Origin of the sequence: Ancylobacter defluvii (assembly GCF_018390605.1) — a bacterium.
Lineage (GTDB): Bacteria > Pseudomonadota > Alphaproteobacteria > Rhizobiales > Xanthobacteraceae > Ancylobacter > Ancylobacter defluvii.
The window spans coordinates 168,396-223,330 of record NZ_JAHBGD010000005.1 but is presented as its reverse complement, the minus strand read 5'-3'; the positions used below and the strand labels follow the sequence as shown (position 1 = coordinate 223,330).

The window sequence follows — 54,935 nt, the reverse complement described above, 5'->3', positions numbered from 1 at the left end:
CAGAACTACGGCATGCCGATCCGCATCGGCAAATATGACGGCGCCGCGTCCGAGGCCGATAAAGAAACCGTCTTTCAGGCGGTGCGCTCGATCGCCGGCGACCTCGCCGCGATCATCCCGGCCTCGATGTCGATCGAGTTCGTCGAGGTGAAGAATGCGGCGGACGGTTCGGCGCTGTATGAAAAGCGTGCCGACTGGATGGACCGGCAGATTTCCAAGCTGGTGCTCGGCCAGACTGCGACCACGGATGCGGCGCCGGGCTCGCACGCGATCGGCTCGACGCACCGCCTCGTGCAGGAAGACCTGGAGCGCTTCGACGCGGCGCTGCTCTCGGCGACGCTCAATCGCCAGCTCATCCGCAAGATGGTGGCCTTCACCTTCGGGCCGCAGGAGAAGTATCCGACCCTTGTCATCGGACGCCCGGATGAGCTGCCGATTGGCGTCGTCGTCGAAGCTCTCGCCAAGCTCGGGCCGCTCGGGTTGGAGGTCGAAGAGAGCCAGGTGCTCGATCGCCTCGGTTTCACCGCCAAGGCCGAGAGCGTCGACGGTAAAACCGGCGGCAAGCCGGTGCGGGTGATCGGCGGACGCGCACCGGCCCCGGCGCCGGTGCCAGCCGATCCGGCCGTGCCGCCAGCGAAGCAACCGCCCGCCCAGCCGCCGACGCTGCACGGCAGGCTGCTCGCCAGCCTGATCGAGTTGCATGCGGCCGAGCCGGACCACGTCGAGCTGCTGACCAACCGCCTGTCGGCCGAGGCCGCCGGCGCGATCGCCGGGCTCTCCCTTCAGGTGCGCTCGCAGTTCGAGGCTGCCAGCGACATGACCGACCTGATGGCGCGGATCGACAGGCTGAAGCTCGACGCCGGCGAGCTGCGCGAGGTGATGGGGCGCGCCATGGCGCTCGCGTACATGGTCGGGCAGGCCGCGATCGTCGACGAGATGCGCCATGGATAGCGGCAGGCGCCTCGCCTGCTGCGTTCCCTTCTGCCGGCGAACGCGGGGTGTTCGCAAAGGTGAGACCGGACTGCCGTCCGAATGGATATGCGGACCGCACTGGGCCGGCGTGCCGCGCGCCCTCAAGCGGCGCAAGAGCCTGAACTTCCGGTTCATCCGGCGGGAAATGCGGCGGCAACCGCTCGCCAGTCAGTGGTGGCGCCTGCCGCCCGGCTCGGCCGAGCGGATCAAGGCCATCGGTATGTGGCGGGTCGCCGGCGCGATTTGGGATCGTTGCAAGCGCGCCGCGATCGAAGCGGCTGGGGGGATCGCGTGACCACCACCGTCACCGCCCTCGACCTCAAGTTCGACGAGGCCATCGCCTATCTGCGGCAGAAGACGAACACGACGTCGGAGCACTGGACGGACGTCTATGCTGCGGAGAACGTCCGCGCCTTCACCGTCGCCGGCGCCGGCACCGACGCCCTGGTCGGCGATTTCCGCAAGGCGGTTACGAAGGCGCTGGAAACCGGCACCTCGCTGCGCGACTTCCGCGACGACTTCGACGCCATCGTCGATAAGCATGGCTGGATCCACAACGGGACGCCCGGCTGGCGCTCGCGCATCATCTTCGAGACCAACCTGTCGACCGCCTATTCGGCCGGCCGCTATGCCCAGCAGACCGAGCCGGAAACGCTCGCAGCGTTCCCCTACTGGGAATATGTGCATTCGGGCTCGGCTCATCCGCGAGAGGCGCACAAGGCGCTGAACGGCAAGATCTACCGGGCGGATGATCCATGGTGGGACACCTATTACCCGCCGAACGGCTGGGGCTGCGGTTGCAGGGTGCGGCCGGTGTCGGCGCGTGGTCTCGCTCGCATGGGAATACGCGGTCCTGTCCTTCCGGCGCCGACGATCGAGACCCGCCAATGGGTTAACCCGCATACGGGCGAGATCAAATATGTGCCGGTCGGCATCGATCCCGGCTTCGAGCACAATCCCGGCCGAGCGTGGAAGGCCGAGCGTGTGCAGCTACCCGCGAATGCGACGCTGCAGCCGAGCCCCGGCGCACCCTCGCCGCAGGTGCCTACCACGCCGGCGCCCGCGCCACGCCAGCCGAAGCAGAAGGAACTCGACCTCGGCCCGGCGCCGGTCCAGCCGGCCGCGCGCCCGGCGCGTTCCCGGCCAGCGCCGGCGCCCGATCCCAATCGGCCGGCATGGCCGTGGGAGGCAGAGCCCCGCCGCGCCGCCATGGACATCTCTATAGACACGCGCGCAATGGAGCTGGCGAAGCAACTCGGTGTCTTCAAAAACAAAACCGAGGCACGCCGTCTTGCCAACGAGCTGATGGCCGGCGTCCCGCCGGAGCTGAAGGTGAGCCCGAAATGGACCGCCTATGGCGAGCGGCTGATGCTCGACATGCGGCACCCCGAAGCCATCCTGCAGCGCTCATTCTGGCGCGAGGGCACGCGGCTGATCGTGGAGCACGACTATTTCTGGCTGCACAGTCGGTTCCAGGGCGGCGGCAATGCGGTGCGGATGCTGCGCACCGCCTTCGCGACCTATGACCGGATCGGCGTCCGCGAGGTCCGCGTGCATGCCAATCTCGACAAGGGCGGGTATGTGTGGGCGAGGAACGGCTTTTCCCCTCGCGACCCGGACAGCATGCGGTACGACCTGCGTCGCTCCGCCCAGTGGCTCGACGACGCGCGGCGCGACGAGCTGCTTGACGTGGTGGGCTCGTCTTCCGATCTCGAATTGATGTATGATGTGTCGATGTTGCGTGACGGCAACGACAAATGGGGCGAATCCCTGCTGCTTGGTTCCGACTGGTACGGTTACGCGGATCTGCTGGAGCCCAGGCAGCGAGAGCTTCTGGCGCGTGCTCTGTCCCGAGGGAAGTGATGAAGGCGGTAATCTACGATTTCGTCGAGCTGAAGCACGACCGCTCCGAGCTGGTCGATGGCAGCGACGAAGTTCTGCGCGAGGAGGAGCGTGTGTCCGACGCTCATCGGCGCAGCTCCGCCTATGGGCTGCTGCGACGTGCGCAGGACACCCGGCGCGCCGAGGCCGGCGACGATAGTCCCAAAAACGAGCGTCCCGCAGCGGCCGAATGAGCGGCGTCACCCTTCAGACGCAAGTCGTCGGCGATGCCGCCATCCGCGCTTTCGCCCAGTTGCGCGGCGTGGTGTCGGACACCGCCCCGATCATGCGGGCGATCGGCACCGCTCTAGTCGAAAGCACCCACACGCGTTTCGAGAAGGCCGTCGATCCCGAGGGCAACGCCTGGGAGCCGCTGAACCCGCTCTATGAGAGCATCAAGCGCGGCCCCGGCATCTTGCGCGAGAGCGGCATGCGCGGCGGCCTGATGGGCTCGATCACCCGGCGCGCCACGCACGACAGCGTCGAGATCGGCACCAACAAGATCTATGCCGCCGTCCACCAGTTCGGCGCCGTCATCCGTCCGGTGCGGGCGCGCAAGCTGCGCTTCTGGCTCTCCACCGGCCTCGTCGCCGCCGAAGAGGTGACGATCCCCGCGCGCCCCTATTTGGGCATCAGCGACGAAGACGAGTTGACGATCTATGAGACGCTGGTTGATGCTCTCGACCGGGCGATCGGCCTCGGGCGTTGACATCGATGTGCCGTCCGCACCTCTTCACCGGGCTCTAACATGCCGGTAAGAGGCGTAAGAGGCCTCCGGGGCGGCTTTTCGGAGGGCTCCCGCTAGATCGGCCCGTATCGCCCCCGCCAGCCCGCCAGCGTCGCGCCTTCCAGATAGGTCTACAGGCCGCATATGCGGCCATGAACAGCCGGACGGTGTCCCGGCAAATTGGCGGGTATGGACCCCGTCATCCTCTTCTCGCAGCTTCCCGCCGGCGCCACCGCGCCGGACTGGGTGCATCTCGTCCCGGCCGGCGAATTTCGCGGCGTGGACGGACGCGGCCCCTTCGTGCTGCGCGACGCGGCACAGGTGATCCGCAATTCGCTCGCCGCAACGGGCGGCCGGTTGCCGATCGACGAGAACCACTCCATCGACCGCCTTGCCCCGAAGGGCGAGCCCTCTCCCGCGCGCGGGTGGATCGTGGAGCTGCAATCCCGCGATGACGGGATCTGGGGCAAGGTCGAGTGGACCGTCACCGGCGCCGCCCTGGTCGCCGACCGCGCTTACCGTGGCCTGTCGCCGGCGCTGACCCGCCGGCCGGACGGCAACGAGGTGACCGGCGTCCTGCGCGCGAGCCTCACCAACATCCCGAACCTTTCCAGCCTCACCACTCTCCACGACCGGAGCGAAGACATGGACTTTCTCGCACGGGCGCGTCAGGCGCTCGGGCTCGGCGCCGATGTGGCCGAGGCCGATGTACTGACCGCCATCGCCGCCCAGAAGACGGTGATCGACACCCACAGCACCCAGCTTGCCGGCATCCGTAAGGCGGCCGGCCTCGCCGACAACCTCGCGCCCGACGCCATGGTGATCGAGCTGCAGACCCGCCAGTCGGCCGGCGACACCGACATCGCCAAGCTGCGTACCACGGTGCTGGAACTGCAGACGCAGCTGACCACCCAGCATAACGACGCGGCGAAGAGGGAAGCCACGCGGGTGATCGACGAGGCCATTGCTGCCGGCAAGACGGCCATCGTGCCAATCCGCGATCACTACATCGAGCGGCACATGAAAGACCCGGCGGGCGTCGAGAAGGAACTCGGCGCGATGGTGTCGCTCCATTCCGGCCGTGTCGTCGTCCCGCCCAAGGACAAGAACGATCCGGCGTCGGGCCTGACGTCGGACCAGATCGAGCTGTGCTCGCAGATGGGCCTCACCACCGAACAGTTCATCGCGAGCCGCAAGTCGCTCGGAATGGAGAACATCTGACATGACGGCCCTGACCGCCGAGCGTGACACCCCCTATCGCGACAGCCGGGAGTTCTATTTTCCCGTCGCTGCCGCGAAGAAGATCTTCCAGGGCGCCCTTGTGGCTCTCGATGCCGCCGGCAACCTGACGCCGGGCGCGACCGCGACCACGCTGCACGGCGGCTTCATGGCGGCCGAGACCATCGACAACACGGCCGGAGCTGCCGGCGCGGCGAGCGCGCGCGTGCTGCGCGGGTGCTACCGCTTCGAGAACTCGGCGGCCGGCGACGCCATCACGCGGGCCGACATCGGTACCAACTGCTACATCGTCGACGATCAGACCGTCGCGAAAACCAACGGCACCAACACCCGCAGCGTCGCCGGCATCGTCCGCGATGTCGACGCGCAGGGCGTGTGGGTCGAGTTCTGAGCGGAGCGACGGGCATATGATCATCAATCGCGCCAACCTCTCCAACCTGTATGTCGGCTTCAACGCCGCATTCCAGCGCGGCCTCGGGCAGGCCGCCCCCATGTGGGAGCGCATCGCCACCCGCGTGACCTCGACCACCAAGACCGAGGAATATGGCTGGATCGGCAAGATCCCGAACATGCGGGAATGGATCGGCGATCGTCAGGTGCAGAACCTGTCGAACTCCGGCTATTCCGTCACCAACAAGGATTTCGAGCTGACCATCGGTGTCGATCGCAACGACATCGAGGATGACACGCTCGGCATCTATTCACCGCTGTTCGAGGAAATGGGCCGCTCGTCCGGCGCCAATTACGACCAGCTCTCCTGGGCGCTGCTGAAGGCGGGTTTCGCCACCCCCTGCTATGATAAGCAGTACTTCTTCGACACCGATCACCCGGTGCTCGACGAGAACGGCAAGGTCATCTCGGTGGCCAACACCGATGGCGGCGCGGGCACGCCGTGGTTCCTCGTCGACAATTCCCGCGCCCTCAAGCCGCTACTGCTGCAGGTCCGCAAGAACATCCAGCTCGTCCGCAAGGACCGCGAAGACGATGACAATGTCTTCGAGCGCAAGCAGTTCCTGTACGGCGTGGATGGCCGGCACAATGTCGGCTTCGGCTTCTGGCAGTTCGCCTGGGGCTCGAAGCAGACCCTCAACGCGGCGAACTATGCGATCGCCCGCGCCGGCCTGTCCGGCATGAAGGGCGACTACGGCCGCCCGCTGGGCCTCATGCCCAAGCTGCTGATCGTGCCGCCGGCGCTGGAGAGCGCTGGCCGCAAGCTGCTGAACAGCGAGAACGCGGCCGGCGGCGAAACCAACGAGTGGAAAGGCACCGCCGAGCTGCTCGTCGTGCCGTGGCTGGCCTGAGCGGAGCGCGCACCATGAAGCACGTCGTCATCATCTGCGCCCAGCCCGGCTTCCGCCGCGCGGGCATCGAACACCCGGCGCGCAAGGTCTATGCGCCGGGTGAGCTTTCCGACGAGCTGATCGAGCGCCTGCGCGGCGAGCCGCTCCTCTCCGTGACCTTCGCCGATAACCCTGAGAGCGCAACAGCCGGGCCGGCGGACGGGACTTTGCCGTCCGCCGGCCGAGGCGAGGTCGACACGCTCGCGGTGGTGTTGATCGCCTCCGGTGCGCCTGGGGCGCTCGCCGGGCTGATCGCGAAGGAGGTTTACGACCTCGCGGAGGTGGCCGTTGTCGGCCATCTCCCGCCGCTCACCTTCGTCGAGAGCGCGTCCGCGCGTGCCCGCCGTCTCCTCGAGGAGCACGGCTTCACGGTCGGATCGGGTGGATTTCTGAAGGTCGCGCCGCCGGCGGAAGCCGATGGCCATGATGCACAGCCGGAGCCCGAGGCGGGTGCGCCGGCGTCGGGCTCCGAGGTCTCCAGCCTCCCGGATGGGGTCTCCAGCCTCGCCGTGCCGACGTCGGAAGCCGGCGTGGCAACGGGGGGCGCATCTGCGGCCGACCCTGTCGTTACGTCGGAAACCGGCGAGGCGACGGAGGCGGCAACTGCGGCCGCCCCCGTCGCCGCCAAGGCGCGACGAGGGGCGAAAGTAACCGCCCCTTAAGACCCCTCTCACGCGCCTCTTCGCGCGCCGGAACTCACCATGTACGCGACCGTCGCCAACATGATCGCCCGCTACGGGGAGGTGGAGATGATCCGCTTCTCCGTCGCCGATGGCGACATCCCGGACGCGGTGATCCCGGCGCGCATCGAGAGCGCGCTTGCCGACGCCTCCCTGCGGATCGATAGCCGTCTGAGGCTTCGCTATGCGACACCCGTTTCGCCGGCCCCCATGGAGCTGCAGCGCGCGGCTTGCGTGCTCGCTCGATTCGATCTGGCTCATGGTGGTGATCGTGAGCCGACCGAGCAGATGCGACTGGCGTGCAAGGAAGTCCTGTCGTGGCTCGACCAGCTGGCCACGGGCGAGGCCTCGCTTGAGGGTGTCGCGCCGCTGGCCACCGGCAGCTCCGCGCGGGCCTCCGACCGGACGCCGGCCTTCGTCATGCGCCGCGATGGAGGGCTCTGACATGGCCGAGCCTGTCCGCCATCTCGATCCGATCAGCGAGATCAGCGTCGCCATCGCCTTGTTGCTGGCGCCCTATTTCCCGGCGGCCAAGTGGAACGGCACGCCGGCGATCGTTGGCCTGCCGTTCTCTCCAGAGCAGTTCAAGCGGCTCGCCGACACCACGCCGCGCCTGCATATCGGCTGGGAAGGCGTGAAGCCGTCCGGCGCCGGCCGCTCTTTCAAGGGCACGTTCACTTTCCGACTGATCATCGTCGTGAAGAACACCGGCCGAAGTGGCCCGATGCTGGGCGACAAGCTCGGCCCCGGCATCTACCCGTCCGTCATGGCGGCCGTCGCCGCGCTGCACGGTCGGACGCTGAACGGCATCGGCAGCATTGAGGTGACCGACGCCAATCAGGCGACCGTCGACGGCTGGCGCGAGATCGGCGCCGCCGCCGGCATCGTCTCCTTCACCATCAATAACGGGCTCGGCGACCTGCTCGGCGAGGGCGAAGCCGCGCCGCAGTTCCTTCGCCTCGTATCCGACTTCGACGTCGTCACCGATCCCGATCCCGACGCCGTGCCGGCTTTGCCGATGCGCGGCGACGCCAACCTGCCGCCTGTGGGAGACAGCGAATGAGCCTGAAACCCTTCCTCGTCCCGACCACCGGCGCCCCGATCCCCGGCCCCGATGGCGATCTGCCGATAGAGGGCGACTACGTCCACCTCGACTCCTTCTGGCGCCGGCGCCTCGCCGATCAGGAGGTGACGGTTGGCCAGCCCCCGAAAGCGGCCGAGGCCACCCCCGACGCCACCAGCCCGGCCGACAAGGCCGCCAAGACGAAGTGAGGTGAGCCGTGTCGCTTACGTTCGATGAAATCCCCTATGACTGGCAGAAGCCGGGCGTCTACACCGAGGTCAAGCCGGTCTATGACCGCATGGGCCTTACCGAGTATCCGGCGCGCACGCTGATCGTCGCCCAGAAGCTCGCCGCCGGAACCGCCGTCGCCGGCACCCTGTACCCGATCACCCGACCCGAGGAAGGCATCGCCTATTGCGGCGCCGGATCGGTCGGCGCCGACATGGTGAAGGCGTACAAGGCGGCCAACCGCACCACCGAGGTATTCTTGACCGCGCTGGCCGATGCCGGCGCCGGCGTCGCGGCCACGGGCACGCTCACCTTCGTCGGCGTCCCGACCACCGGCGGTGCCCTCGCGCTCTATGTCGAGGAAACCCGTATCCCGCTGGCGCTGACCGCCGGCCAGACGGTGGCCGCCATGGCGACGGCCGCCGCCGCCGCGATCAATGCGCTCACCGATCTTCCGGTCACCGCCTTGGCGGCCGCCGGCGTCGTCACCCTGACGGCCAGGCACAAGGGCGAGGTTGGCAACGGCATCTCGCTCGCCGTCGCCCGCACCATCGGCGACACCATCCCGGCCGGCACCACCGTCACGGTCGTCGCCATGGCCGGCGGCGCCACCAATCCCGACGTCCAGACGGTGCTCGACGCCATCGCCAACGAGTGGTTCACCGACATCGTCTTCCCGTGGGACGACGCCACCAATCTCGGCAAGATCGCCGCCGACTTCGCCGAGCGCTACAAGGCGATGGGCCGCAAGGATGCGCACGCCTATATCGGGTCGAAGGGCATCTATTCCGACCTCGTCACCAAGGGCGCGATCACCAACAGCCCGTTCATCTCGATCATCGGCGCGAAGGGCTCGCCCTCGGCGCCGTGGAAGTGGGCGGCCTCGCTCGCCGGCGTCGCTGCCTTCCAGCTCGCCAACGATCCCGCCCGCCAGCTGCGCTCGCTTGTGCTGACCGGCATCGTCGCGCCCGATTCCAAGGACTGCTTCATCGACAGCGAGCAGAACCTCCTCTTGAAGAAGGGCATCTCGACGTTCAACCGGGTGTCGGGCGGTACGGTGACGATCGACCGGGTGGTGACGACGTACAAGGTTTCGAACCTCAACGTCGCCGACACCGCCTGGATGGACATCATGGTCCCGAAGACGGCGAGCCGGATCCGCTACGACTGGAGCGCCTATTTCACGCTCACCTATCCGCGCGCGAAGCTGGCGAAAGACAACTCGCTGGCGGCCGAGCACGCCGACGCCGTCGTCACGCCCAAGCGCGCCCTCGGCAGCTGGGCGGCCCGCTGCACCCTCTATGAGCGGCGCGGCTGGATCGAGCAGTCCTCCGAGACGGTCTCGCGCTCGGTGTTCGAGTGCGACGACAGCAACAAGAACCGCCTGAACTCGCGCCTGCGCATCATCATCATCGGCAACATGATGGTGCTCGCCGGCTCGCTGGAATTCGAGGTCTGACGCGCTGCGGCGCGCAATAGGAGGAATGGGGCATGGCGCAGTCCCTTGGCATCATCGACATCCAGTGGAAAGGCACCAAGCTCGACGTGGAGCCCGGCGGGAAGCTGCTGCTCGGCGGCATGCAGAACAAGGGTGTCACCACCGGGCAGAAGCGCAAATTCGCACGGGAGTTCAAGGAGTCGATCATCACGGCCACGCGCACGTTCGATCGCGGCATGAGCGCCAGCGACCTTTACGATCCCGATGCGGGCGAACTGCAGGTGCATTGCGACACTGGCCAGATCTTCACCTTCCCCGACGCCTTCATGACCGAGCGGCCGGAGCTGACCGCCGGCGATGGTGGCAAGGCCGAGTGCAAATGGGAAGCCGGCCAGTATGAGGAGATCGTGTCTTGAGCACCCACAACAGCACCGCACCCATCGTGATCAGCGACGACGAGGAGCGGAGCCCGGCCCCGGCCTCTGCGGTCGTGGTCGATGACCACCCGGTTGTGGTTGTCGACGAAGACGCCGGCCTCGGCGGCGAGCTGCCGACCAGGGCGCAGCGCAATCCGAACGGCTCGGTCTCGCTGCCGCTGCGCCGGCCCGTCGCCATCCTCCGCAAATCGTCGCATCATGGCGATCGGCAGGAAACCATCGACGTCCTGACTTTCCGCGAACTCAACGGCGCGGATCTGCGCGCGGTGGCGGCGACTGCCGAGGCGCACAAGCCGATCGTGATGCTGGCGCGTTCCGCCGGCATCAATGAGGCTGTGATGGGCAAGGTCTACGACAACATGTCGGCGGCCGACATCGCCGACGCTTCGACGGTGGTGGCGTCTTTTTTCGGCGATGGCCCCAAGGGCAAGACCCGTTCGTGATCCTGGGCGGCCTCGCCGCCCTTAGCGGGTTCTCGGCCGAGGAGATCGAGAGCTTCGATTTCGAGCGGGCGCGGTTCTGGTGGAACTGCATCATGGCCTACCGAAAGCACGAGGCCGACCTCATCAAAGACAACTAGGAGCGTGATATGGCCGGCCGCACGATGGACGTCTCGGTTCTGGTGCGGCTGGTCGATCACCTCACCGCGCCGCTCACAGCGCTGCAGCGCAAGTTCGCCCAGTTCGCCCAGCTCGGCCAGCGCATCGGCATCCTCGGCGCCGCTGCCGCCGCGATCAGCTTCGCGGCTCCCATCGCCTCGGCCGCTGCCTTCGATCAGGTCTTGCGCGACATCGTCGTCACGGCCGGCTTATCGGGCAATGCCGCCGAGGCCCGGATCAGGTCGCTTGCCGGCACCTATAGCGAACTCGCCCTGCAGGTCGGCATCGCTTCGTCGGACCTCGCCAAGGCCGGAGGGCTACTGATCGCCTCGGGCATGGACGATGCTCTGGTGAACAAGCTGATGCCAACGATCGGGCGCGTGTCCAAGGCGGCTTCGGCGTTGCCGGATGACGTCGCCAAGGTGGGCTTCGCGCTCACCAACTCGCTCGGCGTGCCGGCCGAGCAGGTGGAGCTGGCCCTCGCCAAGCTCGTCACCGCCGGCAAGCTCGGCCGGTTCGAGTTCCGCGACATGGCGAAAGAGCTGCCGGAACTGGCCGCCCAGTTCACCAAATTCAAGATCAACGGCATGGAGGCGGTGGAGACGCTCGGCGCCTCGCTGCAGATCGCCATGTTCGGCACCGACAACACCTCGGCGGCGGCGAACAACTTCAAGAACTATCTCTCCAAGGTGCTGTCGCCGGACGCCGTCAAGAACTTCAAGGATTTCGGCGTTGACATCCTGGGCGTGATGCAAAACGCCGCCGCCAAGGGCATCAACCCGGTCGAGGCGTCGATCCAGAAGGTGATGAAGCTCACCGGCGTGAGCCAGAAGCAGGCGCTCGACTTCTTCAAGCAGCACAAGAAGGAGGGCATGAGCGATGCGCAGGCGGCCACCGCCGCCGTCGAGCAGATCCGCGCGCTCGGTGGATCGGGGAAGCTGTCGCAGATCTTCGGCGACATGCAGGTGCTCGACTTCCTCCTGCCGATGCTCGCGAATATCGAGAAGTACCAGGAGTTCAAAAAGGAGATTCAGAACGCCGGGCTCGACGTGATCGCCAAGGATTTCCAAACCCAGTGGGAGGGGCTGCAGACGCAAGTCGGCATCGGCGAAGAGATCATGACGCAGGCGGCCCGAAGGGTCGGCAATGCGTTCGGCGCCAATGTACCCATCCTCAATCAATGGGGCATCGCGGCGCTCGGCTGGGTCCAGCAGATCGACGCTGCCTATCCCGGCGTCATCGACACCGTGCTCGGCGTCGCCGGTGCGTTCCTTGTCCTGGTCGCCGGGCTCGCGGTTCTCGTCCCGGTCATGAGCGTGCTGTCGGCGGCCTTCGGTGTGCTGGCCAGCATTGTCGGCTTCGTGCTGTCGCCGATCGGCCTGGTCGTCGCCGCACTCGCCGGCCTTGCCTACCTCATCTATGCCGACTGGGAGAACTTCGCCCCGTTCTTTCAGGAGATTTGGGGAAAGGTGCAGGAGTTCGGCTCGGCCTTCGTCGATACCTTCAAGGCGCTGTTCCGGGGCGACTGGGCGGGCGTCGACGCCGGCCTCTCCAAGATGAAGGCGGCGTTCACGGGCGCCGGGCCGGCGGTGCTCGGCATCATCCGCCGGTTGGGCTCGCAGCTGCTGGCTATGGCGGATCAGGCATTCGGCGGCGTGCCCTCCAAGCTGGTCAAAATCGTGCGCGGCATCGGCCTTATGGTCGGCGCCGCGTGGACCGCCCTGTCGGAACGTTGGGGGCCGGGGCTCGCCTCGGCGGCGCAGTCGGTGATCGATTGGGCGACCGGGCTTCCGGGGAGCATCGTCAACGCCCTCGGCGGTGATGGTGGTGCCGTCTCCAAATGGTTCTCCGACCTAGGCCCGCGCGCGCTCGCGGCGCTGAACAAGGTGATCGACGATCTATCGAACATGAGCGACGCCGATTGGATTGCGCTCGGCACCAACGTCGGCAACGCCATCGCCGATGGCCTGAAAGCCGCCGTCGACGGCCTCGCCAGCTTCTTCTCCGGGCTGCCGGGCAAGATCCTGAGCTGGATCGGTACCATCAATCTCGGAGGCATCATCCGCTGGCCGACCCTGCCGGGCGGGTTGGGCGGTGGCGGTGCCAATGACAACACGCCGCAGATCCCGCAGACCGATCCCATGGGCAACCCGACCGGGCCGGTCGATCGGCAGGGCTTCGCGCCGGCGGCCGGCGGCAATCGCTTCGCCGCCGCCGTGCCCGGCGGCCGCGCCCAGATCGGCGGGCAGATCGTGGTGTCGGCGGCGCCCGGTAGCCAGATCGAGCGCGCCGAGAGCAGCAATGCCGACGTGCCGATGAAGGTCGCCAATAATGGCCGCATGGTCGGGCGGGTGTGATGGGCCTCTTCGACGACGCTTTCGACCATCTGCCGGGCCTGTTGCCGGCCATGTTCCGTGGCGTGCCCTTCTTCATGCCGGATTCGGATCATGAGGCCGGCCGACGGCTGCTGCTCACCTATTTCCCCGGCATAGACGCGCCGGGGCTCGATGATTTCGGGCGAGCGCCCGGCGTCATCCACGTCACCGGCGTCTATGTCGGCGAGGATTACGTCGTCCGCGCCCTCGCCCTGCAGGCGGCGTTCGAGGCGCCCGGCATCGCCACGCTGCTGCACCCGTGGCTCGGCGAGATGTCGGTCGTCGCGGAACAGCCGGCGGTCATCCGCTTCAGCGATCGCGCGCTCGGGCTCATCACCTTCGATGCCACCCTTACCCCCGTGCGCACCAGCCTCGCGCCGGTGGTGTCGACCCTTGCCGGCCTGCTCGGCGCCGTGGACGGCGTCATCACCGCCGCCGCCTCCTTCGTCTCGCTGGCGCTTGCCGGCGTCTCGGCCGTGGCGGTGCTGTCGCATGCGCATGACACCGCGACCGCCTGCGCCGCCCTGGTCGACGATACCGTGTCGGCCGCGCCCGAGGTGTCCGGCCTGTCGCCGACCGTGGCGTCGGCGATCGAGGCGGTTGCCGACGCGGTCGCGGCGGATGGCGGCGGTGCCGCGCCGGCGCAGCTCGCCGCCGCCGTGGTCGCGATCGGCGCGCCGATCGCCGCCGCCGGCGTCACCGCGGCACCTTCGGCGATCAGCCCGGCGGCGGGTTACGTCGCGCCTGCCAAGCCGATCAGCGCCCGCCGCGCCGTGACGCTGCTACGAGCCGTCGCCGGCGAGCTGGCCGACGTCGAGACGCTGAACACGCCGGCCGCTTCCGTGGCGCTCGCCATGCGCGTCGGCCTCGTCGCCGAGGCGGTGCGGGCGGCGGCGGACATCGACTATGAAAGCCGGCAGGACGCCACCACCGTGCGCGCCGCCCTGGACGACGAGTTGGCGGGCCTCGCCGGCGAGACCGCGACCTTCGCCTATGACGATCCGGCGGCGGGCGCCGGACTGTGGCGGGCGGTTGGTGATCTGCGCGCCGCGCTCGCCCGCGACCTCAACGAAATCATCGGCCGCCTGCCGTCCGTCATCACCGTGCGCCCGCCGGCCGGGATCTCGGCATGGCTGATCGCCCAGCATTTCGCCGGCGACGATCCGCGCGCGGTGGTGGCGATGTTTGAGGACATCGTCACCCGCAACCGACTGCGCCACCCCGGCGTCATCACCACTGAGACGATCGAGATCCTGCTGTGACCCTTCCCGTCTACTCACCCACCCGCCGCATAGCGCTGCTGCTGGCCGGCACGCCGTTTTCCGAATGGACCTCAGTCGAGATCATCCGCGACATGCAGGACATGACCAGCTCATTTACCGTTGAGCTGCGCGACGCGACACGTTCGGTGTCGGCACTCATCTTCGCGACGCTGGCGTCCTATGGCTCGGCCGTGGTGCTCGGCCTCACCGCCGAGCTGCGGATCGACGGCGAGACGGTGCTGAAGGGCTGGGTGGACACCGTCTCGCCGCGCGTGTCCGATGGCGAGGCCAGTGTCAGCATCTCCGGTTCCGACAAGGCACGCGACCTGATCGACGGCGCGGCGACGGTCGACGGGCCGAGCGAGTTCAAGGGTAAGACCGTCGACAAGGTTATCGAGGAGATCGTCAAGCCTTACGGCATGACGGTGCGGACCGAGGTCGATGTCGGCGCGCCCTTCGATCGCTACGTGCTCGACTGTGGCGAGACCGCCCTGTCGGCGATCGAGAAGGGTCTGCGCCAGCGCGGCGTCCTCGCCACCTCGGACGGCGTCGGCGCCATCGTGCTCACCAAGACCGGCGCGCGCCGGGCGCCGGCGCCGCTGCGGATGCCGGGCAACATCATCTCCGCCTCGGGCGAGTTCTCCGTCGAACAGCGGCACAGCGAGTACCGCGTGAAGGGGCAGGCCGAGAAGGCCGGCGGCAAGCGCCGCCAGTCCGCCCGGCTCGACTCCACCGCCGCGCCGCTGGAAGGCGACCCGTCCGACTGGATCGACGAACAGGACGCGGTCGAGACGGCCGGCGTCACGATCGAGGGCAAGGCGACCGATCCCGACATGAAGCGCTACCGCCCGCTGGTGACGCTCGGCCGAACCCAGCTCACCGCCGAGGGCGCGCAGAAACAGGCCGAGTGGATGGAGCGCACGGCGCGCGGCTCGTCGGAGAGCCTCGAATATGAGGTGAAGGACTGGCGGGCAGGCGAGCGCCGGGAGCTGTGGCGCTGCAACGAGCTGGCCGACGTCGCCGACGACTTCATGCTGATCTCGCGCGACATGCTGATCGCCGGCGTCACCTATGTGTATTCGGAGAATGACGGCGCCCGCACCCGGCTGCGCGTCACCTCGCCCGACGCTTATGACACCGAGCCGGTGGGCTCGCGCCGGACCAACCACAAGAAGGGCGGCAAGAAATCGAGCGGGCCGCTCGACAGCACCGCGTACCCGCTGGTGACGCCATGAGCTGGACGGAACTCGCCCGCCAACTCCGGGGCGTCATCGCCCGAGGCGTCATCCGCCGCTCGGCCGACACGGGCGAGAGCCAGACCGTCGACGTGCAGGCGTGGGCCGGCCATTCGCGCACCGATGTTGAGGTGCTGCAGCTCTTCGGCGTTTCCAGCCGGCCGCCCAAGAACGGCGTGGTGATCCTGCTGGCGATCGGTGGCGACCAGAGCGACCTTGTGGCGCTGCCGGCCGGCTCGCCCGGCAACCGGCTCGGCAATCTCGCCGAGGGGGAGGCGGCGCTCTACGCCATCCTCGGCAACCGCGTGCATTGCAAGGCGGACGGCACCGTCCATGTCATCTCGCCGAACAAGGTTCTGGCCGAGGTGAAGGACAACCAGGTGGAGCTGACCGACGACGTCATCCGCCTGCGCAAGGGCACCGGCGAGAGCGCGCCGCGCGTCACCATCACCGACGACATGGTGAAGCTGCGCCTCGGCGACAAATGGATCGTGGTGCAGTCCGACAAGATTGTATCGTCCCACCCCATCGTCATCGGCCCCGATCCCGACCCATCGGTCTAGGCCGCATCTGCGGCCATGAACGCAGGCTCGCGCGCGCGCGAAACTGCCTGTCATGGCTGATTTCTTCGATCTCGCACTCGTCTTCGATCCGGCGACGCGCCGCTGCGACCTGCAGCTCGGCGACGACGCCGACCTGTTGATCGACGAGACGCCGGCGACGCCGATGCTGATCAGCTTCGGCTCGGATCGCCGCGCGCGCCTCGATGACGAGCTGCCCTCCGGCATCAGCGAACTCAATCAGCCGGTGTCCTTCGTCGAGCGGCGCGGCTGGGCCGGCGACGCCCTCGACATCGCCTTCCGCCAGATCGGCTCGCGGCTGTGGCTTCTGGAGCGTGCCAAGGCCAACGAGATCACCCGCCGCATGGCGGAAGAGTGGATGAAGGAAGCCTTCGCCTGGGTGGAAGAGGAAACCGGCAAGGCGGCCAAGATCGAAGTGACCTGGGTGCGCCCGCAGATGCTCGGCATCGTCGTGGTGGCTGACGGCCGCCCGCTGCGCACGACACAGCGGGTCGGGGGCGCCTGACATGCCGTTCCCGATTTCCGATCCCACCACGCTCACCCGCCGGCTCGAAACCTTGGTCGAGACCGAGATCCGCAAGGTGCGGCCCGATGTCAACCCGGCCGAGTTGGCGCGGGCCGTGCGCTCGCCGCGCGGCATGTTCGGCATCATCATCCGCACCTTCGTGCTCGGCCTCTACGAGGTGCATCTGCATCTCAAATGGTGGGGGCAGCAGTATTTCCCCGACACCGCCGAGGCCGAATACCTCGTCCGCCACGCCTCGATTTGGGGCATTGCCCGCCGGCCCGCGACCTTCGCCATCGGTAAGGCCGGCGTCGTCGGCGTGCCGGATACGGTGGTTCCGGCCGGGCGGCTGCTGCAGGGCACCGGCGTCACCTATGAGGTGACCGAGGCCGAAACCATTGCTATCGACGGCACCGCCTCGCTGACCGTCCGCGCCACCAGCGCGGGCACCATCGGCAACGCTGCCGCCGGCCTGCAACTGAGCTTGCTTGAGACGATCCCCGGCCTCACCGAGCAGCTCGCCACCATCGACGACGCCGGCGTCACCGGCGGCGCCGAGATCGAGCGCGATCCCTCGCTGCTCTCCCGCCTGCTGGAGCGCATCCGCGAGCCCGCCCATGGCGGCGCCAGCTTCGACTATCCGCGCTGGGTGCAGAACCAGTTCGCCGCCTCTCACGTGAAGACGCTGCCCAACTGGGTCGGCCGGGGTTCGGTCGGCGTCGCCATCGCCATGGGCACCAAGGCGAACCCGCGCGCCCCGACCGAGACCGAGCTGGAAGCGATCGGCACCTATCTCGACGAGGTGCGGCCGGTGACCGCCGAGTGTGCGGTGATCCCCGCCGTCATCGTGCCGCGCAACATCACGCTGGTGCTCGATCCCTCGACCTTTGCCGTGCAGGAAGCGGTGAAGACCGCCGCCCGCACCTTCTTCGCCGCCGAGGCCGAGATCGGCGGCCGGCTGCGCTTCTCCCGCCTGTCTGAGGCGGTGTCGTCGGCCGCCGGCGAGTACGCCCACCGCTTCATCAGCCCGACCGCCGACATCGTCTCGGCCGCCACCGAGCTGTCGGTGCCGGGGACCATCACATTCGAGGCCGACGAATGAGCCGCCCGGCCGAGGACGCTCACACTGAACTGCTGTCGCAGCTGCCGCCGGGCTGGATCTGGCCGCGCGCCGGCGACGGGAGCCTGATCGGCGCCATCCTCGCGGCGCCGGCGACGCTGTTCGCCGAGATCGAGGCGGTCGCCGAGGCGATGATGGAACAGGTCGACCCGCGCACGGCGACCGACACACTTGGCGATTTCGAGCGGGTGCTCGGGCCGGATCTGTGCGGGCGCGATGTCTCCGCTCTGTCCGTTGCCCGGCGGCAACAGCTCGCCCATCAGCGCTGGGTCGCCCGCGGCGGGCAGTCGATCGCCTATTACGTCGCCATGGCGGCCGCGCGTGGCGTCGTCATCACGATCGAAGAGGTCAGGCTCACCCGCGCCGGCGTCGCCCGTGCCGGCGACCGCCTCACCAATCACCCGTCGCAGTTTGTCTGGGTCGTTCGCCTCGCTCTCGGCCTGTGGCGCCGGGCGCGGGCCGGCCGAGCCGTCGCCGGAAGCCGGACCTACGAGATCGAGCTGTCCGACATCGAGTGCGACATCCGTCGCGCGGCGCCCGCGCACACCGACGTTTTCTTCACCTACCTGCCGGCCGACGACGCCGGGGAAAGCTGAGCGAGGCTCACGATGGATCGCGTCAACGGTCTGGACTGGATCGATATCGGCGGTGGGCGGCGCGGATTTCGTGACCGCAACGACACCGCGGGATTCCCCGGCACCGAAATAACCGCCGCTTGGCTGAACGCTGTGCAGGAGGAATTGGCGACGATCGCCAGCCTGAATGGTGCAGCGCTCGCCGCCGGCGATTTCGCCCAGGTAGCCGTGGGCATCCAGTCGGGAGCGTTGAACTATGCCGCTGGCGCCGGCGGGACGGCGACGGATCTGACCGCCGCCCTGTATCCGCCGGTTCTCGCCCGCAAACCCGGCATGAAGCTTCGCGTGCTCGCGACTTATGCGCCCGGCGCGGGGGGCTGCTCGCTGAAGGTCGATGGCTTGGCGGCCGACGAACTCACGCGGCCCGGTGGTGCTCCCATCCAGCTGGGAGACTGGGCCGCCGGACAGTGCCTTGACATCATCGATCTCGGCACGCGCTACGAGCTGACAACCCTCGGCTTTACCGGGCTGCCGTCCAACGGTGTCGCCTACATCGCCGCCGGTTCTTACCCCTGGACGGCGCCTGAGGGCTGCACCCGCGTGAAGGCCAGTGTAGGCGGAGCCGGCGGCGGCGGCGGCGCCTGCGGCATTGATGGCGGAGCGTCTGGCGGCGGCGGCGGTGGCTACGGCGAGGGCATTTATCCCGTTGCGCCGGGCAATCTCTACACCATCACGGTCGGGGCGGGCGGGCTTGGCGGCACACTCGCCGGCAATGGCACGAACGGCGGCACGTCGTCTTTCTCGACCCGTATTTCCTGCACTGGCGGGCGCTTCGGCTACGGCATCAGCAGCGGCTACCAAGCCAGTAACGCCGCCGGCGGCACCTCGACGGACGGCTTCCTGAACCTCCAGGGAGCGCGCGGCTCGAACGCTTTGCCAGCCGGTCCCGGATGGGCCGGAGGTGCCGGCGGTAGCTGTCCGCGGCTCGCCGGCACGGCACCCTATTCGCTCGGGCCGGCGTGGGTCGGCGGCGGACCCGGCTGCGGCGGATCGGCCGGCGGCTGCTTTGACGGTGTGGCACGCGATGGCGGCAACGGCGCGGCCGGTGCCGTGTTTCTGGAGTGGTGACGATGGCGAAATTCCTGCGAGTGGAAGACGGCGTTGCCGTCGAGAGCATCGAGACGGAAGGGGACATCGCCGAGATGTTCAGTCCGTCGCTTTTGTGGGTGGCGGCCGGCGCTGCCGAGGTCGGCTGGTCCTATGCCGATGGTGCGTGGACCGCACCGCCGCCCGTCGTGGTCGACCTCGTTGCCCTGAGGCTGACGCTTAAGGGCAGCGTCGACACCGCGGCAGAACGCCAACGCCTGAAGTACATCACCGCCGGCGCCGGGCAGGCCATGACCTATCAGGTCAAGGCCGACGAAGCCCGGCGCTTTGCCCTGGACACCTCGCCCGATCCTGCCGCGTATCCGCTGCTAGCTGCGGAGGTTGGCATCACGGCCGAGGATCTCGCCGGCGTCGCCGCCGTCGTGACCGCGAACTACACCAACTGGCTGGTTATCGGCTCGGCGATCGAGATGGCGCGCCTTGGGGCAAAGCGGGCGATCGACGAGGCCGCGACGGCCGAGGATGCCCGCGCGGCCGCCGAAGTCAGCTGGCCCGGCACGGGGAGCTGACCATGGATCTGCCGATCATCCCCGGAGAGCACGGCCGCGTCGTGCGCTTCGACTTCACCGGCATCGTCACGAGCTTCGACGGGACCGAGGTTGAGCTGAAGGTGATGCCGCTCGAACAGGAGCCGCGGGTGCTGTCCTCGGTTGCCGGGCTCATCGTCATCGAGCTGCCGGTCGTTCTGGCGGTGCTGATCGACGACGAGATGTTCGGCACGCTGAAGGCGGGCACGGCGATCGAATGGTACGTGCTGAAGAACGGCACGCGCCAGCGCATCGCCGCCGGCCGAGCGCTGATCGCCGCCAATGGCCAGATGCTCACCTATTCCCGGCCGGTCGCCTCGGCGGTCATGGGGCCGCCCGGTGTCGAGTATCGCGGTGCCTGGGAGGAGTTCGTCACCTATCAGAAGCGCGACGCCGTCACGCATGCCGGCTCGACCTTCTACGCCCTGCGCCAGACCAACGAGACGCCCTCGGCCGACGCGGCCGACTGGGCGGTGCTGCTCGATGGCGGGGCGGTGACCGGCGTGCTGGCTCAGGCCCAAGCCCTTCATGACGACATGCAGTTCATGGTCGAGGCGACGGTCGGTCGCCTCGACTTCTCCAATCCCAGACAAAGCGGGTGGCTCTGATGGTAGCGACGCCGAAAGGCTATGTGGTGAAAGACGGCGCCGCCGGCACCGTGAACTTTCGCAGCTATGTGGTGGATGGGCTGGAGGCGCAGGCGCCGTTCGTCCCGGAGATCGGCGAGAAGGCCGATCCGGCCTGGAGCGGCGCCGGCCCTTCGACCGTGCTCGGCGTTCTCAAAGGCCTCTTTGAGCGGGCATCGACAGGGGCGGCAAGGAATGCCCTCAAGGACAGCACCGGCGCGCTGTTCTACCCGGATGATTGCGCCGTCACCGCCGTGACGCGAGACGCCAGCGGCAACCTGCTCACGCAGACGATCAGCGACGGCACCACGTCGTGGGTGCAGACGATCACCCGCGACGCGAACGGGAATATGTCGGCCCTGTCCAAGTGGGAGCGTCAGTGATGCTGAGCGAAGCTGATATCGAGCGCGCCGGCGGCGTCACCATCCCGAAGCTGACGAGCCGCATGGGCAACGACCAGTTGGTGCGGGAGGGGCTGCTTCCGCGAAACTGGGAGAAATTCCCGCTTGGCGAGGGCGAGCGCTACGGCCTCGTCATGAGCAACTGCCGCATCAATACGGACGGCCCAGCCACCTCGGGCAACCAGACTGTCGCCGTGTCGGGTCATAGTGCCTATGAGGATCTGCGGGAGTTCGCCGTCGTCATCGGCAACTTCAACGGCGCGCGCAACACGGGCAAGCGTGAACAGGCCGGTTGGGATACGTCCCTGCTGCTCGGCGCTCAATATCCGGGTCTGAACGAAGCCGGCCGTGTGCAACTCCTGAGCGCGGGTAGCCGCGCCATCGGCATGGGCAGCGGGCGGTTTGTCTGCACCGACTTCATGCCGATGGACGTGCTGCAGGGCACCCTGTTCCAGCTCATCCAGTACATCCGCGGCACCGGCGGCTATAGCTACGAAAACATGGCGTCCAATGCGGAGTGGGGTGAGGGCTCTACCGATACGGTTGCCGACCGAACGTTCCCCGGTTCCGGAGCGCTTCCCGCCGCCCGGTCGGTCAATGTGTGGCCCTACGCCATTATCGCCCGCACCCGGCTCCCGTCGGCGCTTGCTCTTGGCGACAGCCAGGCGCAGGGAACCGCCGACTTTTATCAGGCCGGCGGCCCTGACGCGCTTCCCACCGCCGGCTTCGGGATGATCAGCCGCGCTCTTTCCCCTTTCGTGCCGGTGCTCAAGGGCGGCATTGCCGGCACCAACCTCGCCGAACTGAGCGCGCCCGGCAATCTGCGCTATCGGCTGACGGCCGCCCGGCAAGGATGGGTAACCAACGTCATCCATCAGGGCGGGGTGAACAGCCTAGGCTCCATGACCGCCGACCAGATGAAGGCCGCGCTCATCGACATCTGGCAGGAATGTGCGGATGCACTTGCTGCCGGCGCCGGGGGCAAGGTCTTCCAAACCACCATTACCCCGTCGACGGTGACGAGCACCGACAATTTCGTCACGTTGGCCGGCCAGACGCCAAATGCGGCCAACCCGATCCGTGTGGCGGTGAACGACTGGCTTCGCGACGGCTCGCCGGCGGTGCTCTCGGGTAACCGTCTCGTGCCCGCCCCCATCGGCACTGTTGGCGCCCTCCGGTCGGGCGATGTTGGTCATCCCCTCTCTGGCGGCATCTTCGACGTCGCCGATGTTGTCGAGAGCACCCGCAACAGCGGCATCTTCAAGGTGAACGGCACGGCCAACTGGATGACCAACGACGGGCTGCATTTCCCCCGCCCGGCTGTCATTTACATCCGCGACAGTGGGGTTTTCGATCACTCGCGGTTGGCTTGAGGAGAAGAGCTATGGCCTATATCACCCGGACCTATTCGCCCGAGCAGCTTCAGGCCATCATTGCCGGCGAAACCGAAGGCACCACCCTCGTCTCGAACGAAATCGTCGACCTCGGCGGCTACTACAGCGATCGGGTCACGGCGTTTGTCGCCGAGGATGATCACACCTATGTCGTCCATGCGCAGGCCGGGCCGCCTGATGAATGGACCCTGCCAGCCTTCGAGGGCGCCGGCGAGCTGACGGCCTATGCGGTCGAACCCGACCCGACCGTGGTTCCGCTCGGATGGCGGCGCGTGGTGGTGGCCGACGACTAGCGGTGGCGAGGTCCGGGTTTCCCCGGCGCGGGTGCATGTTGGGGAACCTGACCCGCGGACGGCGCTGACGCATAACCGCCACCTCGCCCCGTTGCTCTGGTGAGCCCGGCCGAGGTGCCTGATTCGGCGGCCATATGCGAGACGTGAAATGCGGCTGCGGGAGGCTTCTCTTCCGCGCCGAGCCGATCCGCCAGCGGATCGATATCAAATGCCGGCGCTGCGGCGTCGTGAATTCCCTGAGGCCGATCGAGCCCGAACCCGAGCGCCCCGAGCGTCATGTCCAAGGTGACGCTACATGTGCTTCGATACCGAAGTGATCGGCAACGCGACGCTCTATCACGGCGACGCCCTCGAAATCCTTCCGGCACTCCAGGGCGGGTTCGCGGCGGTGCTGTGCGATCCGCCCTATTGCTCCGGCGGCGTAACGGTGGCGGAGAAGGCACGCGACACGAGTTCCAAATATCAATCGTCCGAACACAAGGGTCTTTATCCCGAGTTCGCCGGCGACGCCCGCGACCAAAGATCGTTCCTCACGTGGTCGATGCTTTGGCTCGGCCGAGCACGCGCGTTGGCGGCGCCGGGGGCACTCATCGCGGTGTTCTCTGACTGGAGGCAACTCCCGACAACGACCGACGCATTGCAGTGCGCGGGCTGGGTGTGGCGGGGCATCATCCCCTGGGACAAGACCGAGTCCTCGCGGCCGCAGAAAGGGCGCTACCGCCATCAGGCGGAGTTCGTCATCTGGGGCACCAATGGGGCGCGGCCGTTCGCCGGGCCTATCGCTCCGGGCGCCTTCCGCATGCCGATCCCGCGACCCAAACACCACATGGCCGGGAAGCCGGTGGCGCTGATGGAGGGATTGCTGATGCCGGTGGAGGGCGCCGTGCTTGACCCGTTCATGGGCAGCGGCACCGTGGGGCTTGCTTGCGCAGCACGCGGGTTGCCCTATGTCGGCATAGAGTTCGAGCGGGCCTATTTCGAGATAGCGAAGGCGAGGCTGAAACAGTGGCGCTCAGATTGTCCCGCCGAGACGACGTAGAGTTTGAGAGCTACCGCGTCCTGAGCGGCGAGGTGCCGATCGGTATAATCTCCCGCCATACCGAAGGGCCTCAGGTGTTCTGGACCTGGGTGATTGGCCATGTCCATGTGTCGGGAGACGGGTTCGGGCCGCCGCAGGGTGGTGCCGACACCCGAGAGCAAGCACAGGCGGCGTTCGCGACACGCTGGCGCTTGTGGCTCGCTAAAGCGGGTCTGGTGGAGGTCGAGCCGGTGGTCAATCCCGATGGGTCGTAAGAGGGCTCTTACATGCCTCTCAACAGGCTCTTGCGGGCCGCTTCAGCCGGTGCGAAATCATGTGTCCCACGCTGCAGATTCATCTGTCGCGCTTCACCTCCCTCTCTCCGTCGGGGAGAGGGTCGGGGTAAGGGGCCCCCGCCGGCTCGCTCGGCGAGCGCCCCTCCGCAATCGGAGCGGCAGTCATTGACGGCCGGCCGCCTCCCCGCGCCGGAGGTGTCTCAGCCCTTGGCGAACGACTTCGGCTCGCCGCTCGTCAGCACATGCACGCTCGCCTCGTCGCCGACGAAGCCGACGAAGCGGTCGGCCGTCGGCTCCAGCGGCGGGAAGGAGCCGTAATGACAGGGGATGATCGTCAATCCCGGCAGGAAGCGCTTCACCGCCAGCGCCGCCGTCTCCGGCCCCATGGTGTAGCGGTTGCCGATCGGCACGATCACGATCTCCGGCCGGTGGATCTCGGCGATCAGCGCCATGTCGGAGAAGATGTCGGTGTCGCCCATGTGCCAGACGGTCGGCTCGCCGGGGGCGTGCACGATCAGCCCGTTGGCATTGCCGAGATAGACCGAGGCGCTGTCCGCCAGCGCACCGGAGGAGTGGTCGGCCCGCACCATGCTCACCGAGAAGCCGTCGAGGCCGATGGTGCCGCCGGTGTTCATCATCTCCAGCTTCTTCACCCCCTGCAGCCCGAGCCAGGAGGCGAGGTCGGCATTGGCGACCACCGTCGCCCCGGTCGCCTCGGCAATGGCGACGGTATCGCCGACATGGTCGCCATGGCCGTGGGTCAGCAGCACGTAGTCCGTGCCCAGCACCGCCACGTCGCGGCTCGACCCGAAGCTCGGATTGCCGGACAGGAAGGGGTCGATCAGCACCGCCTTGCCGGCGAAGTCGAGGCGGAAGGCGGAATGTCCGAACCACGTAATCTTCATGGAGCGTCTCTCTGGCTGCCGAGGATGACCGCAACATAGGGTGCCCGGCGGCGCGCTCAAGCCGGCTTTTCGGCCTCACCGGCCATCCGCGGCGGAAATCGGCCGCATCGTACACCCCACTGCACCGGCCGGACGCTCTGGCGCCCCCTGTCCGGGCGTGCTAGCGCAACAGCCATGAGCACGCCCGCCAGCGCCCCCATTCTCCGTATCGAGGAAGCCCACGCCCAGCTGCCGCCGCGCGGTGGGCTGCTCGGCCTCGATCTCGGCACCAAGACCATCGGCATCGCCAGCTGCGATCCCGACCGACGCTTGGCGGCGGCGGTGGAAACCATTGCGCGCAAACAGTTTACCCCGGATGCCGCCCGCGTGCTGAAGCTCGCCGGCGACCGCGGCGCCGTCGGATTCGTGCTCGGCCTGCCGGTGAACATGGACGGCAGCGAAGGCCCGCGCGCCCAGTCCACTCGCGCCTTCGCCCGCAACTTCGCCAAGCTCACCGAATTTCCGATTATCCTTTGGGACGAAAGGCTTAGCACCGCGGCGGTGGAGCGGGATCTCATCGGAGCCGACGTCAGCCGGGCGAAACGGGCCGCGGTGGTGGACCAGCATGCCGCCGCCTTCATCCTCCAGGGCGCCCTCGACCGCCTGCGGTTCCTCGCGAGCGCCTGACCATGGCCGGCGTTCTCGGCGCGCTCGTCCCGGTGTTCCTGATCATCGCCCTCGGGGCGCTTTTGAAGCGGGTGCTGCTCACCGAGGCCAGTCACTGGATCGCCTTGGAAAAGCTCACTTATTTCGTGCTTTTTCCCGCACTGATCATCGTCTCCATCGCCCGCGCCGACCTCGGCGGCGTGGCCGTGCTGGAGGTCGGCATCGCCCTTCTGCTCGCCATCCTCGGCCTCAGCGCGGCGCTGATGGTGCTGCGCCGACCGCTCAGCCGGGCGCTCTCGCTGACAAGTCCTTCCTATACCTCGCTTTTCCAGGGTTCGGTGCGCTGGAATTCCTATATCGGGCTGGCGGTATCCAGCGCGCTCGCCGGCCCCAAGGGGCTGGCGGTCGCCGCCGTCGGCCTGGCGGTGATGATCCCGGTGCTCAATATCCTCTCGGTGGTGGTGCTCGCCCGCCATGGCGCCCGCGCCGGTGCCGAGCCGCCGAAAATGCTCGCCCAGATCGCCCGCAATCCTTATGTCTGGTCCTGCGTCGTCGGCGCATTGCTCAACGAAATCAACGTGGTAATTCCCGCTGTTCTGATGACTTTCGTCGACATACTCGGCCGCTCCTCGCTGGCGCTCGGTCTGCTGGTGGTGGGCGCCGGCCTGCGCCTCGACAGCCTGCACCGCGCGCGTGCGGCAACGTTCCTCTCCTGTTTTCTCAAGCTGGTCCTGCTGCCGACGGCCGCCATCGCCCTCGGCCTTGCGCTGGGACTGCGTCAGGTCGATCTGCTGGTAGTCGCCATCGCCGCCTCCGTGCCCTCGGCACCGAACGGCTATGTGCTGGCGCGGCAGATGGGCGGCGACGCGCCGCTGCTGGCCGAGATGCTGACCGTACAGATGGTCTTCGCAACCATCACCATGCCACTCGCCGTATCGGCAGCTAATTATCTGTCTTCATAATAAGATATGGATATATTTTAAATTGGTAGATTAGCTAAATTCGCGCCGACAAAGCTCCTGGCGCGCTTCCCGAACGACGATGCGGCATACCAGTCGGATCAACCGAGCCGGGAAGCAGCGGTGGGTTCGGGCGGGGATTTCCGCGACGACCGCCGATAAGCGCTTGCGGCCGACCACATCAGCGTCTATCCAGCCGACTTCGATATGACATCGAACCCGACTGCCTCCTTCACGCTTGCCCGCCAGCACCTTCTCGGGATCGAGGGCCTCGATCCCGGCGAGATCGTCGGCCTGCTTGACCTCGCCGAGGAGTTCGTGACCCTCAACCGGCAGGTCGAGAAAAAGCGCGCGACCCTGCGTGGCCGCACGCAGATCAACCTGTTCTTCGAGGCCTCCACCCGCACGCAATCGTCTTTCGAGCTCGCCGGCAAGCGGCTCGGGGCGGATGTGATGAACATGGCGGTGGCCAATTCCTCGCTCAAGAAGGGCGAGACACTGATCGACACCGCCGCCACCCTCAACGCCATGCGCCCGGACGTGCTGATCGTGCGCCACAGCGCCTCCGGCGCGGTGGAGCTGCTCGCCCGCAAGGTCGATTGCGCGGTGGTGAACGCCGGCGACGGCGCCCATGAGCATCCCACCCAGGCGCTGCTCGACGCGCTGACCATCCGCCGCAACAAGGGCCGCATCGAGGGGCTGACGGTCGCCATCTGCGGCGACATCACCCATTCCCGCGTCGCCCGCTCGAATATCCTGCTGTTGCAGGCACTTGGCGCGACGGTGCGGGTGGTGGCACCGCTCACGCTGCTGCCGCGCGACATCGACCGCTTCGGCGTCGAGGTCCACACCGACATGCGAAGCGGCCTTGCCGACGTCGACATCGTGATGATGCTGCGGCTGCAACGCGAGCGGATGAACGGTTCCTTCGTACCGTCGGTGAAGGAATATTTCCACTTCTGGGGCCTCGACGAGGCGAAGCTGCGCTACGCCAAGCCTGACGCGCTGGTGATGCATCCCGGCCCGATGAACCGCGGTGTCGAGATCGATTCGGCGGTGGCCGACGGTGCGCAGTCGCTGATCCGCGAACAGGTGGAAATGGGCGTGGCGGTCCGCATGGCCGTCCTCGATGCACTGTCGCGGAACCTGCCAAATGCCTGAGATTCGTCCGGTTCTTCTGGCCGGGGCCCGCGTTCTCGATCCCTCGCGCGACCTCGACATCGAAGGCGACATCCTCATCGCCGACGGCATCATCAAGGACGTTGCGCCCGGTCTCGCCAATACCGGCCTGCCGGGCGGCACCGAGCGGGTGGATTGTCGCGGCCGCCTGGTGATTCCTGGCTTGGTCGACATGCGCGCCTTCATCGGCGAGCCCGGCGCCGAGCACCGCGAGACTCTCGCCTCGGCGAGCCAGGCGGCGGCGGCCGGCGGCGTCACCACCATCATCTGCCAGCCCGACACCGATCCGATGATCGACGAGCCGGCGATCGTCGATTTCCTGCAGCGGCGCGCCCGCGACACCGCCATCGTGCGCGTCCATCCGATGGCCGCGCTCACCAAGCGCCTGGAAGGCCGCGAGATGACCGAGATCGGCCTGCTGCAGGCCGCCGGCGCCGTCGCCTTCACCGACGGCGCCCGCTCGGTGCGCTCGGCACAGGTGCTGCGCCGCGCCCTGACCTATGCCCGCATGTTCGATGCGCTGATCGTGCATCACACCGAAGATGCCGATCTCACCGGCGAAGGGGTGATGAACGAGGGCGAACTCGCCGCCCGGCTCGGCCTTGCCGGCAGCCCGAAGGCGGCCGAGGCCATCGTGCTGGAGCGCGACGTCCGCCTCGCCGGCATGACCGGCGGGCGCTACCACGCCGCCTCGCTCACCTGCGCCGAATCGCTCGACGTGCTGCGCCGGGCCAAGGAGGACGGGCTCAACGTCACCGCCTCGGCCTCGATCAACCACCTGACGCTCAACGAGCGCGACGTGGTCGGCTATCGCACCTTCTTCAAGCTGGCGCCGCCGCTGCGCGCGGAGGAGGACCGGCTGGCGCTGGCCGCCGCCCTCGACGAGGGGCTGATCGACGTCGTCGTCTCCGACCACAATCCGCAGGATGTCGAGGTCAAGCGCCTTCCCTTCTCCGAGGCCGGCTTCGGTGCCATCGGGCTCGAGACCATGCTCGCCGCCGGCCTTCGGCTGGTGAATGGCGGAACGGTGGGACTGATGGCGCTGATCCGCTCGATGTCGACCCGCCCCGCCGAATTATTGGGGCTCGAAGCCGGCACATTACGGCCGGGTCGGCCGGCGGACATCGCCGTGGTCGCCCCGGACGAGGCATGGATCCTTGATGCCGCTTCGCTCAAGTCGCGCTGCCGCAACACGCCCTTCGACGAATCGCGCTTCGAGGGTCGGGTCGTGCGCACGCTGGTCGGCGGCCGCACCGTCTACGAATACGTGTGAATTGCCGCAGCCGCGCGCCGTGGTCGCCATCGCCACGACGCGCGCCGGCCACTAAGGTCGACGCATGACATGGTCGCTGCCTCCCCTCGCGGGCCTTCTCGCCCTGGCGCTCGGTTATCTGCTGGGCTCGATCCCGTTCGGCCTGATTCTCACCCGTCTCGCCGGCACGCAGGACATCCGTTCCATCGGCTCGGGGAATATCGGCGCCACCAATGTCCTGCGCACCGGCCGCAAGGGCCTAGCCGCCGCCACTCTCCTGGGTGATGCCTTGAAGGGTACGGTGGCGGTGTTGATCGCGGCGCGGCTGTTCGGCTTTGAGGGATCGCTCGTCGCGGCACTGGGCGCCTTTCTCGGCCATCTGTTTCCGGTGTGGCTCGGCTTCCGGGGCGGCAAGGGGGTGGCGACCTTCCTCGGCGTGACGCTCGGCCTTTATTGGCCGCTGGCCGTGGTGTTTGCGGTCGTCTGGCTCGGTGTCGCTCGGCTGTTCCGCTACTCCTCGCTGGCCGCGCTCTGCGCTACCGCCGCGACGGTGATCGCCGCCCTGGTGCTGGCGAGTTCGGCGCTGACCTTGCTGCTGGCGGTGCTGGCCGCAATCCTGTGGATCATGCACCGCGCCAATATCCGTCGGCTGCTGGCCGGTACGGAAGGCCGTATCGGGGCGAAGGGCTGATCCATGGCTCGCCAGGGCGTGCGCCTCGACGATGAGCAGCGCCGCGACTGGCTCCGGCTGATCCGCACCGAGAATGTCGGCCCGCGCGCCTTCCGCAACCTGGTCAACCGTTTCGGCGGCGCCCGCGCGGCGCTGGAGGCGCTGCCGACACTGGCGCGGCGCGGCGGCAGCCTGATCCCGCCGCGCATCCCCTCGCCGGCCGAGGCGGAGGACGAGATCACCTCCCTCGCCCGGCTGAATGGACGCTTCATCGCTATTGGCGAGCCGGACTATCCGCCGCCGCTGCGCGCCATCGACGACGCGCCGCCGCTGATCGCCATCCGCGGCCGCGCCGAATTGCTGATGGAGCCGATGGTCGCCATTGTCGGCTCGCGCGACGCCTCCGGCGCCGGGCGGACGATGACCGCCCGGCTGGCCCGCGGGCTCGGCGAAGCCGGCTGGGTGATCGCCTCCGGCCTTGCCCGCGGCATCGACACCACGGCGCATGAGGCGAGCCTCGCCACCGGCACCGTCGCTGTTGTCGCCGGCGGTCATGACCGCCCCTATCCGCGCGAGAACGAGGCGTTGCAGGCACGCATCGCCGAACGGGGCGTCGTGTTGTCGGAAATGCCGATGGGCTGGGAGGCGCGCGCCCGCGACTTTCCTCGCCGCAACCGGCTGGTATCCGGCCTGTCGCTCGGCGTCGTGGTGGTGGAGGCAGCGGAGCGCTCCGGCTCGCTCATTACCGCCCGCCTCGCCGGCGAGCAGGGGCGCGAGGTCTTCGCCGTGCCCGGATCGCCGCTCGATCCACGGGCCGGCGGCGCCAATGCGCTGATCAAGCAGGGGGCGGCCCTGGTGACAGATATCGCCGACATCACCGAGGTGTTGCGCCCGCTGATCGGGTGGATGGCGCCGCCAGCCGGCTCGCAGGAGGACGGCGAGGGACTGAGCTACGCCGAGCCGGCGGATGATGCCCGCTCGCGCATCCTGGGTTTGCTGGGCCCCTCCCCGGTCGGCATCGACGATCTCGTGGTACTGTCCGGCCGACCGGCCGGCGAGGTGCAGGTCGTGCTTTTGGAACTCGAACTCGCCGGGCGGCTGGAACGCCATGCCGGCAATATGGTCTCGCTTATCTGAGCGACGGGTCGCCAGCCGCCGAAGTGGTGCGACGAGCTATGGTGGCCGCCTCCTCGCGGGCCATCTCGAGGAGATAATGCAGCATGTGCAGCCGCTCCGCCGCGGCGATCCGCGCCAGCTCGGCGGCAAGCGCTTCGATATAGGCGGCCGTCTCGTTCGGCCCCTGCATTTGGTCGAAATCGTTATCCGTCACGGTCTTCTCATGCGCTGTGAGAGGGCAACCTAGCATCGAAGCCGGAGGTATTTCTATCCTTGATTACATTCGATAGATAATACCATCTATGCGTGCATATGCGGAAGCCTTCCGCAATGGCATCTGCGCCGGACTTACCGACCTCCCGCACCGCCCATTTGACAGCTTGGGCCGCCTCCCCCATTTTCCCGGCCGTTTTCTGGGCTGGACACCGAACCGAAGGACGTTACGGGCGCATGCAGGTCGTCATCGTCGAATCCCCTGCCAAGGCGAAGACGATCAACAAATATCTCGGACCGGGATATGAGGTGATCGCCTCCTATGGTCATGTCCGCGATCTGCCCGCCAAGGATGGCTCGGTCGATCCTGAACATGATTTCCGTATGCTGTGGGATATTGACCCCAAAGCGCAGAAGCGCCTTTCCGACATCGCCCGCGCGGTGAAGGCAGCGGACGGGCTCATCCTCGCCACCGATCCGGATCGCGAAGGCGAGGCGATCTCGTGGCATGTCCTTGAAATTCTCAAGGAAAAGCGGGCGCTCAAGGACCAGCCGATCTCACGCGTCGTCTTCAACGCCATCACCAAGCAGGCGGTGCTCGACGCGATGCGCCACCCGCGCATGATCGATGCCGCGCTGGTCGACGCCTATCTCGCCCGCCGCGCCCTTGATTATCTCGTCGGCTTCACCCTGTCGCCGGTGCTCTGGCGCAAGCTGCCGGGCGCCCGCTCGGCGGGCCGGGTTCAATCGGTCGCCCTGCGCCTCGTCTGCGACCGCGAGCGCGAGATCGAAAGCTTCGTGAAGCGCGAATACTGGTCGATCGCCGCCAAGCTGGCGACGCCGCGCAACGACGTGTTCGAAGCCCGTCTCGTCGGTGCCGACGGCAAGAAGATCGGCCGGCTCGACGTCGGCACCGCCGACGAGGCCGCCGCCTTCCGCACGGCGCTGGACACGGCCGATTTCGTGGTGCGCTCGGTCGAGGCGAAGCCCGCCCGCCGGCACCCCTACCCGCCCTTTACAACCTCGACGTTGCAGCAGGAGGCGAGCCGCAAATTGGGCCTGGCCCCGGCCATCACCATGCGCATCGCCCAGCGGCTCTATGAGGGCGTCGATATCGGTGGCGAGACCGTCGGCCTGATCACCTATATGCGTACCGACGGCGTCGACATGGCGCCGGAAGCGGTCTCCGCCGCCCGCTCGGTGATCGGCCGCGACTATGGCGACCGCTACGTGCCGTCCGCGCCGCGCAAATACACCGCCAAGGCGAAGAACGCCCAGGAAGCGCACGAGGCCGTACGCCCGACCGAGCTCGACCGCCGGCCGAAGGATGTCGCCCGCTATCTCGAAGGCGACCAGGCGAAGCTCTATGAGCTGATCTGGCTGCGCACCATCGCCAGCCAGATGGAATCCGCCGAGCTGGAGCGCACCACCGTCGATATCGACGCCAACGCCGCCGGCCGCCACATCGAGCTGCGCGCCACCGGCTCGGTGGTGAAGTTCGACGGCTTCCTCACCCTCTATCGCGAGGGCCGCGACGACGAGGAGGAGGATGACGAGAACCGTCGCCTGCCCGCCATGTCGGCGCAGGAGAAGCTTGCCAATAAGGGCATCGCTACCGACCAGCACTTCACCGAGCCGCCCCCGCGCTATTCGGAAGCCTCGCTGGTCAAGCGCATGGAAGAGCTCGGCATCGGCCGGCCCTCGACCTATGCCTCTGTGCTCGCGGTGCTGCGCGACCGCGAATATGTGAAGCTCGACAAGCGCCGGCTGGTGCCGGAGGACAAGGGACGGCTCGTCACCGCCTTCCTCGAGAGCTTCTTCGACCGCTATGTCGAATATGACTTCACCGCCGACCTCGAGGAAAAGCTCGACCAGATTTCCGCCGGCGATCTCGACTGGAAGCAGGTCCTGCGCGACTTCTGGCGCGATTTCTCGGCCGCCGTCGGCGAGACCAAGGACCTGCGCGTCTCCGAGGTGATCGAGCGTCTCGACGAACTGCTCACCGCCCACATCTTCCCGCCGAAGGACGATGGCAGCGACCCGCGCCTCTGCCCGACCTGCGGCACCGGGCACCTGTCGCTGAAGGTCGGCAAGTTCGGCGCCTTCATCGGCTGCTCGAACTATCCCGAGTGCAAATATACCCGCCCGCTCGCCGCCCAGAACGGCGAGAACGGCGAGGCGGAAACCAATGGCACGCGCGTGCTCGGCACCGATCCGGTCACCGGGCTGGAGGTCACGCTGCGCGACGGGCGCTTCGGGGTTTATCTGCAGCTCGGTGAGGGCAAGGATGGCGAGAAGCCGAAGCGCTCCAGCCTGCCAAAGGGCCTCGCGCCGGCCGATGTCGACCTCGAGACCGCGCTCGCCCTGTTGTCGCTGCCGCGCGAGATCGGCCGTCATCCCGATGACGGCACGGCGATTCTCGCCGGTATCGGCAAGTTCGGCCCCTATGTCCAGCATGGCCGCACCTACGCCAATCTCGATGCCGGCGACGACATTCTCGCCATCGGCCTCAACCGGGCGGTCGCGCTGATCGCCGACAAGCAGAACAAGGGGCCCCGCCGCGGCGGCGCGGCGGCCGGCGGCCGCGAGCTTGGCGAGCACCCGACCCTCAGCGGGCCGGTGACGGTGCGTCCGGGCCGCTTCGGGCCCTACGTGAACCACGGCAAGGTCAACGCGACGCTGCCCAAAAGCCTCGATCCTGACAGCGTCACCATGGAGCAGGCCGTGGAGCTGCTCACCGCCAAGGCCGGCTCGATGCCCGCCAAGCCGGCCCGGCGCAGCGCCACCAAGGCGGCGGCGAAGCCGGCTGCCTCGGGGGAGGCGCCGGCCAAGAAGACCACCGCAAAGGCCACCGCGCGCAAGGCCCCTGCCAAGGCCAAGAGCGCCGCAGCCTCGGCCAAGGCCCCCGCCCGACGCAAGGCTGCGGCCAAGGCCGACTGAGCAAGCGAGAAGGCGCCGATCAATCGATCGGCGCCGGTCCGCTATGGCTGCGCAGCGGCCGCTCCTCCATGAAGATCAGGCCGACGAGACCGATGGCGAGCGCCAATGCCGCCGCGGCGAAGACGAAGCGGAACGACTGCGTCAGCGCCCCGGCATCGACGGTCCCCAGTCGGAAGCCTTCGAGCAGCTGGTGGCCCGTCATCCCGGAAGCGCCGAGCACGATGGCGCCGAAGGCCGCGGCCAGCACCACGCCCCCCAAGGAACGGAAGAAATTCTGTACGCCGGTCGCGGTGCCGATCTGCGGCAGCGGCACCGCATTCTGCACGCTCACCGTCACCACCGGCAGCACGGTGCCGAGGCCGGCCCCGGTGACAGCCATCAGCACGGCAAGCCCCGCGAAGCTCATGTCGCGGGGGAACAGCGCCAGGAGCGCCAGCGCGACCACGGCACTGGACACGCCCGCCAACGGCACGCGCTTATAGTGGTGCATCAGCCCCATCATCCGGCCGGTGCCGGTCGCGCCCACCACCACGCCGGCCAGCAACGGGATGAGCGCGCCCCCGGACTGGCTCGCGGTGAAACCGAGCACGCCCTCGAAATAGAACGGCAGTTCGACCGAGAGCCCGATCATCGAGCCGATCGCCATCGCCGCCGCCAGCACCCCCGGTCCGACGACGCGATTGAACAGGATCGACAATGGGATCAGCGGCTCGCGCGCCGTGGCGAGCCGCAGGCCGAGCAGGCACCACAGCAGCAGCGAGCCGGCAAGCAGGCCCAGAACCATCGCGGAATTCCAGGCATAGACCTGGCCGCCCCAGCTCAGCGCCAGCATCAGCGCCATCGCCGCCGCGCAGAGCAGCAGCGTGCCGATGATGTCGAGCTGGTGCGGATGATGATGCGCCGGCAGGCGGTGCAGGACGCTATCGCTCATATAGGCGGCGGCAAGACCGAGCGGCACGTTGATCCAGAAGATCAGCGACCAGTGCAGGTGCTCGGCGAAGAACCCGCCGAGCACCGGGCCGGCGACGCTGGAGGTAATGAACACCACGGCGAAGAAGGCCTGGTAGCGTCCGCGCTCCTTCGGCGCCACGATCAGGCCGATAATGGTCTGGGCGAGCGCGATCAGTCCGCCGCCGCCGAACCCCTGCACGGCGCGTCCGAGCACCAGCCAGATCATGCTCGGCGCCAGCGCGCACAGCACCGAACCACCGATGAAGAGGCTGATGCTGCCGAGCAGTATCGGCCGCGGCCCGTGAATATCCGCCAGCTTGCCGACCAACGGCGTCACCGCCGTGCCGGTCAGCAGATAGGAGGTGACGATCCAGGGCACGTTTTCCATGTCGCCGAAGGCAAGGCCGATGGTCGGCAGGGCCGAGGCGACGATGGTCTGTTCCAGCGCGCTGAGGAACATCGCCAGCATGACGCCGATCAGGATGGTCCTGATTTCGGCGTGTGAGAGCTGTCCCGACTCCGGAGCGGTCGAGCGGGCATCCATTGGTTGTTTCCTTCCCGGCCCCCCGGGTGATGGCGGCGCAAATTGGCTCCGCCGCCAGCGCTTGGCAAGGGTCCGCCTGCTCCCGTCGCTATCACGAACCGAAAAACGTAGTCGGGTGATAAATTAGGCATCGCGCGGAAAGGTCGACGTAGCCGGGCGTAACGTTTAGCGTCAGCACGACCGTTCGAGGAACGCGAGAATCGTGCGCAAGCCCATCAAGCCTAAGATCCGCAAGCCGGCCGCCCCCCGCCTGCCCCGGGGCCTGCCGAACAAGGAAGACCTCACCGCCTTCATCGCCTCCCATGGCGGCGAGGTCGGCAAGCGGGAGATTTCCCGCGCCTTCGGGCTGGACGGCAGCGATCGCATCGCGCTGAAGGCCATGCTGCGCGAGCTTTCCGACGAGGGGCTCGTCGGCCGCAAGCGCAACAAGCTGCATGTGGCCGGCGCCCTCCCCGCGGTGGTGATGGCGGAGGTGGTCGAGCGCGACGAGGATGGCGAACTCATCGCCGAACCCATCGACTGGGATACCGAGGAGCACGGCGAGGCCCCGCGCATTCTGGTCAAGCTCGCACGGCGCGGCCGCCTCGCCGGCCCGGCCCCCACCATCGGCGATCGGGTCCTGCTCAAGACCGATGAGATTCCCGAGGCCGACGGCCGCATCCGCCACACCGGCCGGGTGCTTAAGCTGATCGAGAAGGCGCGGTCACAAGTGCTCGGCATCTACCGCGCCGACAAGAGCCGGCCGGATGCCGGGGGCCGCATCATTCCGGTCGATAAGCGCAACATGGGCCGCGAGCTGGCCGTGCCGCCCGGCGCCGAGGGCGAAGCCGAGGACGGCGATCTCGTGGCGGTGGAGATCACCCGCCACCATGCCTATGGCCTACCCACGGCCAAGGTGAAGGACAGGCTCGGCTCGCTCGCCACCGAGAAGGCGATCAGCCTCATCGCCATCCACGCCCACGGCATCCCCAACGTCTTCCGCCGCGAGGCGCTGGCCGAGGCGGAGAAGGCACGGCCGGCGACGCTGCGGGGACGCGAGGACTGGCGCGAGTTGCCGCTGGTCACCATCGACCCGCCCGACGCCAAGGACCATGACGACGCCGTCCATGCCGCGCCGGACGAGGACCCGGCCAATACCGGCGGCTACATCGTTACCGTCGCCATCGCCGACGTCGCCCACTACGTCCATCCCGGCAGCGGGCTCGACAAGGAAGCGCTGGCGCGCGGCAATTCGGTGTATTTCCCCGACCGCGTGGTGCCGATGCTGCCGGAGCGCATCTCCAACGACCTGTGTTCGTTGCGCCCGCTGGAAGACCGCCCCGCCATCGCGGTGCGGCTGGTCATCGGCGCCAATGGCCGCAAGAAGACCCACAGCTTCCATCGGGTGATGATGCGCTCGGCCGCCAAGCTCGCCTACGCGCAGGCGCAGGCGGCGATCGAAGGCCGGACCGACGACGTGACCGACCTGATCGTCGAGCCGATCCTGAAGCCGCTCTACGCCGCCTATGCGCTGGTGAAGAAGGCACGCGACACCCGCAGCCCGCTGGAGCTCGACCTACCGGAGCGCAAGATCCTGCTGAAGCCCGACGGCACGGTCGACAAGGTGGTGGTGCCCGAACGGCTCGACGCACATCGGCTGATCGAGGAATTCATGATCCTCGCCAATGTCGCCGCCGCCGAGACGCTGGAGGACAAGCGCATCCCCCTCGTCTACCGGGTGCATGACCAGCCCTCGCTGGAGAAGGTGTCGGCGCTGCGCGAGTTCCTGAAGACGCTCGACATCGCCCTGCCCAAGACCGAAACGGTGCGTCCGGCGCATTTCAACGACATCCTCGCCCGCGTCGATGGCACCGAATTGGCCCCACTGGTCAATCAGGTGATCCTTCGCAGCCAGGCGCAGGCGGAATATGCCAATGAGAATTATGGCCATTTCGGCCTGCATCTGCGCCGCTACGCGCATTTCACCTCGCCGATCCGCCGCTATGCCGACCTGATCGTTCACCGCGCGCTGATCCGCGCGCTCGACCTCGGGTCGGACGGCCTGCCGGAAAGCACGACGCCCGAGCAGCTGGCCGAGATCGCCGCCCGCATCTCGGCCAGCGAGCGCCGCGCGATGACCGCCGAGCGCGAGACCATCGACCGGCTGATCGCCCACCACATGGCCGAGCAGATCGGTGCCACCTTCAAGGGCCGGATCGCCGGCGTCACCAAATCGGGGCTGTTCGTCGCGCTCGACGACACCGGCGCCGACGGCTTCATCCCGGCGGCGACGCTTGGGCAGGATTACTACTGGTATGACGAAAGCCGCCACGCGCTGATCGGCGAGCGCACCGGCGAGATGCACCGGCTCGGCGACCGGGTGGAGGTGAAGCTGGTGGAGGCGGCTCCCGTCGCGGGCGCGCTGCGATTTGAGCTTCTCAGCAAGGGCGACTATGTGAAGGCCGGCAGGGGCGGCCCGTCTCGCAAGGGGCCGCGCGGCATACGCCGCGAGACAGGCAGCGTGCGGCGTGGGCCACCAAAGGTCGGCAAGCGCCGGTAGCCGGGAAGCACCGTTAGCCGGAAATCGCGGCAAGGAGCAGGGATCGCATGAGCTTTCAGCCCGCACGGCCGGTCGGCCCGGCGATGAAGAACGGCTTCCGCCTGCGCTGCCCGAAATGCGGCGAAGGCCCGCTGTTCAGCTCCTATCTGAAGGTGAACGAACGCTGCGCCGCCTGCGGCGAGGAGCTATGGCACCACCGTGCCGATGACGCCCCTCCCTACATGGTCATCACCATTGTCGGCCACATCATCGTGCCCGCGGTGCTGGCGGTGGAGATCGCCTGGCACCCGGCGGAATGGGTGCATATGGCGGTATGGCTGCCGCTCACCCTGATCCTCAGCCTGCTTCTGCTGCCGCCGGTGAAGGGGGCGCTGGTCGGCTACCAATGGGCCCTGCGCATGCACGGCTTCGACCCCACCAGCGAGGAGCACGACCCGGTGCCCCCCAGCCGCCGCCCCCAAGGACTTGCTCGCTCCACATGACCGCCATCGACGTTTCCGATCGCTTCGCGGCCAACCGGCCCGACGCCGCCCATGCCTATCGCCGCCCGGTTGACGCCGCGACGCTGATCCTGATCGACCGCTCCGGCCGCAAGCCGCGCGTGCTGCTCGGCCGCCGCAATCCGGCGCAGAAGTTCATGCCCGGCAAGCTGGTGTTTCCAGGCGGGCGCGTCGACCCACAGGACCGCAACGTGCCAGTCTACGGCATGCTCGACGCCCTGTCCGAGCGCCGGCTGCAGGCGCGCGTGGTGCGCCCGAGCCTCGGCCGGGCCCGGGCTCTCGCGCTGGCCGCCATCCGCGAGACCTGCGAGGAGACCGGCCTGCTCATCGGCTCGCACGAGGCCGGGACGCCGGAGACGATGCCGGCCGGTTGGGAGGCCTTCGCACAGGCCGGTGCCTTTCCCAATCTGGAAGCGCTCACCTTCGTCGCCCGCGCCATCACCCCGCCGCGGCTGTCGCGCCGCTTCGACACCCGCTTCTTCATGGCCGATGCGAGCGATATCGCCCACCGCATCCCCGATGTGACCGGACCCGATTCGGAGCTGGTGGAACTCGCCTGGCTAAATTTCGCCGACGCCAAGCAGGCAGAGGTGCCGACCATCACCCACGCCATCCTCGAAGAGATCGAGGCGCGTCTGGCGGGCGGCAACAAGCCCTGGCTGCCGGTGCCGTTCTATGCGACCCGCCATGGCCGCATGATGCGCGAGACGCTTGAGTGAGCTGCCCGTTGTCGCGCAGGGCAGCAATGTGATCACAAAAGTCATTCAGTTTTCACCGGACATGTTCTAAAGCCGACGGCCCGCCTTTTCGCAGAGCCGTTGCCTCCCATGCATGCCCACCTGCCCGTTGCCCGCCTCAACATCGCCTCCCTTGCGGCGGCGATCGCCGCCATTTCGGTGGTGGGCCTGGGTCTTGCCCTCTCCATCCCGCTGCTCGCCTTCGAACTCGACGCACGCGGCATCTCCAGCACCTGGATCGGGCTGAACACCGCCGTCGGCGGCATCGCCACCATCCTGTGCGCGCCGTTCCTACCCGATCTGGTGCGCCGCCACGGTGCCGGGCCGATGATGATGGGCGCGGTGGCGCTCGGGGCGGCCAGCCTGCTTGCCTTCAAGGTCACCGACGCCTTTATCTTGTGGTTCCCGCTGCGCTTCCTGTTCGGCGCCTCGCTGTGCGTCTTGTTCGTGGTCAGCGAGTTCTGGATCAACGCCGCCGCTCCCGCCAACCGCCGCGGCCTCGTCATCGGCGTCTATGCGACGACCCTGTCGCTGGGCTTTGCCGGTGGCCCGGCCATTCTCTCGCTGGTCGGCACCAGCGGCTGGGCGCCCTATGTCATCGGCGCCGCCTTCTTCTTCCTTGCCTCGATCCCGGTGATGATCGGTGCCTCGCAGGCGCCGGTGATCGAGAAGGAAAGCTCGCGCGGCGTGCTGAGCCTGCTGCGTATCGCGCCCGCCGCGACGCTGGCGGCCTTCGTCTTCGGCGCGGTCGAGACGGGCCTCGTCAACTTCCTGCCGCTCTACGGGCTGCGGCGCGGGCTGGGAGAGAATGAGGCGGCGCTGCTGCTCACCATCGCTGAACTCGGCAATGTCGGCCTGCAGATCCCGCTCGGCCTCATCAGCGACCGCATGGACCGGCGCAAGCTGCTGCTGGCCTGCGGCCTGGTCGGCCTTGCCGGCGCGGTGCTGATTCCCTTCCTCGCCATCGACGGCCTCGCCATGATGGCGACGGTGTTCGTGATGACCGGCATCGTCGCCGGCCTCTACACCGTCGGCCTCACGCTGCTGGGCGCGCGATTCGACGGCGCGGCGCTGGCAACCGCCAATGCCGCCTTCGTCATGCTCTACTCCATCGGCCTCATCGTCGGCCCGATTTCCGTCGGCACGGGGATGGGGCTGATGGGACCGCATGGATTCGCGGTCATGCTGGCCGCATTCCTGCTGGTCTATGTGCTGGTGGTAGCGGTTCAGCTGATCCGCGACCGTTGAACCTCACGCCTTCCTTGACAATTGGGCGCCGATCACGGATACGGACGCCCAACGAGCGGCATCGCTGCCGCGCGAACCCGATGAATTCGACGCGATCCCTGCAAGCGGGGGCGCGAGCCACTTTCCAGGAGACCGGTCATGGCCAAGGCGACGACCATCAAGATCAAGCTCGTGTCGAGCGCCGACACCGGCTTCTTCTACGTGACGAAGAAGAACTCCCGCACGATGACCGACAAGCTGGTCGTGAAGAAGTACGACCCGGTCGCGAAGAAGCACGTCGAGTTCCGCGAAGGCAAGATCAAGTGATCTTGCCGTTCCGGCGGAAATGACAAAGGGCGCCTTGCGGCGCCCTTTTCTTTTATATCCAATCGGTTGCGCACAGTTCTTCGCGCCCGATACCAAGTGCGGCCCGCCATAGCAGCGAGCCGCACCGGCGCTTCAGTTCACCCGCTGGCCGGACGCCTCGTCGAAGATGTGCAGCTTGGCCGGATTGCCGCGCACATGCACCTTGTCGCCGACATGGATCTCCGCCTCGCGCGGGCATTCGATGGTCAGCATGCGGGTGTGGCCGATATCGACATAGGCGTAGGTCTGGCTGCCCAGCCGCTCGGCGACGGCAATCTCGCCAACGAACCAGGCCTCGCCCTCCTCGCATAGTGCGAGATCCTCCGGCCGCACGCCGAGAATGATCGGCTGTCCGTCGCGAATCGACGCCTCCTGCTGGAGCGTGATCGTGCCCTGGGCGAGCGTCAGCGCCGCACCGCTCGCCGACACCATCGCCGACCCCGGCAATGTGTTCATGGTCGGGCTGCCGATGAAGCGGGCCACGAACAGCGTCGCCGGCCGGTGGTAGAGCTCGAGCGGCGCGCCGATCTGCTCCACATTGCCGGCATTCATCACCACGATGCGGTCGGCGAGCGTCATCGCCTCCACCTGATCGTGGGTGACATAGACGGTGGTCGCCTTCATGCGGTTGTGCAGCTTGGCGATTTCAAGCCGCATTTCCACCCGCAGGGCGGCATCGAGATTCGACAGCGGCTCGTCGAACAGGAAGGCGGCCGGCTCCCGCACGATGGCGCGGCCCATGGCGACGCGCTGACGCTGTCCGCCGGACAGCTGGGAAGGCCGCCGCTTCAGATAGTCCCGGATCTTGAGGATATCGGCCGCCAGCCCGACCCGCCGCCCCACGTCGTTCTCGTTGGCCCCGCGCATCTTGAGGCCGAAGGACATGTTGTCCTCGACGCTCATATGCGGATAGAGCGCATAGTCCTGGAACACCATGGCGATGTCCCGTTGCGCCGGCGGCAGCTCGTTCACGCGGATGCCGGCAATGATGAGATCGCCGGCGCTGATCTCCTCGAGGCCTGCAATCATGCGCAGCAAGGTCGACTTGCCGCAGCCCGATGGCCCCACCAGCACCAGGAACTCACCGCTTTCGATCTCGATGTCGATGCTGCGGATGACCTGCACATCGCCATAGGATTTGCGCACACCCTTCAGGGCTATCGCTGACATCCTTTTCCTCCTCGACTTGCCGTTTTGGCTTGACTGAATTATCGTTATCATTATCGATAATGATAATATGCCCATGAGGCAACACGGAACCGGCACGTTCGATGGTGTATTTTTCCACCAAATCCCCGAGCAGAGGCGGCGGCAGGCCCCCCAAGGCAAGCGCTGCGTTCAATGCGCTGAAGCGCGACATCATGCTCGGCACGTTGCCGGCCGGCACCGGTTTGACCGAGCTCGACCTTGCCGCACACTTCCAGTGCAGCCAGGGAACCGTGCGTGAGGCGCTGCTGCAATTGCAGGAAGAGGGCCTGGTGCGTCGCCAGGGCCATCGCGGCACGCAGGTTTCCGACTGCACCGAGGATGAGGCGGTCGAGATGTTCCGGCTGCGCGACCACATCGAATCCGCTGGCCTGCCGCGCGTCATGCGCTCGCCGAGCCCGTCGCTGATCGACGATCTCAACGCCATGATGGCGCAGATGCTTCAGGCGGCCGACGCCGATGATGAGCTTCTGCTCGCCTCGATCGACCGCGATTTCCACCGGCGCATCCTGCAGGACGCCCGGCTGCCGGCGCTCGATCCGATCCTGCACCGCTGCCTGGTGCATAACCATCGCTTCAAGATTTCCCGCAGCCGCGGCGTGCGCGATTTGCAGGCGACGGCACAACGTCACCGCAGCCTGATCGACGCCATCGCCAGCGGCGATATCGCCAGCGCCACCACCGCCATGCGCCGCCATATCGCGACCATCGTCGACTTCGGTCCCGAGCTCTTTCCGGGACCGCATCAATGAGCATCGATCCCGGCATCCTCTCCGCCGACATGCGCGCTTTGCTCGACAAGGTCGCCGCCGAGACCGGCCCGCAGCCGGACGCAACCCTGCTGCCGGCGGCCGAGGGACGCGCACTCGCCGCGCAGAACAACCGGCGCTGGAACGTCAATCTGCCGGAGATGGCCGACGACCGGGAAGTCACCGTTCCGGCCGATGCGGCGCTAGGATCAGCCGATATCCGCCTGCACATCCTTACGCCGCATGAGGCGGAGCGCGGCACCATCCTGTTCGTCCATGGCGGCGGCTTCGCCTTCTGCTCGCCGGAGACGCATGAGCGCTGCGCCCGCGTGCTGGCGAACGCGACGCGGATGAGCGTCGCGCTGCCGGATTATCGCCTGGCGCCGGAACACCCCTACCCCGCCGGCCTGCTCGATACCATCGCGACCATGCGGGCGGTGCTCGCCGGCGCCGTCGACGGCCTGCACGGCCCGATACTGGTTTCCGGCGATTCCGCCGGCGCCAATCTCGCCCTTGCCGCCATGCTGCATGAGCAGGCTGCCGACCGGGAGCTGCCGGACGGCGCCCTGCTGTTCTACGGCAACTACACCGTCGATCTCACCGGGCCGTCCTATCGCCGCTTCGAGAACGGGCCGGGCCTCACCACCGCGCGCATGGGCCGCTACTGGGCGTGGTACGTCGCCGGGCGCGATCTGGCAGGCGATCCCCTCGCCAGCCCGCTCGCCGCCTCGGACGCCGCTCTGGCCGCGCTGCCGCCGCTCTATCTGATGGCGGCGGGCGTCGACCCGCTGTTCTCCGACACGGTGTCGCTGGACGCCCGGCTGAAGGCGCTGGGACGTACCGACCGTTTCGATGTGGTGCCCGGCGTCACCCACGGATTCCTGCAGAACACGAACGAACTCGCCGCCGCGCGCGATGCGCTGGAAGTGGCGGGCGAGGTCGCACGAACAATCAAAAACAAAGCAAAAACCTGAACCAATGGAGGAAGTGCGTCATGGGATTTTTCAAGACATTTGCGGCCGGCCTCGCCGTCGCCGCGACATTCGCCGCGTCGATGGCGATCGGCTCGGCCCAGGCTGAGACGGTTCGCTTCTGGTACCATTTCGACAATCCGGCCAACCCGATGTCGGAACTGGTGGCGAAATTCGAAAAGGCCAATCCGGGGATCAAGATCGACGCCGAGAACGTCCCCTGGAACAGCTACTACGATAATCTCTATACCGCACTCATCGGCGGCAACGCCCCCGACGCGGCGATGGTCAAGCTGTTCGCCCAGCCGCGCCTCGTCGAGATGGGCGCGCTCGAGCCGCTCGGCGCGCGTATCGACGCCTGGCCCGGCAAGGCCGACCTGCTCGACAACCTGCTCGAACTGAACAAGGGGCCGGACGGCAAGCAGTACTACCTGCCGATCCAGTACGTCGTGCTCTATCTCTACTACCGCACCGACCTGCTCGCCGCCGCCGGCCTCAAGCCGCCGACCACCTGCGAGGAATTCCGCGACGCGGCGATCAAGCTCACCAAGGCGCCGGAAACCTACGGGTTCGGCCTGCGCGGCGGCAAGGGCGGCTGGGACCAGTGGGGCGCCTTCGTGTTCTCGCAGGGCGGCGCTCTGAAGCCCGGCGGGCTGACCAACCCGCAGGCGGTCGCCGCCAATCAGTGGGTGATCGACCTGTTCCGCAAGGACAAGGTGATTCCGCCCTCGGCGCCCAATGACGGCTTCCAGGAGATCATCGGCGCCTTCAAGGCCGGCAAGACCGCGATGACCATCCACCACATCGGCTCGTCCAAGGATCTCGTGGCCGCGCTCGGCGACAAGGTGTCGGCGGTGCCGGTGCCGAAATGTGGTGACGGTCACTGGACCTCCTATGGCGATGAATCACTGGCGGTGTTCTCCACCTCGCCGTCCAAGGACGCGGCGTGGAAGTGGATCTCCTTCCTCGCGGAAGGGCAGAACAACGTCGCCTTCAACAGCGCCACCGGTCAGATGACCGTCACCAAGAGCGGCGCCAAGGACTGGAAGCTGCATGAGCGCCGCTTTGTCGACGCCACCGTCGACTCGCTGCCCTTCGCCCATGTGCTGCCGCAGAACGCCGCCACTTCGGAGTTCGTGAACACCGCCTGGCAGACTGCCATGCAGCGGGCACTGACCGGCCAGATCACCTCGCAGCAGATGATGGAAGAACTGAACGCACTCGTCGCGCAGTGACCCAGCCGGGCATCGGCCCTGCGCCGATGCCCGCGACGCCATCGGGCTCCGGTCTTCGGCCGGAACCTCTCCCCACGCGCGACAGCCACGGGATTCAGCATGTCGATCGTCACCACCACGCGCGCCGCCGAAAGATCGGGCTCCTTCTGGCGGCGGGCGCACCTCACTCCCTACTGGCTGCTGGCGCCGGCCGTCGTGGTGACCGCCGTCATCGTCTTCCTGCCCATGCTGCAGGCGGTGGCCACCAGCTTCTACGACCTCATCCTGTTCCGGCCGAATGCCAGCCGTTTCGTCGGCTTCGGCAACTACATCAGGCTGTTTCAGGATCCGGTCTTCTGGACGGCGCTGTGGAACACCGTCATCTGGATCGGCCTCACCGTGCCGCTGCAGATGGGGCTCGGCCTTATCACCGCCATCCTGCTCAACCGTGAATTCCCCTGGCGCGGCCTCGCCCGCGCGCTGATCATCATCCCCTGGGCGCTGCCGAGCGTGGTGATCGCGCTGATGTGGCGCTGGATCTACGATCCCAACACCGGCGTGCTCAACGACCTCCTCATCTACCTCTCGGTGGTGCAGGGCGCCGTGCCGTGGCTGGCGGATCCGCATCTGGCTCTCTACGCCGTGATCGCCACGCTGACCTGGCAGGGCTTCCCCTTCTTCGCGGTGATGATCCTCGCCGGCCTTCAGGGCATCCCGAAGAGCCAATATGAAGCCGCCTCTCTCGACGGCGCCTCGCCCTGGCGGCAGTTCCTGCACATCACCCTGCCCGGCATCATGCCGGTGCTCGCCACCGCCGGCCTGCTCAGGGTGATCTGGGTGGCGAACTCGATGGACGTCATCTTCGTGATGACCGGCGGCGGCCCCGGCTATTCCACCCATACGCTGCCGCTCTACGCCTTCATCAAGGCGCGGCAGAACCTCGATTTCGGCTACGGCACCGCCATCGCCGTGACCTTCACCATCCTGCTCGGCAGCTTCGTCGCCGTCTATCTGGCCCGCACCATGCGCGAGGTGGAGAAATGACCAAACCCTCGACGCTGCGCCGCATCCTCACCACCGACCTGCCGGTGGCGCTGATCGTGCTGTTCGCCATGGCGCCCTTCGCCTGGATGATCCTGACCTCGCTGACCCCCTCGGCGCTGATCACCTCCAGCGGCGTCTCGCTGTCGCCGGCCGGCTGGAGCCTCGACAATTACTGGCGGCTGATCGAGCAGACCTCGTTCCTGATGAACATGCTGCACAGCCTCATCATCGCCGTCGGCACCATGCTGCTCGGCCTCGTGGTGGCGGTGACGGCGGCCTACGCGTTCTCGCGCTTCCGCTTCCCCGGCCGGCGGCTGCTGATGCTGCAATTCCTGCTCATCAACATGTTCCCGGTGGTGCTGCTGATCCTGCCGCTCTTCGTGCTGATGCGCCGCTTCGGCCTGCTCGACACCCATGTCGGGCTGATCCTCGCCAACTCCACCGTCGCCATTCCCTTCGCGGTGTGGATGCTGACCAGCTATGTCGGCGCCATCCCCAAGAGCCTCGACGAGGCGGCGATGACCGATGGCTGCTCGCGGCTGACCACGCTGCGACGCATCGTGCTGCCGCTGATGGTGCCGGGCATCATCTCGACCGGCATCTACATCTTCATCACCGCCTGGAACGAATACCTCTACGCGCTGACGCTGGGCGGACGGAACGTGCGCCCGGTCACCGTGGCGATCCAGACGCTGATCGGCGAATACCAGATCGAATGGGGCCTGCTCGCCGCCGGTGCGGTCGTCGGCGCCCTCCCCGCCACCTTGCTCTTCCTGTTCGTCCAGCGCCACCTCATCGGTGGCATGACCCAGGGCGCCGTGAAGGGCTGAACCTACACGCCCGCCGCCGCAATCAGGCGGTGCGGGCCTTCACTGAGGACGTGTCCATGAACCCGGTCGGGTTGATCTCCATGCAATATGCGCGGCCGTTCACGGCCGAGCATTTTCCTCTCTTCGCCCGCATGCGCGAGCACGGTTACGACTTCGTCGAATTGCTGGTGCCCGAAGTCGGCGAGATCGATGCCAAGGCCGCCCGCAAGGCGCTCGATGACGCCGGTCTCGACGTGGTTCTCGCCGCCCGCGTCAATCTCCAGCGCAACCTCTCCTCCGCCGAGGCGGACGCGCACCGGGCCGGCATCGACTACCTGAAATACACCGTCGATCAGGCGGTGGCGCTGGGCGCGAAGATCGTCGGCGGCCCGCTCACCGGCAATCCGCTGGTGTTCGCCGGCCGGCCGCCGCAGCCGGTGCCGGAGGAGGAGCGCCTCGCCCGCAAGCAGCGCTGTGTCGACGGCCTGCGCGAGGCTGGCGACTACGCGGCGAAGCACGGCATCCTGCTCGCCGTCGAGCCGCTGAACCGCTTCGAGAGCGACGTGCTGTGCACCACCCAGCAGGCCATCGAGCTCTTGGACGCGGTCGACCATCCGGCGATCCAGCTGATGCTCGACACCTTCCACATGCACATGGAAGAGAGCTCGATCCCGGAGGCGATCCGCCTCGCCGCCGGCCGCGTCGTGCATTTCCAGGCCAACGAGAACCATCGCGGCTTCCCCGGCACCGGCGCCACCGACTGGGTCGCCGTCTGCCGCGCGCTGCACGAGATCGGCTATGCCGGCCCGATCTCGCTCGAGCCCTTCCGCCGCCGCGACGACCGCTTCGGCGTGCCCTTCGCACAGTGGCGCGCGCCGCACGAGGACGAGAGCGACCGTCTCTCGGCCAGCGTCGCCTTCATGAAGTCCCACATCACTCTCACGGAATACCGTCGATGACCCTGAATATCGGTTGGATCGGCTGCGGCATCCACGCCACCCAGATGCTGCTTCCGCAACTCGTGCGCCACGACGTCAAGCTGGTCGCGCTGTGCGACATCGATGGCGCCCGCCTCGCCGATGCCGGCCGGCAATTCGGCGTCTCGAACCTCACCGACGACGTCGATACCCTCTTGTCGACGCCCGGCATCGACGCGGTGGGCATGGCGGTCGGTCCCGACCAGCATCTCGCCTTCGGCAAGAAGGCATTGGAGCGCGGGCTCGGCGTGTTCATGGAGAAGCCGCCGTCGGGCACCGCTGCGGGCGCGCGCGAACTGCTCGCCGCCTCGGAAAAGGCCAGGAAGCCGCTGCTGGTGGGCTTCATGAAGCGCTATTCGGTCGGCAACAAGATGGCCGCCAATATCGTGCGCTCCGGCCGCTTCGGCGACGTGCTGGGCCTGACCGGCTATTACATGACGGCCCCCGGCTATTTCGTCGGCAATGTCGATTATACCGGCTTCTTCCTGCACCACTGCGTGCACTACATGGACCTCGTCTCCTTCCTGGTCTCGCCGGTGAAGACGATCTCCGCCCGCAAGGTCGAGAAGGTCCCCGGCCGGGTGCTGTTCCATGTCGGCTTCGAGTTCGAATGCGGGGCGATCGGCAACATCGCCATGGGCACGATCCAGTCTCGCGGCACGCCGGTGGAGCGGATCGAGCTGATGGGCGATCACCAGCGTATCGAGGTCGAGGATGTGATCGAGATCCGCTGGCATCGCAACCCGCCCTTCAAGGTGGCCGATCCCAACGCGACGCTCGCCGATGACGTGGATTCGCTCACCTGGAAACCCAACTTCACCGCCGCGGCGAATGAAGACCCGAAGGGCTATCACGCGCTGCTTGCCGATGTCGTACCCGCGCTCGCCGGAGCCGAGACCGCGGCTCCGACCATCGCCGACGGCGTGGTTGCCATGGAGCGGCTGGAAACGCTGCGCCGCGAACTCGCGCTTTGAAAGATGGAAAAGCACGAGGCGGCATGGTGCGCCGCCTCGTGTGTCGACAAATCGGCGCGTCGACGAGCGATCAGCCCGGCCCTTTCAACCTCGCCGCGCGCTCCTCGCGCCGTATGACCCGACAGGCCAGCGTGACATCGAGGCCAGCGCCCTCAGTCGATGGGAAAGATGTCCGATGCCGACTGGACGCGCTCCACGATGCCCTGCTCGAACTGGTATCGGGCAAATGCCTCGATCGCCATGCGGTTCGGCTCCAGCCCATAGGGCCAATAGTCCGCTCCCATCGTCGCCTCGGTCTCGCGCAGTGACGCCTCCTGCCAGGGAAGCATGGCGGCGTCGTAGGCATATTGATGCAGCTCGCCGGCGGCGAAGGCTTTTGCGGCGCTGAAAGCCTCGCTCAGCGCCGCCGGCAGGCCGACATGCCGCTCCATGACGTCCTGGCGGACGCCGATGACATGCATCAGCGGAAACAGCCCGGTGCGACGATAATAGTCCCTCTCCGCGCCCGGCACGTCGGCGAAGAGGCGCCGGATTGCCGGATGACCCTGCGCGAAGGCCTGCGGCGCGCGTGGGGCGATGATGGCATCGACCCTCCCCTCCAGCAGCATCTGCCACAGTGTCTCGCCGGCGCCGAGCCGGGTGACGGTAAAGCGGGTCGGCAGATCGATCGGCACCTTCTCCTCGCGCCCCGGCGCGTCGATGCCGCCGATCATCCAATGCACGCTGTCCGCACTCACTCCGTACTCGTCGGAGAGCAGGCCGCGCACCCACACATTCGCGGTCAGCTGATATTCCGGCATCCCGATGCGTCGGCCGCGCAGATCTTCCGGCCGGGCGATATCGGCGTCGGCGCGAATGTAGATGGCGCTGTGCCGGAACTTGCGCGAGACGAAGATCGGCAGGCCGACATAGCGGCAGGTCCCGCGAGAGCGCAGCAGCGAGTAGGTGCTGAGCGACATTTCGGTGATGTCGAACTCGCCGCCCAGCATGCCCCGCAGGAACACCTCCTCCGGCGGCAGGATGGCCCAGTCCAGCCGGTAACCCGGCGGGCGGATCACCCCCGCGATGAGCGGCCAGGTACGGTCATAGGCACCGCAGCCGATGGTCAGCACCTCGGCCGGCGAAATCTGGACCCCGCTCATTTGCTCGAATAACCCGGCACGATCAGCGCATCGATGACATAGCGTCCACCGGCGGCCACCACCGCCGTGCCCTTTTCGAGCGCGGCACGCAGTTCGGCGACGCTGGAGACAGAGGCGTCGCCAGCGAAACCCTGCGCCTTGGCGAGGCCGATAATGTCCGGCGGCGGATCGTCGAGCCGCTGGCCGATCCACTTGTTCTCCACCGGCCGGCCACGCTCCCGCGCCATCCGCTCCTGATGGACCTCGTCGTTGAAATAGGACCGGTTGTTGGACACCACGAGCATCATCGGAACATCGAGACGCGCGGCAGTCCACAGTGCGTTGACGCCCATCAGATAATCGCCGTCGCCGATGACGCCGACCGTCATCCGGCCGCTGCCGCGCAAGGCGATGGCCGCGCCGATGGTGTGGCCCGGTCCGCTGCCCACCGCGCCGCCGCCATCCTTGCCGAGGAAGTCGAGCGGCGTGCGGAAGCGCGAGGCCTGCCGCGGCCAGCCAAAGGCCAGGCGGGCGAAAGTGACGGGCCGTTCACGGCCGAAGGCGGCGATAGTGAAGGCAAGTTGCTCGGAATTGAACGGCGCCGTCTCGTCGGGCCCGGTCGGTGCATCCAGCGTCCAATGCCGATCGGCCGGCAACAGCGGCGATGCCGGCTGCCAGTCGTCGGCGGCGGTCAGTCGCTCCAGCAGTTGGGCGATGAATCGGTCGGGATCGGCGAGCACACGCAGATCCGCCGCCGGCAGCGCCTGGTGGTCCATGCTCCAGCCGTTATGGACGTAGCTGTCGAGCGAGCAGTGGACGATGGCGGCGGCGACCGGCTCCTGCGTCTGCGACGCCCCTGAGCGCGCCGAAAGGAAGCCGGCAAGATCGTGCCAGTCGAAGCTGACGATGAGATCGGCGGCGGCCAGCACCTCCGCCTCCGCCTCCGTTGGCCGCTCGCCCACCGGTGCGAGGGCGTGCAGGCAATGCTCGGTGGGAAACACCGAGGCATTGTGCAGCGTGGTCATCACCGTGGCCCCGAGGCACTCGGCGAGTTCGACGCGGCGATCCCAGTCATCCGCCGCGCGCGAGCCGCGCCCGAACAGCAGCACCGGCGCGCGCGCCCCGCGCAGCAGCCCGATGACGCGCTCCATGTCCTCGCTACCGGCCGCAGGCGGATGTGGCGCGGCGTAACGGCGAACGTCCGGCACCTTCACCTCACGATCGAGCCGGCTCTCCTGCATCTCGGCGTCGAGGCAGACATAGACCGGGCCGGTAGGCGCGGTGCGGGCGATCTGGTCCGCCCGCAGCACCGACTCCACCGCTGCCTCCGCCGAGGCCGGCTGGTCGTCCCATTTGGTGTAGTGGCGCACCAGCGCGCCCTGGTCGCGCGCGGTGTGGATCCAGTCGATCCAGGGACGACGGCGATGAGCGTCGACCGGGCCGGTGGCGCCGAGGATCAGCATCGGCCGGCGGTCGCACCACGCATTGAAGATCGACATGGTGGCGTGCATCAGGCCGACATTGGAATGCAGCGCCACCGCCATCGGCTCGTTGGCGACGCGCGAGAACCCGTCGGCGATGGCGACCGCGTGCCCCTCGTGCAGGCACACGATCATTTCCGGATGATGGTTGCCGAGGTGGTTCACCAGGCTGTCGTGCAGGCCGCGGAAGCTCGCCCCGGGCACCAGCGCGATATAGCGATAGCCGAGCGCGCGGACGGTCTGGGCAACCACGTCGCTGCCCCAGAGTTGCTCCTGCGCCGTCAACGTCTCTTCGGTCTTCATGGCGGTATTCATCTATCCGTTCCGGTCTGTCAGTCGACAAAGACCTCGTCACGTCCCCGCCGGATGGACGGCAGGATGCCGACGACGAGCATGACGATGGCGAGCACGATGAAAAAGGCGGCGATCGGCCGCTCGACGAAGGTGAGGAAACTGCCGCGCGAGATCATCAGCGCCTGGCGCAGGTTCTCCTCCATCATCCGGCCGAGCACGAAGCCGAGGGTCAGCGGCGCCGGCTCGAAGTTGAACTTGCTCAATGCGTATCCGAACACCGCAAGGGCGGCCATGATCAGGATGTCGGCGGGCTCGGAATTGATCGAGTAGACGCCGATGCAGCAAAAAATGACGATGCCGACGAACATGAGCCGGTACGGCACGTTCAACAGCTTCACCCACAGCCCGACCATCGGCAGGTTGATGACCAGCAGCATCAGGTTGCCCATCCACATCGAGGCGATGAGGCCCCAGAACAGGTCGGGCATCTTCGTCATGATCTGCGGGCCGGGCACGATGCCGTGAATGGTCATCGCGCCGACCATCAGCGCCATCACCGCATTGGGCGGAATGCCGAGGGTGAGCAGCGGGATGAAGGAGGTTTGCGCGCCGGCATTGTTGGCGCTCTCGGGTCCCGCCACTCCTTCGATCGCCCCGCGCCCGAAGCGGCCGGGCGTTCGCGAAAGCTTCTTCTCCAGCGTATAGGAGGCATAGGGAGCCAGCACCGCACCATTGCCGGGCAGGATACCGAGAATGCTGCCGAGCAGCGTGCCGCGCAGGATCGGCTTGGCAGCGGCCCGCAACTCGTCCGGGCCCGGCAGCAGGCGGCCTATCTGCGTCTGCTTCACCTGCCGCGCCTCGCCATGTTCGAGGCTGCGGAACACTTCGGCGATGCCGAACAGGCCCATGCCCAGCAGTGCGATCTCGATGCCGTCGGCGAGCCACACCGCGCCGAAGGTGAGGCGCAGCTGGCCGGTGGTCAGGTCCGGCCCGACGGTCGACAGCAGCACACCGATCAGGATCATGATGATCGCCTTGAACACCGAGCCGCGGGCGAGCAGCACGGCAAAGGCGAGGCCGGTCAGCATCAGCGCGAAATACTCGGCCGGGCCGAACACCAGCGCCAGGCTGGCGAGCGGCGAGGCCAGCGCAGCAATGACCACCGTGGCGATGGTGCCGGCGACGAAGGAGCCGATCGCCGAGATGCCGAGAGCGATGCCCGCCCGCCCCTGCCGCGCCATTTCGTGGCCGTCGAGCGCGGTGACGACGGCGCTGGACTCGCCGGGAATGTTCAACAGGATCGAGGCGGTGGAACCGCCATATTGCGCGCCGTAATAGATTCCGGCGAGCATGATCAGCGCCGCCGTCGGATCGAGACCGAAGGTCAGCGGCAGCAGGATGGCAATGGTGGCGATGGGGCCGATGCCGGGCAGCACGCCGATCAGCGTGCCGAGCATGCAGCCGGCGAAGCACAGCAGCACGTTGATCGGCGACATCGCGACGCCCATGCCATGGGCGAGATTTTGCAGGAAGTCCATCGGGAGCTCAGAACTGGATCGAGAGGGCCGGAAGGATCAGCATCGGCAGCGGCTGGTTCAGCAGGCCGCGGAAGACGACGGCGCAGAACACCGTCATCACCACGGTGAAGATGGCGAGTTCGACCGGCCGCACCTCGCGCGAACCAAAGCCGGCCACCAACATCGACAAGGGCGCCGCGACGAGGAAACCCACCGAGCGGATCATCGCCGCGAAGATGACGAGCGATGCCAGCACGAAGATCGGGCCGCGCAGCTGCCAGCGCTCCAGTGCCTCGCCTTCCTTGACGAAGCTCAGCACCACCAGCACAGCACCGCCGATGCCGATGCCGATCGCCGTCCAGCGCGGCACCATCGCCGGTCCCATCGTGCGCAGGGTGCCCTGCGGCAGGCCGCTGAGCATCCAGACGACGAAGGCGGCGGCGACGATCAGGAAGGCCCCGGCGACGAAATTCTGCGGCGAGCGGATGGCGGGATGCGGTCCCTGCGCATCCCGTTTCAGCAAAGACATGCGAGCCTCCTCGATAGAGCTGTCGCATTTCGGACGGAGGCGGCCGGCCGGGCCGCCCTCATTCAACAGTGACGCCGATGGTCCGCACCATCTCGCCCCACTTGTTGACCTCGTCCTTCAGATAGACCGACACCTCTGCGACATTGCGCTTGTGGAGCTGGTAGCCCATGCCGATGAGCTTCTCCTGGATGTCCTTGCGCGCCAGGATCTCGCCGATGTCGGTATTGATCTTCTCGACGATGTCGGCCGGGGTCTTGCCCGGCGCCAGCACCGCCACCCAGGATTCCGCCACGAAGGGGAACCCCTTCTCGGTATAGGTCGGCACGTCCGGCATGGCGGAGACGCGGGTCTCGCTGGCGACGGCGAGGCCGTTCAGCTTGCCTTCCGTCACCTGCGGGATGACGCCGAAGGAGGAGGCGACCATGTCGACCTGGTTGCCCAATGCAGCCTGCACCGACAGCGCGCCGCCGCGGAACGGCACATGTGTGGCCGGTGTCTTGGCGAGCTTGCGCAGGAAATATTCGGCGGCGATGTGCGATCCGCTGCCGACGCCGGCGGTGGCGAAGGTGATCTCGCGATCCTTGGCCCAGGCCAGATAATCCTTCAGGTCGCCCGGATTCGACGGGTGGGTGGCGATGGTTTCAGGCGAGGAGACGGAAATCGAGATCGGTGCAAGCTGGTCGAGCGAATAGTCGCGCTGCTTGTAGAGCGTCTCGTTGATGGCGATCGCCGTCGAGGTGACGAGCAGGGTCAGGCCGTCGGGCTTGGCGTTGGCGACGATCGAGGCCGCGGTGTTGCCGCCGGCCCCGGCCTTGTTTTCGACGGTGACGGCCTTGCCCCATTTGGTGCTCAGCTCCTGGGCGATGATCCGTGCGAAGGAATCGACGAAGCCGCCCGCCGCGAAGGCGACGGTCAGGGTGACGCGATCCTGCGGGTAGGCGCTGGCCTGCGCGCGCACGAGACCCGTGCAACCGAGCAGGATGGCGGCCGCGGACAGGGCGGCCACAACCGGACGACGAAGGGCGTTCATTTTCCTCTCCATGTAAGGTCTTGCTTGCGAACCCCTCTGCGGGGGTTTCGTCGGTTGGACCGCCGGCTCAGCGAGCCGGGCGCTTCAGATTGACGTGGATGTGCTTCTCCTGGGTGTAGGCCAGCAGTTCCTCCAGGCATTCCTCGCGGCCGAGGCCGGATTGCTTGTAGCCACCGAAGGGCGTGCCGAGGAAATGGCGGGAGACCTCGTTGATCCAGACGAAACCGGCTTCGACCTCGCCCGCCAGCCGATGCGCTTCGCGCACGTCGTCGGTCCAGATCGAGCAGGTCAGTCCGT

At 67.4% G+C, this 54,935-nt stretch carries 60 protein-coding genes (2 of these 60 cut by a window edge); 50 read left to right on the top strand and 10 right to left on the bottom strand.

The window, feature by feature from the left end:
* The 31 genes from KHC24_RS03590 to KHC24_RS03440 all read left to right on the top strand — a co-directional run.
* A protein-coding gene (locus tag KHC24_RS03590) for a DUF935 domain-containing protein (RefSeq protein ID WP_213359407.1) crosses the window boundary here: on the top strand, positions 1 to 951 show its 3' portion. Its footprint begins 690 nt before the window's first position; only the last 951 of its 1,641 coding nucleotides appear in the window; its start codon lies off the left edge, out of view; the stop codon is at positions 949 to 951.
* Positions 944 to 1,267 carry a hypothetical protein gene (locus KHC24_RS03585; RefSeq protein ID WP_213359405.1) on the top strand — a complete coding sequence of 108 codons (324 nt, stop codon included), beginning with the start codon at positions 944 to 946 and terminating at the stop codon, positions 1,265 to 1,267. The genes KHC24_RS03590 and KHC24_RS03585 overlap by 8 nt, the downstream gene beginning before the upstream one ends.
* Positions 1,264 to 2,835: a phage head morphogenesis protein gene (locus KHC24_RS03580; protein ID WP_213359402.1), complete on the top strand. Its 1,572-nt coding sequence runs from the start codon at positions 1,264 to 1,266 to the stop codon at positions 2,833 to 2,835. The genes KHC24_RS03585 and KHC24_RS03580 overlap by 4 nt, the downstream gene beginning before the upstream one ends.
* Positions 2,835 to 3,047, top strand: coding sequence for a hypothetical protein (locus tag KHC24_RS03575; RefSeq protein ID WP_213359399.1), 213 nt, complete (start codon positions 2,835 to 2,837; stop codon positions 3,045 to 3,047). Before KHC24_RS03580 ends, KHC24_RS03575 begins: the two co-directional genes overlap by 1 nt.
* Positions 3,044 to 3,562 carry a phage virion morphogenesis protein gene (locus KHC24_RS03570; protein WP_213359396.1) on the top strand — a complete coding sequence of 173 codons (519 nt, stop codon included), beginning with the start codon at positions 3,044 to 3,046 and terminating at the stop codon, positions 3,560 to 3,562. The genes KHC24_RS03575 and KHC24_RS03570 overlap by 4 nt, the downstream gene beginning before the upstream one ends.
* Before the next feature lie 207 nt (positions 3,563 to 3,769).
* Entirely contained in the window at positions 3,770 to 4,801 is a 1,032-nt protein-coding gene (locus tag KHC24_RS03565; protein ID WP_213359393.1) for a phage protease, read from the top strand.
* Between the two features lies 1 nt (position 4,802).
* A complete protein-coding gene (locus KHC24_RS03560) occupies positions 4,803 to 5,210 on the top strand; it encodes a hypothetical protein (RefSeq protein ID WP_213359391.1) in 408 nt (135 codons plus the stop codon).
* A 16-nt stretch (positions 5,211 to 5,226) separates the two neighbouring features.
* Positions 5,227 to 6,120: a Mu-like prophage major head subunit gpT family protein gene (locus KHC24_RS03555; protein ID WP_213359389.1), complete on the top strand. Its 894-nt coding sequence runs from the start codon at positions 5,227 to 5,229 to the stop codon at positions 6,118 to 6,120.
* A 14-nt stretch (positions 6,121 to 6,134) separates the two neighbouring features.
* Complete coding sequence (locus KHC24_RS03550) at positions 6,135 to 6,821, top strand: hypothetical protein (protein ID WP_213359387.1); 687 nt, start codon at positions 6,135 to 6,137, stop codon at positions 6,819 to 6,821.
* A gap of 39 nt (positions 6,822 to 6,860) precedes the next feature.
* Positions 6,861 to 7,283, top strand: coding sequence for a DUF1320 domain-containing protein (locus KHC24_RS03545; RefSeq protein ID WP_213359385.1), 423 nt, complete (start codon positions 6,861 to 6,863; stop codon positions 7,281 to 7,283).
* A gap of 1 nt (position 7,284) precedes the next feature.
* Positions 7,285 to 7,902, top strand: a complete 618-nt coding sequence (locus tag KHC24_RS03540; protein ID WP_213359383.1) for a hypothetical protein — start codon at positions 7,285 to 7,287, stop codon at positions 7,900 to 7,902.
* On the top strand, positions 7,899 to 8,111 hold the full coding sequence (locus KHC24_RS03535) for a DUF2635 domain-containing protein (RefSeq protein ID WP_213359381.1): 213 nt from the start codon (positions 7,899 to 7,901) through the stop codon (positions 8,109 to 8,111). Before KHC24_RS03540 ends, KHC24_RS03535 begins: the two co-directional genes overlap by 4 nt.
* A gap of 8 nt (positions 8,112 to 8,119) precedes the next feature.
* The gene (locus KHC24_RS25520; protein ID WP_271180643.1) at positions 8,120 to 9,589 is read left to right on the top strand and encodes a phage tail sheath subtilisin-like domain-containing protein; all 1,470 of its coding nucleotides are present in this window, start codon (positions 8,120 to 8,122) and stop codon (positions 9,587 to 9,589) included.
* A 32-nt stretch (positions 9,590 to 9,621) separates the two neighbouring features.
* A complete protein-coding gene (locus tag KHC24_RS03525; protein ID WP_213359380.1) occupies positions 9,622 to 9,984 on the top strand; it encodes a phage tail tube protein in 363 nt (120 codons plus the stop codon).
* Positions 9,981 to 10,448 carry a phage tail assembly protein gene (locus KHC24_RS03520; protein ID WP_213359379.1) on the top strand — a complete coding sequence of 156 codons (468 nt, stop codon included), beginning with the start codon at positions 9,981 to 9,983 and terminating at the stop codon, positions 10,446 to 10,448. The genes KHC24_RS03525 and KHC24_RS03520 overlap by 4 nt, the downstream gene beginning before the upstream one ends.
* Entirely contained in the window at positions 10,445 to 10,585 is a 141-nt protein-coding gene (locus KHC24_RS03515; protein WP_213359378.1) for a hypothetical protein, read from the top strand. The genes KHC24_RS03520 and KHC24_RS03515 overlap by 4 nt, the downstream gene beginning before the upstream one ends.
* Before the next feature lie 9 nt (positions 10,586 to 10,594).
* The gene (locus tag KHC24_RS03510; RefSeq protein ID WP_213359377.1) at positions 10,595 to 12,961 is read left to right on the top strand and encodes a phage tail tape measure protein; all 2,367 of its coding nucleotides are present in this window, start codon (positions 10,595 to 10,597) and stop codon (positions 12,959 to 12,961) included.
* Positions 12,961 to 14,241: a DNA circularization N-terminal domain-containing protein gene (locus tag KHC24_RS03505; RefSeq protein ID WP_213359376.1), complete on the top strand. Its 1,281-nt coding sequence runs from the start codon at positions 12,961 to 12,963 to the stop codon at positions 14,239 to 14,241. The genes KHC24_RS03510 and KHC24_RS03505 overlap by 1 nt, the downstream gene beginning before the upstream one ends.
* A complete protein-coding gene (locus tag KHC24_RS03500) occupies positions 14,238 to 15,476 on the top strand; it encodes a phage baseplate assembly protein (protein ID WP_213359374.1) in 1,239 nt (412 codons plus the stop codon). Before KHC24_RS03505 ends, KHC24_RS03500 begins: the two co-directional genes overlap by 4 nt.
* The gene (locus KHC24_RS03495; RefSeq protein ID WP_213359372.1) at positions 15,473 to 16,039 is read left to right on the top strand and encodes a phage baseplate assembly protein domain-containing protein; all 567 of its coding nucleotides are present in this window, start codon (positions 15,473 to 15,475) and stop codon (positions 16,037 to 16,039) included. The genes KHC24_RS03500 and KHC24_RS03495 overlap by 4 nt, the downstream gene beginning before the upstream one ends.
* A gap of 52 nt (positions 16,040 to 16,091) precedes the next feature.
* Positions 16,092 to 16,562 carry a phage GP46 family protein gene (locus tag KHC24_RS03490; protein ID WP_213359369.1) on the top strand — a complete coding sequence of 157 codons (471 nt, stop codon included), beginning with the start codon at positions 16,092 to 16,094 and terminating at the stop codon, positions 16,560 to 16,562.
* Position 16,563: 1 nt separating this feature from the next.
* Positions 16,564 to 17,664, top strand: coding sequence for a baseplate J/gp47 family protein (locus tag KHC24_RS03485; protein WP_213359367.1), 1,101 nt, complete (start codon positions 16,564 to 16,566; stop codon positions 17,662 to 17,664).
* Positions 17,661 to 18,278 (top strand): YmfQ family protein, encoded by a 618-nt coding sequence (locus KHC24_RS03480; RefSeq protein WP_213359366.1) that lies wholly within the window; start codon positions 17,661 to 17,663, stop codon positions 18,276 to 18,278. Before KHC24_RS03485 ends, KHC24_RS03480 begins: the two co-directional genes overlap by 4 nt.
* A 12-nt stretch (positions 18,279 to 18,290) precedes the next feature.
* Complete coding sequence (locus KHC24_RS03475) at positions 18,291 to 19,385, top strand: glycine-rich domain-containing protein (protein ID WP_213359365.1); 1,095 nt, start codon at positions 18,291 to 18,293, stop codon at positions 19,383 to 19,385.
* 2 nt (positions 19,386 to 19,387) lie between these two features.
* Complete coding sequence (locus KHC24_RS03470; protein WP_213359364.1) at positions 19,388 to 19,933, top strand: hypothetical protein; 546 nt, start codon at positions 19,388 to 19,390, stop codon at positions 19,931 to 19,933.
* Between the two features lie 2 nt (positions 19,934 to 19,935).
* The gene (locus tag KHC24_RS03465; RefSeq protein ID WP_213359362.1) at positions 19,936 to 20,559 is read left to right on the top strand and encodes a hypothetical protein; all 624 of its coding nucleotides are present in this window, start codon (positions 19,936 to 19,938) and stop codon (positions 20,557 to 20,559) included.
* Positions 20,559 to 20,960 (top strand): hypothetical protein, encoded by a 402-nt coding sequence (locus KHC24_RS03460; RefSeq protein WP_213359360.1) that lies wholly within the window; start codon positions 20,559 to 20,561, stop codon positions 20,958 to 20,960. The genes KHC24_RS03465 and KHC24_RS03460 overlap by 1 nt, the downstream gene beginning before the upstream one ends.
* Entirely contained in the window at positions 20,960 to 22,351 is a 1,392-nt protein-coding gene (locus tag KHC24_RS03455) for a hypothetical protein (RefSeq protein WP_213359357.1), read from the top strand. Before KHC24_RS03460 ends, KHC24_RS03455 begins: the two co-directional genes overlap by 1 nt.
* Positions 22,352 to 22,362: 11 nt before the next feature.
* Positions 22,363 to 22,665: a hypothetical protein gene (locus KHC24_RS03450; RefSeq protein WP_213359355.1), complete on the top strand. Its 303-nt coding sequence runs from the start codon at positions 22,363 to 22,365 to the stop codon at positions 22,663 to 22,665.
* 134 nt (positions 22,666 to 22,799) lie between these two features.
* Positions 22,800 to 22,982, top strand: coding sequence for a Com family DNA-binding transcriptional regulator (locus KHC24_RS25605; protein ID WP_213359353.1), 183 nt, complete (start codon positions 22,800 to 22,802; stop codon positions 22,980 to 22,982).
* The gene (locus KHC24_RS03440) at positions 22,961 to 23,704 is read left to right on the top strand and encodes a DNA-methyltransferase (RefSeq protein WP_213359351.1); all 744 of its coding nucleotides are present in this window, start codon (positions 22,961 to 22,963) and stop codon (positions 23,702 to 23,704) included. The genes KHC24_RS25605 and KHC24_RS03440 overlap by 22 nt, the downstream gene beginning before the upstream one ends.
* Before the next feature lie 475 nt (positions 23,705 to 24,179).
* Here KHC24_RS03440 and KHC24_RS03435 read toward each other — a convergent pair whose 3' ends face one another.
* Entirely contained in the window at positions 24,180 to 24,884 is a 705-nt protein-coding gene (locus KHC24_RS03435; protein WP_213359348.1) for a metal-dependent hydrolase, read from the bottom strand.
* Positions 24,885 to 25,058: 174 nt separating this feature from the next.
* Between KHC24_RS03435 and ruvX the strand changes: the two genes are divergently transcribed.
* The 6 genes from ruvX to dprA all read left to right on the top strand — a co-directional run bounded on the left by ruvX (position 25,059) and on the right by dprA (position 30,726).
* Entirely contained in the window at positions 25,059 to 25,550 is a 492-nt protein-coding gene (gene ruvX / locus KHC24_RS03430) for a Holliday junction resolvase RuvX (RefSeq protein WP_213359347.1), read from the top strand.
* Between the two features lie 2 nt (positions 25,551 to 25,552).
* The gene (locus tag KHC24_RS03425; protein WP_213359346.1) at positions 25,553 to 26,491 is read left to right on the top strand and encodes an AEC family transporter; all 939 of its coding nucleotides are present in this window, start codon (positions 25,553 to 25,555) and stop codon (positions 26,489 to 26,491) included.
* A gap of 204 nt (positions 26,492 to 26,695) precedes the next feature.
* Positions 26,696 to 27,649 (top strand): aspartate carbamoyltransferase catalytic subunit, encoded by a 954-nt coding sequence (locus tag KHC24_RS03420; protein ID WP_213359345.1) that lies wholly within the window; start codon positions 26,696 to 26,698, stop codon positions 27,647 to 27,649.
* Positions 27,642 to 28,940 (top strand): dihydroorotase, encoded by a 1,299-nt coding sequence (locus KHC24_RS03415; protein ID WP_213359344.1) that lies wholly within the window; start codon positions 27,642 to 27,644, stop codon positions 28,938 to 28,940. Before KHC24_RS03420 ends, KHC24_RS03415 begins: the two co-directional genes overlap by 8 nt.
* 64 nt (positions 28,941 to 29,004) lie before the next feature.
* A complete protein-coding gene (gene plsY / locus KHC24_RS03410; RefSeq protein WP_213359342.1) occupies positions 29,005 to 29,610 on the top strand; it encodes a glycerol-3-phosphate 1-O-acyltransferase PlsY in 606 nt (201 codons plus the stop codon).
* A gap of 3 nt (positions 29,611 to 29,613) precedes the next feature.
* Positions 29,614 to 30,726: a DNA-processing protein DprA gene (gene dprA / locus KHC24_RS03405; protein ID WP_213359339.1), complete on the top strand. Its 1,113-nt coding sequence runs from the start codon at positions 29,614 to 29,616 to the stop codon at positions 30,724 to 30,726.
* On the opposite strand, the gene KHC24_RS03400 is transcribed toward dprA, so the two are convergent.
* Positions 30,719 to 30,919 (bottom strand): hypothetical protein, encoded by a 201-nt coding sequence (locus KHC24_RS03400; RefSeq protein ID WP_213361398.1) that lies wholly within the window; start codon positions 30,917 to 30,919, stop codon positions 30,719 to 30,721. The genes dprA and KHC24_RS03400 overlap by 8 nt on opposite strands.
* A gap of 236 nt (positions 30,920 to 31,155) precedes the next feature.
* Between KHC24_RS03400 and topA the strand changes: the two genes are divergently transcribed.
* The gene (gene topA, locus KHC24_RS03395; RefSeq protein ID WP_213359338.1) at positions 31,156 to 33,858 is read left to right on the top strand and encodes a type I DNA topoisomerase; all 2,703 of its coding nucleotides are present in this window, start codon (positions 31,156 to 31,158) and stop codon (positions 33,856 to 33,858) included.
* Between the two features lie 19 nt (positions 33,859 to 33,877).
* Here topA and KHC24_RS03390 read toward each other — a convergent pair whose 3' ends face one another.
* Entirely contained in the window at positions 33,878 to 35,353 is a 1,476-nt protein-coding gene (locus KHC24_RS03390) for an MDR family MFS transporter (RefSeq protein ID WP_213359337.1), read from the bottom strand.
* Between the two features lie 202 nt (positions 35,354 to 35,555).
* Between KHC24_RS03390 and rnr the strand changes: the two genes are divergently transcribed.
* From rnr to rpmG, 5 genes are all read left to right on the top strand, one after another.
* Positions 35,556 to 37,892: a ribonuclease R gene (gene rnr / locus KHC24_RS03385; protein ID WP_213359336.1), complete on the top strand. Its 2,337-nt coding sequence runs from the start codon at positions 35,556 to 35,558 to the stop codon at positions 37,890 to 37,892.
* A 47-nt stretch (positions 37,893 to 37,939) separates the two neighbouring features.
* Positions 37,940 to 38,374, top strand: coding sequence for a DUF983 domain-containing protein (locus tag KHC24_RS03380; protein WP_213359335.1), 435 nt, complete (start codon positions 37,940 to 37,942; stop codon positions 38,372 to 38,374).
* Complete coding sequence (locus tag KHC24_RS03375; RefSeq protein ID WP_213359332.1) at positions 38,371 to 39,111, top strand: NUDIX hydrolase; 741 nt, start codon at positions 38,371 to 38,373, stop codon at positions 39,109 to 39,111. The genes KHC24_RS03380 and KHC24_RS03375 overlap by 4 nt, the downstream gene beginning before the upstream one ends.
* A 108-nt stretch (positions 39,112 to 39,219) precedes the next feature.
* Positions 39,220 to 40,377: an MFS transporter gene (locus KHC24_RS03370; protein WP_213359330.1), complete on the top strand. Its 1,158-nt coding sequence runs from the start codon at positions 39,220 to 39,222 to the stop codon at positions 40,375 to 40,377.
* 138 nt (positions 40,378 to 40,515) lie between these two features.
* A complete protein-coding gene (gene rpmG / locus KHC24_RS03365) occupies positions 40,516 to 40,683 on the top strand; it encodes a 50S ribosomal protein L33 (RefSeq protein ID WP_013166321.1) in 168 nt (55 codons plus the stop codon).
* Positions 40,684 to 40,815: 132 nt separating this feature from the next.
* On the opposite strand, the gene KHC24_RS03360 is transcribed toward rpmG, so the two are convergent.
* Positions 40,816 to 41,892: an ABC transporter ATP-binding protein gene (locus KHC24_RS03360; protein ID WP_213359329.1), complete on the bottom strand. Its 1,077-nt coding sequence runs from the start codon at positions 41,890 to 41,892 to the stop codon at positions 40,816 to 40,818.
* Between the two features lie 101 nt (positions 41,893 to 41,993).
* On the opposite strand from KHC24_RS03360, the gene KHC24_RS03355 reads away from it, so the two are divergent.
* The 7 genes from KHC24_RS03355 (at position 41,994) to KHC24_RS03325 (ending at position 48,666) form a co-directional block, all read left to right on the top strand.
* Positions 41,994 to 42,680 (top strand): GntR family transcriptional regulator, encoded by a 687-nt coding sequence (locus KHC24_RS03355; protein ID WP_213359328.1) that lies wholly within the window; start codon positions 41,994 to 41,996, stop codon positions 42,678 to 42,680.
* Entirely contained in the window at positions 42,677 to 43,651 is a 975-nt protein-coding gene (locus KHC24_RS03350; RefSeq protein WP_213359327.1) for an alpha/beta hydrolase, read from the top strand. Before KHC24_RS03355 ends, KHC24_RS03350 begins: the two co-directional genes overlap by 4 nt.
* Positions 43,652 to 43,671: 20 nt before the next feature.
* A complete protein-coding gene (locus KHC24_RS03345) occupies positions 43,672 to 44,883 on the top strand; it encodes an ABC transporter substrate-binding protein (protein ID WP_213359326.1) in 1,212 nt (403 codons plus the stop codon).
* A 99-nt stretch (positions 44,884 to 44,982) separates the two neighbouring features.
* Positions 44,983 to 45,906 (top strand): carbohydrate ABC transporter permease, encoded by a 924-nt coding sequence (locus tag KHC24_RS03340; protein WP_213359325.1) that lies wholly within the window; start codon positions 44,983 to 44,985, stop codon positions 45,904 to 45,906.
* The gene (locus KHC24_RS03335) at positions 45,903 to 46,736 is read left to right on the top strand and encodes a carbohydrate ABC transporter permease (RefSeq protein ID WP_213359324.1); all 834 of its coding nucleotides are present in this window, start codon (positions 45,903 to 45,905) and stop codon (positions 46,734 to 46,736) included. The genes KHC24_RS03340 and KHC24_RS03335 overlap by 4 nt, the downstream gene beginning before the upstream one ends.
* 56 nt (positions 46,737 to 46,792) lie before the next feature.
* Positions 46,793 to 47,674: a sugar phosphate isomerase/epimerase family protein gene (locus KHC24_RS03330; protein ID WP_213359321.1), complete on the top strand. Its 882-nt coding sequence runs from the start codon at positions 46,793 to 46,795 to the stop codon at positions 47,672 to 47,674.
* Positions 47,671 to 48,666 (top strand): Gfo/Idh/MocA family protein, encoded by a 996-nt coding sequence (locus KHC24_RS03325; RefSeq protein ID WP_213359317.1) that lies wholly within the window; start codon positions 47,671 to 47,673, stop codon positions 48,664 to 48,666. Before KHC24_RS03330 ends, KHC24_RS03325 begins: the two co-directional genes overlap by 4 nt.
* A 152-nt stretch (positions 48,667 to 48,818) precedes the next feature.
* On the opposite strand, the gene KHC24_RS03320 is transcribed toward KHC24_RS03325, so the two are convergent.
* The 6 genes from KHC24_RS03320 to KHC24_RS03295 form a co-directional block, all read right to left on the bottom strand.
* Complete coding sequence (locus KHC24_RS03320; RefSeq protein ID WP_213359316.1) at positions 48,819 to 49,808, bottom strand: substrate-binding domain-containing protein; 990 nt, start codon at positions 49,806 to 49,808, stop codon at positions 48,819 to 48,821.
* Positions 49,805 to 51,583 (bottom strand): thiamine pyrophosphate-binding protein, encoded by a 1,779-nt coding sequence (locus KHC24_RS03315; protein ID WP_246546104.1) that lies wholly within the window; start codon positions 51,581 to 51,583, stop codon positions 49,805 to 49,807. Before KHC24_RS03315 ends, KHC24_RS03320 begins: the two co-directional genes overlap by 4 nt.
* A 17-nt stretch (positions 51,584 to 51,600) precedes the next feature.
* Complete coding sequence (locus tag KHC24_RS03310) at positions 51,601 to 53,100, bottom strand: tripartite tricarboxylate transporter permease (protein ID WP_213359315.1); 1,500 nt, start codon at positions 53,098 to 53,100, stop codon at positions 51,601 to 51,603.
* Positions 53,101 to 53,107: 7 nt separating this feature from the next.
* The gene (locus KHC24_RS03305) at positions 53,108 to 53,608 is read right to left on the bottom strand and encodes a tripartite tricarboxylate transporter TctB family protein (protein ID WP_213359314.1); all 501 of its coding nucleotides are present in this window, start codon (positions 53,606 to 53,608) and stop codon (positions 53,108 to 53,110) included.
* A gap of 58 nt (positions 53,609 to 53,666) precedes the next feature.
* Positions 53,667 to 54,638: a Bug family tripartite tricarboxylate transporter substrate binding protein gene (locus KHC24_RS03300; RefSeq protein ID WP_213359313.1), complete on the bottom strand. Its 972-nt coding sequence runs from the start codon at positions 54,636 to 54,638 to the stop codon at positions 53,667 to 53,669.
* 67 nt (positions 54,639 to 54,705) lie between these two features.
* Positions 54,706 to 54,935, bottom strand: the end of a protein-coding gene (locus tag KHC24_RS03295) for an aldehyde dehydrogenase family protein (RefSeq protein ID WP_213359312.1). 1,255 nt of this gene lie beyond the right edge of the window; the window shows 230 of its 1,485 coding nt (coding positions 1,256-1,485); its start codon lies off the right edge, out of view; it ends in the stop codon at positions 54,706 to 54,708.

What these genes read in the sequence shown, in the direction of transcription:
- KHC24_RS03585 (WP_213359405.1), top strand. Translation starts at nt 944, where the DNA reads ATGGATAGCGGCAGGCGCCTCGCCTGCTGCGTTCCCTTCTGCCGGCGA.
- rpmG (WP_013166321.1), top strand. Translation starts at nt 40,516, where the DNA reads ATGGCCAAGGCGACGACCATCAAGATCAAGCTCGTGTCGAGCGCCGAC.
- plsY (WP_213359342.1), top strand. Translation starts at nt 29,005, where the DNA reads ATGACATGGTCGCTGCCTCCCCTCGCGGGCCTTCTCGCCCTGGCGCTC.
- KHC24_RS03325 (WP_213359317.1), top strand. Translation starts at nt 47,671, where the DNA reads ATGACCCTGAATATCGGTTGGATCGGCTGCGGCATCCACGCCACCCAG.
- ruvX (WP_213359347.1), top strand. Translation starts at nt 25,059, where the DNA reads ATGAGCACGCCCGCCAGCGCCCCCATTCTCCGTATCGAGGAAGCCCAC.
- KHC24_RS03375 (WP_213359332.1), top strand. Translation starts at nt 38,371, where the DNA reads ATGACCGCCATCGACGTTTCCGATCGCTTCGCGGCCAACCGGCCCGAC.
- KHC24_RS03455 (WP_213359357.1), top strand. Translation starts at nt 20,960, where the DNA reads ATGCTGAGCGAAGCTGATATCGAGCGCGCCGGCGGCGTCACCATCCCG.
- KHC24_RS03320 (WP_213359316.1), bottom strand. Translation starts at nt 49,808, where the DNA reads ATGAGCGGGGTCCAGATTTCGCCGGCCGAGGTGCTGACCATCGGCTGC.
- KHC24_RS03465 (WP_213359362.1), top strand. Translation starts at nt 19,936, where the DNA reads ATGGATCTGCCGATCATCCCCGGAGAGCACGGCCGCGTCGTGCGCTTC.
- KHC24_RS03460 (WP_213359360.1), top strand. Translation starts at nt 20,559, where the DNA reads ATGGTAGCGACGCCGAAAGGCTATGTGGTGAAAGACGGCGCCGCCGGC.
- KHC24_RS03570 (WP_213359396.1), top strand. Translation starts at nt 3,044, where the DNA reads ATGAGCGGCGTCACCCTTCAGACGCAAGTCGTCGGCGATGCCGCCATC.
- KHC24_RS03300 (WP_213359313.1), bottom strand. Translation starts at nt 54,638, where the DNA reads ATGAACGCCCTTCGTCGTCCGGTTGTGGCCGCCCTGTCCGCGGCCGCC.
- KHC24_RS03545 (WP_213359385.1), top strand. Translation starts at nt 6,861, where the DNA reads ATGTACGCGACCGTCGCCAACATGATCGCCCGCTACGGGGAGGTGGAG.
- KHC24_RS03360 (WP_213359329.1), bottom strand. Translation starts at nt 41,892, where the DNA reads ATGTCAGCGATAGCCCTGAAGGGTGTGCGCAAATCCTATGGCGATGTG.
- KHC24_RS03390 (WP_213359337.1), bottom strand. Translation starts at nt 35,353, where the DNA reads ATGGATGCCCGCTCGACCGCTCCGGAGTCGGGACAGCTCTCACACGCC.
- topA (WP_213359338.1), top strand. Translation starts at nt 31,156, where the DNA reads ATGCAGGTCGTCATCGTCGAATCCCCTGCCAAGGCGAAGACGATCAAC.
- KHC24_RS03425 (WP_213359346.1), top strand. Translation starts at nt 25,553, where the DNA reads ATGGCCGGCGTTCTCGGCGCGCTCGTCCCGGTGTTCCTGATCATCGCC.
- KHC24_RS03380 (WP_213359335.1), top strand. Translation starts at nt 37,940, where the DNA reads ATGAGCTTTCAGCCCGCACGGCCGGTCGGCCCGGCGATGAAGAACGGC.
- KHC24_RS03485 (WP_213359367.1), top strand. Translation starts at nt 16,564, where the DNA reads ATGCCGTTCCCGATTTCCGATCCCACCACGCTCACCCGCCGGCTCGAA.
- KHC24_RS03450 (WP_213359355.1), top strand. Translation starts at nt 22,363, where the DNA reads ATGGCCTATATCACCCGGACCTATTCGCCCGAGCAGCTTCAGGCCATC.
- KHC24_RS03505 (WP_213359376.1), top strand. Translation starts at nt 12,961, where the DNA reads ATGGGCCTCTTCGACGACGCTTTCGACCATCTGCCGGGCCTGTTGCCG.
- KHC24_RS03575 (WP_213359399.1), top strand. Translation starts at nt 2,835, where the DNA reads ATGAAGGCGGTAATCTACGATTTCGTCGAGCTGAAGCACGACCGCTCC.
- KHC24_RS03415 (WP_213359344.1), top strand. Translation starts at nt 27,642, where the DNA reads ATGCCTGAGATTCGTCCGGTTCTTCTGGCCGGGGCCCGCGTTCTCGAT.
- KHC24_RS03495 (WP_213359372.1), top strand. Translation starts at nt 15,473, where the DNA reads ATGAGCTGGACGGAACTCGCCCGCCAACTCCGGGGCGTCATCGCCCGA.
- KHC24_RS03565 (WP_213359393.1), top strand. Translation starts at nt 3,770, where the DNA reads ATGGACCCCGTCATCCTCTTCTCGCAGCTTCCCGCCGGCGCCACCGCG.
- KHC24_RS03355 (WP_213359328.1), top strand. Translation starts at nt 41,994, where the DNA reads ATGGTGTATTTTTCCACCAAATCCCCGAGCAGAGGCGGCGGCAGGCCC.
- KHC24_RS03310 (WP_213359315.1), bottom strand. Translation starts at nt 53,100, where the DNA reads ATGGACTTCCTGCAAAATCTCGCCCATGGCATGGGCGTCGCGATGTCG.
- KHC24_RS03540 (WP_213359383.1), top strand. Translation starts at nt 7,285, where the DNA reads ATGGCCGAGCCTGTCCGCCATCTCGATCCGATCAGCGAGATCAGCGTC.
- KHC24_RS03315 (WP_246546104.1), bottom strand. Translation starts at nt 51,583, where the DNA reads ATGAATACCGCCATGAAGACCGAAGAGACGTTGACGGCGCAGGAGCAA.
- KHC24_RS03560 (WP_213359391.1), top strand. Translation starts at nt 4,803, where the DNA reads ATGACGGCCCTGACCGCCGAGCGTGACACCCCCTATCGCGACAGCCGG.
- KHC24_RS03480 (WP_213359366.1), top strand. Translation starts at nt 17,661, where the DNA reads ATGAGCCGCCCGGCCGAGGACGCTCACACTGAACTGCTGTCGCAGCTG.
- KHC24_RS03335 (WP_213359324.1), top strand. Translation starts at nt 45,903, where the DNA reads ATGACCAAACCCTCGACGCTGCGCCGCATCCTCACCACCGACCTGCCG.
- KHC24_RS03550 (WP_213359387.1), top strand. Translation starts at nt 6,135, where the DNA reads ATGAAGCACGTCGTCATCATCTGCGCCCAGCCCGGCTTCCGCCGCGCG.
- dprA (WP_213359339.1), top strand. Translation starts at nt 29,614, where the DNA reads ATGGCTCGCCAGGGCGTGCGCCTCGACGATGAGCAGCGCCGCGACTGG.
- KHC24_RS03475 (WP_213359365.1), top strand. Translation starts at nt 18,291, where the DNA reads ATGGATCGCGTCAACGGTCTGGACTGGATCGATATCGGCGGTGGGCGG.
- KHC24_RS03340 (WP_213359325.1), top strand. Translation starts at nt 44,983, where the DNA reads ATGTCGATCGTCACCACCACGCGCGCCGCCGAAAGATCGGGCTCCTTC.
- KHC24_RS03555 (WP_213359389.1), top strand. Translation starts at nt 5,227, where the DNA reads ATGATCATCAATCGCGCCAACCTCTCCAACCTGTATGTCGGCTTCAAC.
- KHC24_RS03305 (WP_213359314.1), bottom strand. Translation starts at nt 53,608, where the DNA reads ATGTCTTTGCTGAAACGGGATGCGCAGGGACCGCATCCCGCCATCCGC.
- KHC24_RS03490 (WP_213359369.1), top strand. Translation starts at nt 16,092, where the DNA reads ATGGCTGATTTCTTCGATCTCGCACTCGTCTTCGATCCGGCGACGCGC.
- KHC24_RS03350 (WP_213359327.1), top strand. Translation starts at nt 42,677, where the DNA reads ATGAGCATCGATCCCGGCATCCTCTCCGCCGACATGCGCGCTTTGCTC.
- KHC24_RS03435 (WP_213359348.1), bottom strand. Translation starts at nt 24,884, where the DNA reads ATGAAGATTACGTGGTTCGGACATTCCGCCTTCCGCCTCGACTTCGCC.
- KHC24_RS03470 (WP_213359364.1), top strand. Translation starts at nt 19,388, where the DNA reads ATGGCGAAATTCCTGCGAGTGGAAGACGGCGTTGCCGTCGAGAGCATC.
- KHC24_RS03535 (WP_213359381.1), top strand. Translation starts at nt 7,899, where the DNA reads ATGAGCCTGAAACCCTTCCTCGTCCCGACCACCGGCGCCCCGATCCCC.
- KHC24_RS03345 (WP_213359326.1), top strand. Translation starts at nt 43,672, where the DNA reads ATGGGATTTTTCAAGACATTTGCGGCCGGCCTCGCCGTCGCCGCGACA.
- KHC24_RS03525 (WP_213359380.1), top strand. Translation starts at nt 9,622, where the DNA reads ATGGCGCAGTCCCTTGGCATCATCGACATCCAGTGGAAAGGCACCAAG.
- KHC24_RS25605 (WP_213359353.1), top strand. Translation starts at nt 22,800, where the DNA reads ATGCGAGACGTGAAATGCGGCTGCGGGAGGCTTCTCTTCCGCGCCGAG.
- KHC24_RS03510 (WP_213359377.1), top strand. Translation starts at nt 10,595, where the DNA reads ATGGCCGGCCGCACGATGGACGTCTCGGTTCTGGTGCGGCTGGTCGAT.
- KHC24_RS03370 (WP_213359330.1), top strand. Translation starts at nt 39,220, where the DNA reads ATGCATGCCCACCTGCCCGTTGCCCGCCTCAACATCGCCTCCCTTGCG.
- KHC24_RS03440 (WP_213359351.1), top strand. Translation starts at nt 22,961, where the DNA reads ATGTGCTTCGATACCGAAGTGATCGGCAACGCGACGCTCTATCACGGC.
- KHC24_RS03330 (WP_213359321.1), top strand. Translation starts at nt 46,793, where the DNA reads ATGAACCCGGTCGGGTTGATCTCCATGCAATATGCGCGGCCGTTCACG.
- KHC24_RS03420 (WP_213359345.1), top strand. Translation starts at nt 26,696, where the DNA reads ATGACATCGAACCCGACTGCCTCCTTCACGCTTGCCCGCCAGCACCTT.